The following is a 57671-nucleotide window of genomic DNA, read 5'->3' on the forward strand; positions in this document are numbered from 1 at the left end:
TCGCTGATCGGCGGTAATCGCCTTGGCCCCTTCCGGGGTCGAACCCAAGCGCTCTTTGCGAACCTGGTCGACCCAACGGCGCAAGGCAGTAGGGCCAATATCCAGAGTGGCACAGACCTCAGGAACTGACTGGCCTTCGTCCAGCACCATGCTGGCAGCTTTGAGCTTGAACTCACTGGAATAAGATTTACGCATAGCCAAACACCTCAGATTTGGGCGCCATCATAGCGCCCGATTGAAGTGTCCAAAATCATTAGGCCAGTTCAAGCCCGCTCCCACAACGCCGGCTCAGGTAATCGGCGCCGGGTTGAACAGGGTGATGTCGTTGAACAGTTTGTGCTGTTCTGCCCAGGTCTTTTTCTTGCCGCTGGCCACGTCCAGGTAGTAGTGGAACAGCTCCCACCCCAGCTCCTCGATCGAGGCACGACCGGTGGCGATGCGCCCAGCGTCGATGTCGATCAGGTCCGGCCAGCGCTGGGCCAGCTCGGTGCGGGTCGAGACCTTCACCACCGGCGCCATGGCCAGGCCGTACGGGGTGCCACGGCCGGTGGTGAACACGTGCAAGTTCATCCCCGCCGCCAGTTGCAGCGTGCCGCAGACAAAGTCACTGGCCGGTGTGGCGCAGAAGATCAGGCCTTTTTGCTTGAACCGCTCGCCCGGGCCGAGCACGCCGTTGATCGCGCTGCTGCCGGACTTGACGATCGAGCCCAAGGATTTTTCGACAATGTTCGACAACCCGCCCTTCTTGTTGCCCGGCGTGGTGTTGGCGCTGCGGTCCGCCTCGCCCTTGGCCAGGTAACGGTCGTACCAGTCCATTTCCCGCACCAGTTCCTGGGCGACTTCCCGGGTTTGCGCCCGGGAGGTCAGCAGGTAGATCGCATCGCGCACTTCGGTGACTTCGGAAAACATCACCGTCGCCCCGGCGCGCAGCAACAGGTCCGAGGCATAGCCCAGGGCCGGGTTGGCGGTGATGCCGGAAAACGCATCGCTGCCACCGCACTGCATGCCCAGGATCAACTCCGACGCCGGCACGGTCTCGCGACGACGCTGGTCGAGTTTCTTCAGGCGGGTTTCGGCCAGGTCCATGATCTGCTCGATCATTTCCGTGAAGCCGTGGCTGGAGTCCTGCAAGCGATACAACCACGGCTCGCTGAGGTCCACCGAGCTGTCGTTGTCGTGCATCACCTGCCCGGCCTGCAATTTCTCGCAGCCCAGGCTGATGACCAACGCCTCGCCCCCCAGGTTCGGGTTGCGCGCCAGGTTGCGCACGGTACGGATCGGGATGTACGCGTCGGTGGCGGTGATTGCCACGCCGCAGCCGTAGCTGTGGGTCAGCGCCACCACGTCGTCGACGTTCGGGTACTTGGGCAGCAACTCGTCCTTGATGCGCTTGACCGCGTGGTCCAGCACACCGGTCACGCACTGCACCGTGGTGGTGATGCCCAGGATGTTGCGCGTGCCCACGGTACCGTCGGCGTTGCGATAGCCTTCGAAGGTATAGCCCTCGAGCGGTGCATCGGCCGCCGGCACGTCGGTGGACAGCGGCAGGCTGTCCAGCGGCGGCGCGGTGGGCATGCGCAGCTGGTCTTCCTTGACCCAGCTGCCACGGGGGATCGGTTGCAGCGCGTAGCCGATGACCTGGCCGTAGCGAATCACCTCGCCACCCTCAGGGATGTCCTGCAGGGTGACCTTGTGGCTCTGCGGCACGAAGTCCACGGTGACCAGGCCGTCCGGGAATTCGGTCCCGGCCGGTACGCCCTGGTCGTTGACGACGATCACGACGTTGTCCCGCTCATGCAGGCGGATGTAACGTGGCGAATCGGCATGTTCAATCAATTGCATTGACGCCGCTCCTTCAGGATTTAGCTTCGGACAGACTGGAGACGTCGGCATCCTTGGCCGTAGGTTCCTTGAGTACGACGCGCTTGATCGGCCCGACGATGACCAGGTAGCTGAACACCGCCACCAGGGCATTGCAACCGACGAATACCAGCGCCCACTTGAACGAACCGGTGGCACTGATGATGTAGCCGATGACGATTGGCGTGGTGATCGAAGCCAGGTTGCCGAAGGTGTTGAACAAGCCACCACTGAGGCCGGCGATCTGTTTCGGCGAGGTGTCGGACACCACGGCCCAGCCCAGTGCGCCCACGCCTTTACCGAAGAATGCCAGGGCCATGAAGCCCACCACCATCCATTCGATCTCGACGTAGTTACAGGCCACGATGCTGCTGGACACCAGCAGGCCGGCAATGATCGGCGCCTTGCGGGCGAAGGTCAGCGAGTGGCCCTTGCGCAGCAGGTAGTCGGAGATCACCCCGCCCAGCACGCCGCCGATGAAACCACAGATTGCCGGCAAGGACGCGATGAAACCGGCCTTGAGGATGGTCATGCCACGTTCCTGCACCAGGTACACCGGGAACCAGGTCAGGAAGAAGTAGGTGATGCCGTTGATGCAGTATTGGCCCAGGTACACGCCGAGCATCATGCGGTTGGTGAGCAGTTGGCGGATGTAGTCCCACTTCGGACCGTCACCCTTGGCTTTCTTGCCCTTGTCCTGGTCCATGTCGACCATCGCGCCGTTGGCGGCGATGTGATTGAACTCGGCTTCGTTGATCATCGGGTGCTGGCGCGGGCTGTAGATCACCTTCAGCCAGATCAGCGAGAACACGATGCCGATGATGCCCATCACGATGAACACGTGCTGCCAGCCGAAGCGGTAGACGATCCAACCCATCAGCGGAGCGAACAACACGGTGGCGAAGTACTGCGCCGAGTTGAAGATCGCCGAGGCGGTGCCGCGTTCTGCGGTGGGGAACCAGGCGGCGACGATACGGGCGTTGCCCGGGAAGGACGGCGCTTCGGCCAGACCCACCAGAAAGCGCAGCATGAACAGGGCAACCACGGCCGTGGACATGCCGAATTCACCCACATAGCCTTGCAGCACGGTGAACAACGACCAGGTGAAAATGCTCAGGGCGTAGATTTTTTTCGACCCGAACCGGTCGAGCAGCCAACCGCCGGGAATCTGCCCGGCCACGTAGGCCCAACCGAAGGCGGAGAAGATGTAACCGAGGGTGACGGCATCGATGCCGAGGTCTTTTTGCAGGCTGGAGCCTGCGATGGCGATGGTGGCACGGTCGGCGTAGTTGATCGTTGTCACCACAAACAGCATGAGCAGGATCAAATAGCGGACGTGTGTCGGCTTGGTCGCTTGCATGTAAAAGTACTCCCACTATTTATTTTTATGCGGGTCAGCAGATTGTACGGCCAGGCTGGATCACCAGCCCGGCCGGTGTTGCAGTTACGATCCGATGTAAGAGGTCTTCACCACCGTGTAGAACTCTTGCGCGTAGCGACCTTGCTCACGCGAACCATAGGACGAACCCTTACGCCCGCCGAACGGCACGTGGTAATCCACGCCGGCGGTCGGCAGGTTGACCATCACCATGCCCGCCTGGGAATGGCGCTTGAAGTGGTTGGCATACTTCAGCGACGTGGTGGCGATACCGGCCGACAGGCCGAACTCGGTGTCGTTGGCCATCGCCAGCGCCGCCTCGTAGTCGGCCACGCGCACGACGTTGGCCACCGGGCCGAAGATCTCTTCGCGGCTGATGCGCATCGAAGCTTCGCTGTCGCTGAACAAGGTCGGCGCCAGGAAGTAGCCTTCGGTGTCGCACGTCACCAGGCCGCCACCGCTGACCAGCCGCGCACCTTCGCTCTGGCCGATGTCGATGTACTTCAAGTCCTGGTCGAGTTGAGCTTGGGAAACCACCGGGCCGATGTCGGTGCCGGCCTTCAACGCATGGCCGACCTTGATCGACTGCATGCGCTCGGCCATCGCCGCGACGAACTTGTCGTGGATACCGGCGGTGACGATCAGGCGGCTGGAAGCCGTGCAACGCTGGCCGGTGGAGTAGAACGCGCTCTGCACCGCCAGCTCGACGGCCTGCTTGAGGTCGGCGTCGTCGAGGATGATCTGCGGGTTCTTGCCGCCCATTTCCAACTGCACCTTGGCTTGGCGCGATACGCAGCTGACGGCGATCTGCCGACCCACGCCCACGGAACCGGTGAAGCTGATGCCGTCGACTTTCGGGCTGTTGACCAGGATGTCACCGACCACACGGCCGCTGCCCATCACCAGGTTGAACGCACCGGCCGGGAAGCCGGCGCGGGAAATGATTTCCGCCAGGGCCCAGGCGCAACCCGGTACCAGCTCGGCGGGCTTGATCACCACGCAGTTGCCGTAGGCCAGGGCCGGGGCGATTTTCCACGCCGGGATGGCGATCGGGAAGTTCCACGGGGTGATCAGGCCGACCACACCCAGGGCTTCGCGGGTCACTTCGACGTTGACGCCCGGGCGCACCGACGGCACGTAGTCGCCGGAGAGGCGCAGGCATTCACCGGCAAAGAATTTGAAAATGTTGCCGGCGCGGGTCACCTCGCCAATGGCTTCGGGCAGGGTCTTGCCCTCTTCGCGGGCCAGCAGTTGGCCGAGCTCTTCGCGGCGGGCGAGGATCTCGCTGCCGACTTTGTCCAGCGCATCGTGACGCGCCTGAATGCCCGAGGTCGACCAGGCCGGAAAGGCGGCGCGGGCCGCTTCGATGGCGGCGTTGACTTGCGCTGCGTCAGCCTTGGCGTATTCACCGATGACATCGGACAAATCGGACGGGTTGATGTTGGTGCAATAGTCGGCACCGGCTACCCACTGACCGTTGATGTAGTTATCGAAACGCTTTGCATCAGTCACGGATGCTCTCCTCACAAAAAGCCTTACGCAAAAAGCCGCTGATTGCTCAGCGGCTTTGTCGGGTCTGTTACTGCTTGCCTTGCTTGTCGATCAGCGCGGCCAGGGCTTCGTATTCTTCCGGCAGCAGGTCGGTCAGCGGCGTGCGCACAGGACCGGCGTCATAGCCAACGATCTTCGCGCCGGCCTTGACGATGCTCACGGCATAACCGGCCTTGCGGTTGCGGATGTCCAGGTATGGCAGGAAGAAGTCGTCGATGATCTTGCCGACGGTGTCGTGATCGTCGCGGGCAATGGCGTGGTAGAAGTCCATCGCGGTTTTCGGGATGAAGTTGAACACCGCCGAGGAGTAGACCGGCACGCCCAGGGCCTTGTAGGCCGCGGCGTAGACTTCTGCGGTCGGCAAGCCGCCCAGGTAGCTGAAGCGATCGCCGAGGCGACGACGGATCGACACCATCAGTTCGATGTCGCCCAGGCCGTCCTTGTAGCCGATTAGGTTCGGGCAACGCTCGGCCAGTTGTTCCAGCTGGTTGGCGTTCAAGCGGCAGACGTTGCGGTTGTAGACCACCACGCCGATCTTCACCGATTTGCACACGGCTTCAACGTGGGCGGCAACGCCGTCCTGGCTGGCTTCGGTCAGGTAGTGCGGCAGCAGCAGCAGGCCCTTGGCGCCCAGGCGCTCGGCTTCTTGAGCGTATTCGATGGCCTGGCGGGTCGCACCGCCGACACCGGCCAGGATTGGCACGCTGGTCGCGCAGGTATCGACAGCGGTCTTGATGACTTGCGAATACTCACTGGCGGCCAGGGAGAAGAATTCACCGGTACCGCCGGCTGCGAACAAAGCAGAGGCGCCGTACGGGGCCAGCCACTCGAGGCGCTTGATGTAGCTGTCGCGATTGAAATCGCCTTGGGCAGTGAAATCGGTGACCGGGAACGACAGCAGGCCAGACGAGAGGATGGACTTCAGTTCTTGTGGATTCATTATTCGAACACCCTGGGACGCAATGTATGTATGAGAGAGTTAAGCTTCGGCCAGAAGTTGTAGGTCATCGTACAACTTAAATAACCTGCGTCAACTGCATTTCGTCATCGAAGGGTAAAAAAGCCTGACGGACCGTTCGTCAGCACTGTCGACTCTGTCAGTAGGCAGCCTTTCGGGAAGCAGGCATAACCGGCAGGTGGCCGTTCCATACCCATGAACGCCCTGACATCTCGAAGGACCCGCCGAACGGCCACTCGCAACCCGCAGTCCTGGCTCCTTCCTGTAGGTTTCACAATGGCCTTATTGCCGTGAGCCACCCGTGCGCGATGGTCACGGCCGACCTCATCGGGAGCGACACCATGACGACGACATTCGAGAAACCCACGCTCAAGGATTTTCCAGCCGCCTCGGCCAGCGGGGAGGCGACGGTGAGCCTGTCGAAGGCGGGCAAGGCACTGACCGTGCAGATCCCGGACTCTGATATCTCACCCTACTCGTCCGTGCACCTGACCTTGGGCGCGGCCTCGAAACCGCCGGAATGGACGGGCAATCTCGAACCCATGATGGTCAACAAGACGCCCGAAACGCACCCGGATGACTTCGAGGTGGCGGAACTGCGCAAGGGCGTAACCCTGACGGTGCCCGGCGACACGCTGAAGGCGTTCAGCGGCCGGTTGGTTGAACTGCGCTACATGTTCACCTACGAGAGCGGCGGGGCCGATACGTCCAAGCCACTGAACGTGCGATTCAAGGCATAAGGCCAACATCCAAATCACCACCGTCCCCCGTGGCGAGGGAGCTCGCTCCCGTTGGGCTGCGCAGCAGACCTTCTCGGTGGGTGCTGCGCGCCCAAGCGGGAGCAAGCTCCCTCGCCACGGGTATTTGGGTTGTCTGGGGGATGGGGATACTTTCGGCCCGGGGGAGCCCTGCCCTTCTAGCCCTGGGCTTGCGCCTCTTCATGGGCCTGGCGCAGGCGCTCGCGGCTGTTGGTCAGGTGCAGGCGCATGGCGGCGCGGGCGGCGTCGGAGTCCTGGCGGGCGATGGCTTCGTAGATTTCCTCGTGCTCGCGGCTCAGGCGGTCCATGTAGTGCTGCTGGTCGTCGTGGGCCAGGCGCGCCGAGTTCAGCCGGGTGCGCGGGATGATGCTGGTGCCCAGGTGGGTCATGATGTCGGTGAAGTAGCGGTTGCCGGTGGACAGGGCGATTTCCAGGTGGAAGGCGAAGTCCGACGCCACCGCGTCGCTGGCATGAGCCGCGCTTTCCTTCAACGCGTCGAGGGCGGCGCGCATGGTCGCCAGTTGCTCGGCGCTGCGGCGTTGCGCGGCCAGGCCGGCGGATTCCACCTCCAGGCTGATGCGCAATTCCAGGACCGCCAGCACGTCACGCAAGGTGACCACCGTGGCCGGGTCGATACGAAAGCCGCTCGGGCTCGGCGTGTCCAGCACGAAGGTACCGATGCCATGGCGGGTTTCCACCTGGCCGGCGGCCTGCAACCGGGAAATCGCCTCGCGCACCACGGTGCGGCTGACACCATGGGCTTCCATGATCGCCGACTCGGTGGGCAATTTATCGCCACGCTTGAGCAGACCGTCGCGAATCTGCTCGGTCAGCACCGTCACCAGCTCCTGCGCCAGGCTGCGGCGCTTGCGGGGAAGGCGGGGTATGTCGATCGGGTTTTCCATGGGGCTCATGTCTCGGAAAGCGGCTGAATGCGCATCATGATAGCGCAACGTGGTTGTACGATCACCGTGGGGTGCAGCGAGTCCGTTTTGTTTGAGCCAGGCAATGGACCGGGCGGCCTTCATCGCGAGCAGGCTCGCTCCCACATTGGAGCAGTTGCGTACATTAGCATCCGGCTCACCACAAAACCCCTGTGGGAGCGAGCTTGCTCGCGATGGCGGTGAGTCAGCCACATCAATATCAACTGATCCATCGCTATCGCGAGCAAGCTCGCTCCCACAGGTTTTGAGTGTTTATGCTGTCACGACATGCTCCATCAGTTGGCCATTTTCGATACGCACATGTCGCAGATGGAATCGTTTCAAACTGCTTCGATGCCCGACGCTGACGATACTCAGGCCCGGCAGTTGGTCGATCAACGCCTGGTACAGCGTTGCCTCGTCCTCTTCATCCATCGCCGACGTCGCTTCGTCCATGTACAGCCATTGCGGTGCGTACAGCAATGCACGGGCGAAGGCCAGGCGTTGCTGCTCGCCCGGGGACAGCATGCGCTGCCAGTGATTGCTTTCGTCCAGGCGCGCGATCAGGTGCGGCAGGCGGCAGGTTTCCAGCACCTGTGCATAACGTTCGTCGGGGTAGACGTCGCCGGCCTGTGGATAACTCAAGACCTCACGCAGGCTGCCAATGGGCAGGTAAGGCTTTTGCGGCAGGAACAGGTAGCGCGCCGAAGGCAGCAGGATGCTGCCCTGCCCGGCCGGCCACAGATGCCCCATCGCGCGGAACAAGGTGGATTTGCCACTGCCCGAACGACCGCTGAGCATCACCCGCTCACCCGGCGCCACCGTCATGTCGGCGTTGCTGAGCAGATGCCGACCGTCAGCCAGGTCCAGTCCCAGGTTGTGCACTTTCAGCACGCTGCCCTGGCTCTGCACATCGATGGCCGGCACGCGTTCCTCGTTGTCGCTCATGGCCTGGCGGAAACTCAGCAGACGATCGCAGGTGGCGCGCCACGCGGCGAGGTCGGCGTAGGCGCTGATGAACCAGCTGAAATTCTCCTGCACATTGCCGAAAGCCGAGTTGATCTGCATGAGCTCGCCCAGCTGGATCTTGCCGGCGAAATAACGCGGTGCCGCGACGATGAACGGGAAGATGATCGCGATCTGGCCGTAGCCGGAGGTGAAGAAGGTCAAGCGCTTGGACACCCGCATGATGTCCCAGAAGTTGTGCCAGACCAGCCCGAAACGTCCGCTCAAGCGACGATTCTCATTCGGCTCGCCGTTGTACAACGCAATGCTCTCGGCGTTCTCGCGCACCCGCACCATGGAAAAACGCAGGTCGGCTTCGAAGCGTTGCTGGTTGTTGTTCAGGCCGATCAGCCGGCGACCGATCAGGTGCGTCAGCCAACTGCCCACCGCGGCATAGATCAGCGCGGCCCAGAACATATAGCCAGGGATGGTGTAGCCGAACACTTCGATGCTGCCCGACACGCCCCACAGGATGATCGAGAACGACACCAGGCTGACCACGGTACGCAGCAGCCCCAACCCCAGGCCCAGGGTGTTGGTGGTGAAGCTGTTGAGGTCTTCGGAAATCCGCTGGTCGGGGTTGTCGGTATAGCCGCCCTGCTCCAGGCGGTAGTAATTCTTGTGGCTGAGCCAGCGGGCGAAATGCTGCTCGGTGAGCCAGGCCCGCCAGCGGATGGTGAGCATCTGCGTGAGGTACAAGCGGTACACCGCCCCGAGGATCGCCACCGCCGCGATGCCGCAGAAGTACAGGATCAATTGCCAGAACGCCGCACTGTTCTTCTCTTGCAGGGCGTTGTAGAAATCCTTGTACCAACTGTTGATCCACACCGAAATCGCCACGCTGAACAGCGACAGTGCGATGACGGCGATCAACAACGTCCAGGCCTTGCCCTTCTCCTCACTGCGCCAGTACGGCGTGGTCATTTGCCAGACACGGCGGAAAAACTGCCCGCGCACCGCGTCATTGACCGCGGAATATTCAGCGTTCTGATTCATGGTTAAGGCTCGATAGAAAAAAGAACAGACTCGGGCCGATCATAGTGCAACGGCCCGATTGACCGCGAGGGTGTGGACACCATCTGTTCAGCGCAGGTTCAGCGACGCACGGGGCGCTTCTGCAATTTGCGCTGCAAGGTCCGCCGGTGCATGCCCAGGGCGCGGGCGGTGGCGGAAATATTGCCTTCGTGCTCGGTCAGCACCCGCTGGATGTGCTCCCATTGCAGGCGGTCGACCGACATGGGGTTTTCCGGCACCAGGGTGTCGAGGTCGGCATGTTCGGACAGCAGCGCCGCCAACACATCGTCAGCGTCCGCGGGCTTGCACAGGTAGTTGCAGGCGCCGCGCTTGATGGCCTCGACCGCGGTGGCGATGCTCGAATAGCCGGTGAGGATCACCACGCGCATCTCCGGGTCCAGCTCCAGCAACTTGGGCAGCAGCACCAGACCCGAATCGCCGTCCATCTTCAGGTCGAGGGCGGCGTAGTCCGGCAAGTCGGCCTGGGCGAGGGCCAGGCCTTCTTCGGCGGAACCGGCCGTGCTCACGCGAAATCCGCGGCGGGACATGGCCCGAGCCATGACGCGGGTGAAGGTGGCGTCGTCATCGACCAGCAACAGGTGCGGCAGCTCTTCGCCGTCGACTTGGATCTCGTCACTCATGTTTCGTCTCCTCGGTCGGCATGGGGCAGGCGCAGCTCGGTGAGCGTGCCGCCGCTCTCATGGGGGTAGAGTTTCACCGAGCCGCCGGCGCGTGTCACGCTGGCTTTGCTCAAAAACAGGCCCAGGCCCAGGCCTTTGCCCTTGGTGGTGTAGAACGGTTTGCCGATCTGCTCGGCGATGGCCAGCGGCACGCCCGCGCCGTGGTCTCGAATGCTGATGGTCAAATCGAAGGCATTCCAGTCCAGCGTCACTTCCATGCCTTCGGGGCAGGCATCGGCGGCGTTGTTCAGCAGGTTCAGCAGTGCCTGGGTCAGGTCCGGCGGTGGCGCCATGCGCGGCACTGGCCCCTGGCCCAGACGTTGGAAGCGATAGCTGGCTTCGGGGCGCATCAGGTGCCAGCGGTTCAAGGCTTCGTCGAGCCAATCGGTGACATCCTGCATGTCGATGGCCAACCGACGATTGGCCTCGGCGGCCCGCACTAGGTATTGCAGGGTTTCCTTGCAGAGCTTGACCTGGTCCTGCAGGACGCTAAGGTCTTCCTGCAGTGCGGGATCAGGATGATCCTGCTGCATTTCCTTGAGCAGCACGCTCATGGTCGCCAATGGCGTGCCCAACTCGTGGGCGGCACCGGCGGCCTGGGTCGCCACGGCCAGCAACTGCTCGTCCCGCAGGCCCTCTTCACGACGAATGGCCCGCAGTTCTTCCTGGCGCCGCAACTCTTCGGCCATGCGCGCGGCAAAAAACGTGATGACCGCCGCGGCCAGGGCGAAGCTCAGCCACATGCCGTAGATCTGCAGGTTTTCCCGGGCGATGGGGAAGGTTTCCAGGGGATAGAAGCGCACCAGCAACAAGGTGTACAACGCCAGGGCGATGCCGGAAAGAATCAGCGAAAAACGCCACGGCAGCGTCACGGCGGCGATGGTCAACGGCACCAGGTAATAAGACACGAAAGGGTTGGTGGAGCCGCCGGAGAAGTACAACAGCGCGCTGTGGATGAACAGATCGCCGGCCAGTTGCACGGCGTATTCCAGCTCGGTCACCGGCCACGAGGCACGCAAGCGAACCGCCGTCAGCGCGCACAGCACCGAGGAGCAAACCAGCGTGATCGCCAGTTGCAGCCAGGGCAACGGCAGCAGGTCGAACCAGTAGGCGAGCCCCACCGAACCGGCCTGGGCAGCCAGGACCAAAATGCGGATGAACGTCAGGCGCCAGAGATTCTGGCGAGAGGCAGAAGTCAGTTGCAAAGGGGCGAGCATGAGCTCTCCTGATGAGTGCTCCAGGCGAATCGCACGGAGTATAACCAACGCACGGGTTGCGCAGACAAGTGTGCGGCAAAGCGCCACAGCTTAATGCTGACCCACCGCTCCCCGTGGCGAGGGAGCTTGCTCCCGCTGGCCTGCGCAGCGGGCCCAACCATAAACAAGAGCAGGACAGGTAAACCGCGGGTATCGGGTTCGCGTCTGCTACGCAGCCGAGCGGGAGCAAGCTCCCTCGCCACAAAGGTGCTTCATTGGCCTTATGCATCTGTATAGAAGTTGTAACTGTGCGAACCGGATCGCAGCAGCTAGAGTCTTATCGTTCACGCAGGCCCGGACCTCATCCCTGCGCATCATCTCAAGGAGCTTTCATGCACACGTTCAGTCGCCACGTCGCCCTGCTCGCCCTCAGCCTCGGCACGGTCGCCAGCCTGCCGGCCCTGGCCGCCGATGAGCTGCACTACAACCAGATCTCGCTGCGCGCCGAAGCCAGCCAGGAAGTGGCCCGCGACCTGATGATCGTCACCCTCTACACCGAGGAACAGAACACCGACCCGGCCAAGCTCGCCGCCGCCGTCAGCACCACGCTGAACAAAGCCATCGGCCAGGCCAAGCAGGTCAAGGAGATCACCCTGCGCCAGGGCAGCCGCAACAGCTACCCGATCTACGACAACAAGGGCGGGAAGATCACCGGCTGGCGTGAGCGCGCCGAACTGCGCCTGGAAAGCGCCGACTTCGCCGCCCTGTCCAAACTCACCGGCGAGTTGCTCACCGACATGAAGATGGGCGGCATGGACTTCGCCATCTCCACCGCCACCCGCCAAAGCAGCGAAGACGCCCTACTCAAGGACGCCGTCAACGCCTTCAAGGCTCGCGCCCAACTGGCCACCGAGGCCCTGGGCGGCAAGGGCTACAAAATCGTCAGCCTGAACCTCAACAGCAACGGTTATCCACAACCCTACCTGCGCGCGCCGATGATGATGAAAGGCGCCTCCATGGACGCGGAATCCGTGACGCCTGAAGTGGAAGCCGGCACCAGCCAGGTGAGCATGACGGCAGACGGGGCGATTGAGGTTTTGATGCAATAGGAATGAGCAGAGCGTGGGAGCGCCTCCACGGACGCTCCACGTTCGGCTTTTTTTAACCACAGAGCATGTCTGCAGCCCTTCCCTCTGCGCATAGAAACGATCGACGCACTCGTTTCATCTCAGCAAAGCCACGACCGAACGGGCGAGGTCGATGAACAGTTCATCGTCTTGCGCATCGAAATCACCATCCCCGTCGGCGTCTCCCTTTACGTTGACCTTGTCATACTTTCCGTTCTTCGATGAAGAAGAAACCGAAGTCGAAAAGTCCAGTTCCTTGCCCGTGTAGAACTCCAACAGCACTTCAGGGCTGCTGTCGCGATCAAGGTCGTCAATTGAAATACGGATTTCTTTAGCCGCCATCACACACCTCTTCCATTGAATGAGTTCGGTACAACGCCGTTACAGGGATACCGCGCAACGGTGCTCACCATACTAACCACACACCCTGGGCGGTCTACTGTCAGAACTGTCAGGTGGATGAGCACACAGGTAGCTCATGACACCTGTGGCGAGGGAGCTTGCTCCCTCGCCACAGGACAGTGCTGGCTTAACCCTGAGTAGCCGGCGCCTCAAGCTGGTCCAGCGCCTTGTCCACCAGCAACTGGCACAACTCCACCAACTGCTGAATCCCCAACGCCACACTGCGCCGCGTGCCGTCCACTTCGAAGGCCAGATCCTCGGCCATGGCCTTGACCGAGGCCAGGGTTTCGCAGGTGCTGGCCAGCAGCGTATCGGTGTCGGCCTTGGCGGTGACCGAGAACAGGCTGTCGATGCGCGAGTCGGAGGGGGTATCCGCTGTGGGTTCTGGATCGAGGTAATGGTTCAGTGCACGCTCGGCGGCGGCGCGGTCTTTGAGGAGGTCTTCGAGGGTGTCGAAGCCGCAAAGGGGGGTGGTTTTATTGAGGGGTGGGTCGGGGATCAACTTGTCCATGTGTAGTTCCTACTTAAGGGATTGGAGCCATCCCAGTGTCGTTTCCACGCGACAGTAAGGTGGCAGCGGTACGCGGGGTGGAAATACCGGTTAGTAGGACCCGGCCAGACCGAAGCCTGCCCACGCACAGCTGCCGGGAAGCAGTTTGCAGACGAAATAAGACGTCGGCAACACTGTTCAGCCATGCCACTACTAATATCGGGTTTCCACGCCCGGTCGCTGATTTGGCAGCGACAAGCAAAGACTAGAGACCCCACTTCCGACGGACAACCTTAAAAACTCGTGAGACGTTTCGTTTCGGGGCAGGCGATCCGTCCGACATTCCAGAGTGATCTCTACTCATCCACACGTGGCGAGGGAGCTTGCTCCCGCTGGGTTGCGAAGCAGCCCCCAAAAAACGGACCCCAATAAAAAATTTGACATCAACAAAAACCACGTGCGAACTTTGTCCACGTTTTATGGAATGTGGACAGACAGAGATTTTTAGGCCGTGAAAAGTCAAGACATTTTATTGATGTACAAGATGACCAGCCTTCATGCGCAGGAAAACATGTCGCCAACTGGCAGCCAAACGGTAGCCTGGGGCGGCCTTTCCTTCATTGATTTGCTGGCAGATGACTTCATCCCAAAACGGGAATTTGTCATCTCCACGGGACCTGAAAAATCGTGGGACAACTTGGAGGTCGCCATAAAAGCGATCATCGATGCAGACTCGTTTCCCTGGGAGGGATGGGACGCCGACGATGATCTCCCTCGAAAAACACCTGCCGGCAAATGGGAAGACCGCTACACCTTGAGGGCACTGGCCGAGTCGCTGGGCTTGAGCAAAAGCGAGATATCGAACTCAATCTTCCGGTGCCGGGAGGCAGGCCTTGTAACCAACGATTATGAAACGTCCCTGCCCAAAGTTAATCGCCTCGCACTCCTGGAGATCACCGAGCATGCATTGAAGTACTTTTTTCCAGTCAAACCGGGCGCCTTGGTAAGAGGAATTCCAACAGGATTCGCGGCACCCGTGCTTTCCAAGCACTTGAAGAGCGCCGGACAGAACATTCACGTATGGCCTGATCCCCATGGAACAGAGCGCGGGCAGGCCGTAGAGCCGATCTACAAGACAGTGCCTGACGCCGTAAAGAACGACCGCACCCTCTACCACTATCTGGCTTTGGTGGACTCCATTCGCCTGGGGGGGCCTCGCGAAGCCGGTGTCGCCATTCAACTCCTTAAAAAAGGTATGGGTCTTTGAGCGCTGCCTTGGATCACAACTACGAAATGTTGAGCATCGTCGCAGAAGGATTGGGCGAAGCGTTGCTGAAGGAGGTCGCTTTCGTCGGCGGCTCTACAACCTGGCTACTGTGTACTGACGAGCTCGTGCTGGACGACATCCGCAGCACCGATGACGTTGACCTGGTCATCGAGTTGGGCGGCATCGCTGACTGGCAAAGACTCACCGAGCGCCTGGCAACAAAGGGTTTCAAGATTAGCGCAGAGCACAGCGATGTAACATGTCGATTCAGGTTCAACGATGTCAGTGTTGATGTCATGCCTTCCGTTAAAGAAATACTCGGTTATGAAAACCGCTGGTTCGTGGATGGGCTGGCGAACGCAGATGTCGCCATACTACCCAACGGTCTTGCGATCAAAGTGTTCAAGCCAACCTATTTCGTCGCTACAAAGCTTGAAGCATTCAAGGGCAGGGGTAACGGCTACGCGTACCACAAAGATGTCGAAGACATCATCCTCCTCGTAGACGGTCGAGAAAGCTTACTGGAAGAGGTCAGCCAGGCAGTTGAAGAACTAAGGACCTATATTTCAGCAGGCATTGCCGATTTGCTGGCTCTCAGCTCTTTCGAATATGTTATCGAAAGCCTGCACTCAGTCAGGGCAAACCCAGGTCGAGGCAAGCTGATTTACCAGCGCCTGAAGAAACTGAGCACCTTCAAGTGATCTACTCGATCCGGACTGTGAAAGGACAGGCAACAGAGGCAAACAGAGACTGTGCAGCAGCAATGCTCGACGGAACACGAGGATTATTCGTCGTCGCTGACGGAACATCCAAACCGGGCAGCGGCCAACTCGCACAGGCGCTGATCGACCAGATACTCAAGCGATATGCCGAGAAAATAGCCGATGGCTGTTCGGATAGCAGTCATGAAGACGCCGCGGCCTTGCTTAAAGGTGTACTGAACGATGTACACCACGAACTCTTTTCAACCGCACATACAGGATCAGTGTGTTATCTAATCGGCGTCGCCACCAGGGGACTGCTCACCATCGCTTACGAAGGAGACTGCTGTGCTGGTGTCGCTTGCTCCGGCGCCCCAATCACATGGTTCACGACACCTCACTGCCTCGCCAATTGGCGGCGTGATCGCGACCACAGACAACTTGCAACAGATCCAGGGCGACACCGGATAAGCCGGAGTTTCAAAGCGCGAAGAAATCCAGACCCGGAAATAGTCACTCGATCGACCATTGAAGGTGAAAAACTGGTGTTCGCAACCGACGGCTTCTGGGCTGAGCTAGATGATGGGACACAGGTTCATCTACTGGACACTCAATGGCTCGACCCTAGCGATGTCCACGACGACGCTTCCTGGATCGTCGTTCAGATCCAGACTTGATATCCGCACTGACAGCGGTATATCCAAACCCACCAGTCCCCCACACTTTTGGCTATTTCCCCCACCCCGCCCCAACCGCTACCCTTCGGAAAATCGTCATCACCGCCAAGGGATTTCATGGACCGGACTACCTTCAAACCACTTCTACTCACCCTCGCCCTGATCAGCGGCGCGCCCATGGCCCAGGCCGCCACCACCCTGGTCTACTGCTCCGAAGCCAGTCCCGCCGGGTTCGATCCCAGCCAATACACCAGCGGCACCGACTTCGATGCCTCGGCCGAAACCGTCTTCAACCGCCTCACCCAATTCAAGCGCGGCGGCACCGAAGTCGAGCCGGGGCTGGCGACTAGCTGGGACGTCTCCACCGACGGCCTGGCCTACACCTTTCACCTGCGTAACGGCGTGAAATTCCACACCACCGACTATTTCACCCCCACCCGCGACTTCAACGCCGACGACGTGCTGTTCACCTTCCAACGCCTGCTCGACCCCCAGCACCCGTTCCGCCAGGCCTACCCCACCGAGTCGCCGTACTTCACCGACATGGGCCTGAACACCACGATCAAAAGTGTCGAGAAAGTCGACGAACACACCGTGCGCTTCAACCTGAACAACGTCGATGCCGCCTTCGTGCAGAACCTGGCGATGAGCTTCGCCTCCGTGCAGTCCGCCGAATACGCCGCGCAGTTGCTCAAGGAAGGCAAGGCCGGCGACCTCAACCAGAAGCCCGTCGGCACCGGCCCGTTCGTGTTCAAGCGTTACCAGAAGGATTCGCAGATCCGCTACGCCGCCAACACCGCGTACTGGAAACCCGAGGACGTGAAGCTCGACAACCTGATTTTCTCGATCACCCCCGACGCCGCCGTGCGCCTGCAGAAGCTCAAGAAGAACGAGTGCCAGGTCAGCGGCTATCCACGCCCGGCCGACATCGAGGTGATGGAGCAGGACCCGAACCTGCAGGTGCTCAAGCAACCGGGTTTCAACCTCGGTTTCCTGGCCTACAACGTGACCCACCCGCCCCTGGACCAGCTCAAGGTCCGTCAGGCCCTGGACATGGCCATCGACAAGCCGGCGATCATCAAGGCCGTGTACCAGAGCGCCGGCCAGCTGGCGCAGAACGCCCTGCCGCCGGCGCAATGGTCGTTCGACCCGAGCATCCAGGATGCGCCTCACGACGTGACCAAAGCCCGGGCGCTCCTCAAGGAAGCCGGGGTTGCGCCGGGTACTACCATCAATTTGTGGGCGATGACGGTGCAGCGCGCGTCCAACCCCAATGCACGGATGTCGGCGCAGATGATCCAGCAGGATTGGGCCAAGATCGGGATCAAGGCGAACATCGTCAGCTACGAATGGGGCGAGTACATCAAGCGTGCAAAAAATGGCGAACATGACGCAATGATTTACGGCTGGACCGGCGACAACGGCGATCCGGACAACTGGCTGGGCGTGCTCTACAGCTGCGCGGCGGTCAAGGGCAGCAACTACGCCAAGTGGTGCGACCCTGCTTATGACCAATTGATCCAGCAGGCCAAGGTCTCCACCGACCGCCAGCAACGCATCGACCTGTACCGCCAGGCGCAGAAGATCCTCAAGCAACAGGTGCCGATCACGCCCATCGCCAACTCCACGGTCTTCCAGCCGATAAACAGGAAAGTGGTGGATTTCAAACTGAGTCCATTCGGGCTTACACCCTTCTACGGCGTGGGTTTGACGAAGTGATACCCGCCCCAAACCGGTGCGCAACGGCGTCGCGACGCACCGGCAAGGGGCGCGTTTGACGCCAAAAAAACGCCCGCAAACGGTCAACCGCGTCAGAAGTTACACGAATGCGACATTAAGGTACGTTCGTGCCACTGTTTCAGACTTGCGACCGCTCTGGATCTTGCATTGGGTATGGGGCCTGCATAAGTATCCGCAGGACGACTCACGAGGTCGCCCTCTAATCCAAAAATGACAACAAATCATGAGGCCAACATGCTTAAACACGCGGTCATTCCGTTTTTAGTCGGCGCAAGCCTATTAGCCAGCGCACCCTTCGCCCAAGCCGCGACTAACCTGGTGTTCTGCTCCGAAGGGAGCCCAGCCGGTTTTGACCCTGGTCAGTACACCACCGGAACCGACTTCGACGCCTCTGCTGAAACCATGTTCAACCGCCTGACCCAGTTCGAGCGCGGCGGCACCGCCGTGATTCCTGGCCTGGCGACCAAGTGGGATATTTCCGAAGACGGCCTGACCTACACCTTCCACCTGCGTGAAGGCGTCAAGTTCCATACCACTCCGTACTTCAAGCCGACCCGCGAATTCAACGCCGACGACGTGTTGTTCACCTTCAACCGGATGATCAACAAGGACGACCCGTTCCGTAAGGCTTACCCGACCGAATTCCCGTACTTCACCGACATGGGGATGGACACCAACATCACCCAGATCGATAAAGTCGACGACCACACCGTCAAGTTCACCCTCAAGGATGTCGACGCCGCGTTCATCCAGAACATGGCCATGAGCTTCGCCTCGATCCAGTCCGCCGAGTACGCCGCGCAGCTGCTCAAGGAAGGCAAGGCCAGCGACATCAATCAGAAACCGGTCGGCACTGGTCCGTTCGTGTTCAAGAGCTACCAGAAAGACTCCAACATCCGCTACACCGGCAACAAGGACTACTGGAAGCCTGAAGATGTGAAGATCGACAACCTGATCTTCGCCATCACCACCGACCCATCGGTGCGTATCCAGAAGCTGAAGAAGAACGAGTGCCAGGTCACCCTCTTCCCACGCCCTGCCGACCTCAAGGCCCTGAAAGACGACAAGGCCCTGAAGATGCCCGACCAGGCCGGCTTCAACCTTGGCTACATCGCCTATAACGTGATGGACAAGATCAAGGGCAGCAACGAGCCGAACGTGCTCGCTGACCTGAAGGTCCGCCAGGCACTGGACATGGCGGTCAACAAGCCACAGATCATCGACTCGGTCTACCAGGGCGCCGGCCAGCTGGCGGTCAACGCCATGCCACCGACCCAGTGGTCCTACGACACCACCATCAAGGACGCCAAGTACGACCCTGAGAAAGCCAAGGCGCTGCTCAAGGAAGCCGGCGTCAAGGAAGGCACCAACATCACCCTGTGGGCGATGCCGGTCCAGCGTCCGTACAACCCGAACGCCAAGCTGATGGCCGAGATGCTGCAGTCCGACTGGAAGAAGATCGGCCTGAACGTCAACATCGTCAGCTACGAATGGGGCGAGTACATCAAGCGTTCCAAGGGCGGCGAGAACCAGGCGATGATCATAGGCTGGAGCGGTGACAACGGTGACCCGGACAACTGGCTCAACGTGCTGTTCGGCTGCGACTCGCTGGCCGGCAACAACTTCTCCAAATGGTGCGACAAGAAATTCGACGGTCTGGTCAAGGAAGCCAAGCGCACCACCGACCAGGCCAAGCGCACCGAACTGTACAAACAGGCACAACACGTCCTCAAGGATGCCGTGCCGATGACACCTATCGCTCACTCGACGGTGTATCAACCCATGCGCGCCAACGTGCAGGACTTCAAGATCAGCCCCTTTGGCTTGAATTCCTTCTACGGCGTCAGCGTCAGCAAATAAAGCGATCTGTGGCGAGGGAGCTTGCTCCCGCTGGGCCGGTCCGACGCTTCTGGCGTGACGGCCCCTTTTTAAAAGCGCAATGGCGTTGCATCCGCAACGTCATTGCGAGCAGGGCCAGCGCCCACGACAGACCGTTTTATGCCGAGACCCGGGAAATTGCCTACATCCAAAAGCACTGCGTACCACAGCAGATGGTTTAGGACGTGTCGCCTTTTCCCACAAGTCTTTCAGGCATTACGCATTTACCAGCACGTCCACGACTCCTACCGTCGGGGCTGCTCGGCTTGCGGATCCTGCGGCATCGCATCGCAATGGAATGAGCTCAGTACTCCGGCTACGTCCCTGGAAGGACACCGGTCCACTGATAAACACCCCGAACGAGAGAGGGAGCGTCATGCGCCATACCTTGGTTTTATCCGCATTGCTGGCCGCGACATCCGCGGCGCAGGCCGCCGAAGGCAGCCTGGTGTTCTGTTCCGAAGGCAGCCCTGCCGGTTTCGACACCGCGCAGTACACCACCGCCACCGATAACGATGCCGCCGAACCGTTGTACAACCGCCTGGCCGAGTTTGAAAAAGGCGCGACCAATGTCGTACCGGGCCTTGCGACCCGATGGGATATTTCCGAAGACGGCCTGACGTACACCTTCCACCTGCGCGAAGGCGTGAAGTTCCATACCACCGACTACTTCACCCCGACCCGGGACTTCAACGCCGACGACGTGTTGTTCACCTTCAACCGCATGCTCGACCCGCAGCACCCGTTCCGCAAGGCCTACCCCACCGAGTTCCCGTACTTCAACGGCATGAGCCTGAACAAGAACATCGCCAAGGTCGAGAAAACCGGGCCGTTGACCGTGGTCATGACGCTCAACAGCGTGGACGCCGCGTTCATCCAGAACATCGCCATGAGTTTTGCCGCGATCCTGTCGGCCGAGTACGCCGACCAGTTGCTCAAGAGCGGCAAGCCGAGCGACATCAATCAGAAACCGATCGGCACCGGGCCGTTCGAGTTCAAGAGCTACCAGAAAGATTCCAACATCCGCTACGTCGCCAACACGCAATACTGGGCGCCGGAGCGGGTCAAGTTGAAGAACCTGATCTTCTCCATCAACACCGACCCTTCGGTGCGGGTGCAGAAGCTCAAGGCCAACGAGTGCCAGGTCACCCTGCATCCGCGCCCGGCCGATGTACCGGCGCTGAAGAACGACCCCAAGCTGCAACTGATCGAGAAGCCCGGCTTCAACCTCGGCTATATCGCCTACAACACCCGCCACAAACCGTTCGACCAGGTCGAAGTGCGGCGGGCACTGGACATGGCGGTGAACAAGCAAGGCATCCTCAATGCCGTGTACCAGGGTGCGGGGCAACTGGCGGTCAACGCCATGCCGCCGACCCAATGGTCCTACGACGACACCATCAAGGACGCCGCCTACGACCCGGAAAAAGCCAAGGAGTTGCTCAAGGCCGCCGGGGTCAAGGAAGGCACCGAGATCACCCTCTGGGCCATGCCCGTGCAACGCCCCTACAACCCCAACGCCAAGCTGATGGCCGAGATGCTCCAGGCAGACTGGGCCAAGATCGGCCTGAAGGTGAAGATCGTCAGCTACGAATGGGGCGAGTACATCAAGCGCACCAAGAACGGCGAGCACGACGTCAGCCTGATCGGCTGGACCGGCGACAACGGTGACCCGGACAACTGGCTGGGCACGCTGTACAGCTGCGACGCCATTGGCGGCAACAACTACTCCATGTGGTGTGACCAGGATTACGACAAGTTGATCAAGCAGGCCAAGGTCGTCACCGACCGTGACCAGCGCACCGTGCTCTACAAACAGGCCCAGCAGTTGCTCAAGCAGCAAGTTCCGATCACCCCTGTTGCCCACTCGACGGTCAACCAGCCGCTGAGTGCCAAAGTCGAAGGGTTCAAGGTCAGCCCCTTCGGTCGCAACGTGTTCTCGGGCGTCAGCCTGAACCCATAACCGATTAGCCATGCCACGAGGGCCCCCATGGGGGCTCTCGCGCAGGCGTCTTGCCTGAATTCGTCGATTTGGCGTCATGCAAACGTTTGCCAGGCATGAATGAGCTGTAAACCCAAGCCGTATCACCAAAAAAGACCGGCATAAATAAAGAAAGAAAAAAAGGAGCTTCACCCATGAAATTGAGCAGCACCGCGTTACTGGCCCTGGCCATCAGCAGCGTGACCGCGACGGCGTATGCCGAGTCGCAAAGCCAGGCGGTCACCCCGGTGACCCTCAAGACCAGCAGTGAACAAAGCGAAGCCAAGGGGTTCATCGATGGGCAATCAGTGACCGGGTCGACCCGTAACTGGTACGCCAACGAGCAATTCAAGCGGGGCGCGAAACTCACCTATCGCAAGAACGGCGAAGCCCGTGAAACCGACCGCCGTATCAACTGGTTGCAAGGCACCATCATCAAGTACAACTCGGGCTTCACCGAAGGCACCGTCGGCTTCAGCACCGAACTGGCCGCCTACAACGCCATCGCCCTGGACCAGGATCGCAAGGACCTGGCCTCCAACAATGGCGGCGCACCGACCACCCGTCCGGGCGCTGGCAACAACCGTACCCTGACCCGCGAAGGCGGCGACGCCGTCGGCCAGTGGAGCAAACTGGGCCTGGCCAACGTCAAGGCCCGCGTGTCGAACACCACCCTGACCGCCGGCCGCCAGAACTTCAGCAGCCCGATGGTCGACGTGATCGGCAACCGTGCCCTGCCCTCCAGCTTCCAGGGCGTGAGCCTGCACAGCGAGGAGTTCGAGAACCTCGGCTTCGACATCGCCACCTTCGACCGCAACTCGCCACGTACCGAAGAGAGCCTGCGCAAGTTCCGCTCCGAATACGGCGACAGCAGCGTTGAAACCGATCACGTCAACACCGCCGGTATCACCTACCAGCCTTTGGCCAGCCTGAAGACCAGCCTTTGGGCGACCCAGGCCGAAGACATGTGGAACCAGTACTACTTCGGCGCCACCCATGAACTGGGCGACAGCTCGGTGCTGAGCCTGACCACCGGCCTGAACTACTACAAGACCGTGGACTCGGGCAAAAGCAAACTGGGCGATATCGACAACGACACCTACTCCCTGTCGTTCGGCCTGACCCACCAGGCCCACAGCCTGACGTTCTCGTACCAGGAAGTGAACGGCAACGAGTACTTCGACTATCTGCATGAAACCAACGGCATCTACCTGGCCAACTCCCTGCTGTCGGACTTCAACGGCCCGAACGAGAAGTCCTTCCAGATCGCCTATGGCCTGAACATGGCTGAATACGGCGTGCCAGGCCTGAAGTTCAACATCTACCAGGCCCGCGGCTGGGGCATCGACGGCACCCACTACAACAGCACCGGCTACAGCGATGTGAAAGCGATGGACGGCGAGCACCACTACGAATACGGCGTCGGTGCTTCCTACGCCGTACAGAGTGGCCCGCTCAAGGCCACCGCGATCCGGGCGACCTACACTGCACACCGGGCCAGCGAAAACCAGGCCGACGGCAGCCTCAACGAGTTCCGCCTGGTGACCACCATCCCGTTCAACATTCTCTAACGCTCCACCGGGCGGTCGACTCACGAGGTCGGCCGTCCGGCTTTTGCCATTAACCGATTGCAGAGGATTGACGATGAACATGATTCCCCTACGTGCAGCCATCGCCGCTGCGCTGCTGAGCGTCGCCGTTGGCGCCACGGCCAAGCCCCTGGTGGTGTGCACAGAAGCCAGCCCGGAAGGCTTCGACATGGTCCAGTACACGACTGCAGTCACTGCCGATGCCGTGGCAGAAACCATTTTCAACCGCCTGGCCGACTTCAAGCCCGGCACCACCGAAGTGATTCCGGCCCTGGCCGAATCCTGGGACATCAGTGACGATGGCCTGACGTACACGTTCCATCTGCGCAAAGGCGTCAAGTTCCACACCACCGAATACTTCAAGCCGACCCGCGACATGAACGCCGACGACGTGGTCTGGAGCTTCCAGCGCCAGCTGGACCCGAATCACCCATGGCACAAACTGTCGAGCGTGGGCTTCCCCTACTTTGAAAGCATGGGCTTCAAAGAGCTGCTCAAAAGCGTCGAGAAAGTCGACGAACACACGGTCAAGTTCACCCTGACCCGCCGCGAAGCGCCGTTCCTGGCCGACATCGCCATGGCCTTCTCCTCGATCTACCCGGCCGAATACGCCGACCAGTTGCTCAAGGCCGGCAAGGCCGGCGACCTCAACAGCAAGCCGATTGGCACCGGGCCGTTCGTCTTCCAGCGCTACAACAAGGACGCCCAGGTGCGCTTCAAGGCCAACCCGGACTATTTCCGCGGCAAGCCGCCGGCCGATGCCCTGGTGCTGGCCATCGCCACCGACAACAACGTGCGCATGCAAAAGCTCAAGACCAATGAGTGCCAGGTCGCGCTGTACCCCAAACCCGATGACATCCCGAACATCAAGAAAGACCCGAACCTGAAGGTCACCGAGCTGGACGCGATGACCGTGTCCTACGTCGCCATGAACACCAGTCACAAGTACATGAGCGACGTGCGGGTGCGCCAGGCCATCGACCTGGCCTTCGACAAGGAAGCCTACGTCAATGCGCTGTTCGGCAAGGGCAACGCCACCGTGGCGGTCAACCCGTACCCGCCGACGCTGCTGGGCTTCAACCACGACCTGAAGAACCCGCCACGGGACCTGGACAAGGCTCGCCAGTTGCTCAAGGACGCCGGTGTACCGGAAGGCACCGTGTTCACCCTGTTCACCCGCAACGGCGGCGGCCCGACCAACCCCAACCCGATGCTCGGCGCGCAGATGATGCAGGCGGACCTGGCGAAGGTCGGGATCAAGGTCGACATTCGCGTGATGGAATGGGGCGAAATGCTCAAGCGCGCCAAAAATGGCGAGCACGACATGGTGTCCGCCGGATGGGCGGGCGACAACGGCGACCCGGATAACTTCCTGACGCCTATGCTCAGTTGCGAGGCGGCCAAGAACGGCGAAAACTATGCACGCTGGTGCAACGAGAAATTCCAGGCACTGATCGATCAGGCCCGCGCCTCGGTGAACCCTGAGGAGCGCATCAAGCTCTATGAACAGGCCCAGGTGATTTTCAACCAGGACCTGCCATGGATCAGCATGGCCCACACCCGCATGTTCACGGCAATGCGCAACAACGTAGAGGGCTATGTCATTAGCCCGCTCACCACCAACAACTTCGCCACCACCCAGGTGAAGTAGATAAGAAAACGCCCGGCATCGCTTACCAAGCGGCGCCGGGCACGCCTAACCGGCTGATGAGGTACACCTTAAGATGTTTAGTTTTATTGCCCGCCGACTGGGATTACTGATCCCCACGTTCTTCGGCATCACCCTGCTGACCTTCGCGTTGATTCGCATGATCCCCGGCGACCCCGTGGAAGTGATGATGGGCGAACGTCGGGTCGATCCCGAAATGCATGCTCAGGCAATGGAACGCCTTGGCCTCAACAAGCCGCTGTATGCCCAATACCTGGACTACATCGGCAAATTGGCCCACGGCGACCTCGGCGAATCGCTGCGCACCCGTGAAAGCGTCTGGACCGAGTTCAGCTCCCTGTTTCCCGCGACCCTGGAACTGTCCATGGCCGCCCTGTTGTTCGCCGGTATCCTGGGCCTGCTGGCCGGGGTGATCGCGGCACTCAAGCGAGGGTCCCTGTTCGACCACGGGGTGATGGGCGTCTCCCTGGCGGGCTATTCGATGCCGATCTTCTGGTGGGGCCTGATCCTGATCATGTTCTTCTCGGTGAGCCTGGGCTGGACCCCGGTGTCGGGCCGGATCGACCTGCTCTACGACATCGAGCCCAAAACCGGCTTCATGCTGATCGACACCCTGCTCGCCGATGAGCCGGGCGCCTTCCTCGATGCCCTGCACCACCTGATCCTGCCGGCCATCGTGCTGGGCACCATCCCGCTGGCGGTGATCGCCCGCATGACCCGCTCTTCGATGCTCGAAGTGCTGCGCGAGGACTACATCCGCACCGCCAAGGCCAAAGGCCTGTCGCCGTCGCGGGTGGTGTTCGTGCATGGCCTGCGCAACGCACTGATCCCGGTGCTGACCGTGGTCGGCCTGCAAGTCGGCACCCTGCTGGCCGGTGCGGTGCTGACCGAAACGATCTTCTCCTGGCCGGGTATCGGCAAGTGGCTGATCGAAGCCATCGGCGCCCGGGACTATCCCGTGGTGCAGAACGGCATCCTGTTAATCGCCTGCCTGGTGATTCTGGTCAACTTCGTCGTGGACATCCTCTACGGCTTTGCCAACCCACGCATCCGTCACCAGCGCTGAGATCAAATCCATGAGTACTCCAACTCCTTCGGTAGCAGTCGATCAAAGCCTGCTGTACCCGTCCCCGTACAAAGAATTCTGGCAGGCGTTTTCCCGTAACAAGGGCGCCGTGGCCGGGCTGCTGTTCATGATCCTGATCGTGTTCTGTGCGATCTTCGCGCCCTGGGTCGCACCCCATGACCCGAGCGAGCAGTACCGCGACTTCCTGCTGACGCCGCCGGCCTGGCTCGAAGGCGGCCAGATGCAGTTCCTGCTCGGCACCGACGAACTGGGTCGCGACCTGCTCTCGCGCCTGATCCAGGGCTCACGCCTGTCGCTGCTGATCGGCTTGTCGTCGGTGGTGATGTCGCTGATCCCGGGCATCCTGCTGGGCCTGTTCGCCGGGTTCTTCCCGCGCATCCTCGGCCCGACCATCATGCGCCTGATGGACATCATGCTGGCCCTGCCTTCGCTGCTGCTGGCCGTGGCGATCGTCGCCATCCTCGGCCCAGGCCTGATCAACACCGTGATCGCCATCGCCATCGTCTCGCTGCCGTCCTACGTGCGCCTGACCCGCGCAGCGGTGATGGGTGAACTGAACCGCGACTACGTGACCGCTGCCCGCCTGGCCGGTGCCGGCCTGCCGCGCCTGATGTTCATCACCGTGCTGCCCAACTGCATGGCGCCGCTGATCGTGCAGGCGACCTTGAGCTTTTCTTCGGCGATCCTCGACGCCGCCGCCCTGGGCTTCCTCGGCCTCGGCGTCCAGCCGCCGACCCCGGAGTGGGGCACCATGCTGGCCTCGGCCCGCGACTACATCGAACGCGCCTGGTGGGTCGTGAGCCTGCCTGGCCTGACCATTTTGCTCAGCGTGCTGGCAATCAACCTGATGGGCGACGGGCTGCGCGATGCGCTGGACCCGAAACTCAAGAATGCCGCCTGAGGAGATTCCCATGTCACTGTTAGAAATCAAGAATCTCAACGTCCGCTTTGGCGACGCCACGGCCGTGCCGGTGGTCGACGGCCTGGACCTGAGCGTGGAAAAAGGCGAAGTGCTGGCGATCGTCGGCGAGTCGGGCTCGGGTAAATCCGTGACCATGATGGCGCTGATGGGCCTGATCGAGCACCCCGGCATCGTCACCGCCGACGCGCTGAACTTCGACGGCAAGAACATGCTCAAGCTGAGCGCCCGCCAGCGTCGGCAGATCGTCGGCAAGGACCTGGCGATGGTCTTTCAGGATCCGATGACCGCGCTCAACCCCAGCTACACCGTGGGCTTCCAGATCGAAGAAGTGCTGCGCCTGCACCTGAAGATGTCCGGCAAGGCTGCCCGCAAGCGTGCCATCGAACTGCTGGAGAAAGTCGAGATCCCCGGCGCCGCCAGCCGCATGGACGCCTACCCCCATCAACTGTCCGGTGGCATGAGCCAACGCGTGGCCATTGCCATGGCCATTGCTGGCGAGCCAAAGCTGTTGATCGCCGACGAACCGACCACCGCCCTGGACGTGACCATCCAGGCGCAGATCATGGACCTGCTGCTGGCCCTGCAAAAAGAGCAGGACATGGGCCTGGTGCTGATCACCCACGACCTCGCCGTGGTGGCCGAGACCGCCCAGCGCGTCTGCGTGATGTACGCCGGCCAGGCCGTGGAAGTGGGCAAGGTGCCGGAGCTGTTCGACATCCCGGCGCACCCTTACAGCGAAGCGTTGCTGGCGGCGATTCCCGAGCACAGCATGGGCGCCGAGCGCCTGGCCACGCTGCCGGGCATCGTTCCCGGCCGCTATGACCGCCCGCAAGGCTGCCTGCTGTCGCCGCGTTGCCCCTACGTGCAGGAAAACTGCCGTCAACAGCGACCGGCCCTTGACCCGAAAACCGCCAGCCTCGCCCGCTGCTTCTACCCGTTGAACCAGGAGGTGGCGTGATGGCCGTCGTACTTACCGCCCGTGACCTGACCCGTCATTACGAAGTGTCCCGTGGCATGTTCAAGGGCCATGCGACCGTGCGCGCCCTCAACGGTGTGTCGTTCGAACTTGAGGCCGGCAAGACCCTGGCCGTGGTGGGCGAATCCGGTTGCGGCAAATCCACCCTCGCCCGGGCCCTGACGTTGATCGAGGAGCCGTCCTCTGGCTCCCTGAAGATCGCCGGCCAGGAAGTGGCCGGCGCCAACAAGGCCGAACGCAAGCAGTTGCGCAAAGACGTGCAGATGGTGTTCCAGAGCCCGTACGCGTCGCTCAACCCTCGGCAGAAAGTCGGCGACCAACTGGCTGAGCCGCTGCTCATCAACACCAGCCTGTCGGCCACCGAGCGTCGGGAAAAAGTCCAGGCCATGATGAAGCAGGTGGGTCTGCGCCCCGAGCACTACCAGCGCTACCCGCACATGTTCTCCGGCGGCCAGCGCCAGCGCATCGCCCTGGCCCGCGCCATGATGCTGCAACCCAAGGTGCTGGTGGCGGACGAACCGACCTCGGCGCTGGACGTCTCGATCCAGGCCCAGGTGCTGAACCTGTTCATGGACCTGCAGCAGGAATTCAACACCGCCTACGTGTTCATCTCCCACAACCTGGCGGTGGTCCAGCACGTGGCCGATGACGTGATGGTGATGTACCTCGGTCGTCCGGTGGAAATGGGGCCCAACGAAAACATCTACAGCCGCCCGCTGCACCCGTACACCCAGGCGCTGCTGTCGGCCACCCCGACCATCCACCCGGACCCGAACAAGCCCAAGATCAAGATCGTCGGCGAACTGCCCAACCCGCTCAACCCACCGCCCGGCTGCGCCTTCCACAAGCGCTGCCCGTATGCCACCGAGCGCTGCAAGACCGAAGAACCGGCCCTGCGTCCGCTCGATAACCGGCTGGTGGCGTGTCACTACGCCGAGCAGTTCCTCGACGGTGCGGCGTAGCGATATAGGCAACACGCACTGAACGTGGCGAGGGAGCTTGCTCCCGCTGGGTCGCGAAGCGGCCCTTTGGGGACTGCTGCACCCGAAGCGTCAGACCGGCCCAGCGGGAGCAAGCTCCCTCGCCACGTTTTTTTTGGAGGCGGCCTACGTCTGGCTGTCGCCCTCGTCGCCTTCATCACCGTCGTCAGTGTCCGGCTGGTCGATGGTCGAATCGTCATCGTCCTGATCGCCGGGCTCCTGGGTCGCGGCCAGCATCATGTCGCCCTGGCCAACCTGCCCGTTCCAGGCGTGTTGTTCGTGCTGGTCGCACTCCGCCCAAGCCGCCGACGAACCGAGGGACAACATCACCAATACCTTCAACAAAAACAACATGCGCAGCAGCGTGTTCATAGCCGATTCCTTCTTTCGCGGATGAAGCCAGGGCCTGACGGCTCAAGAAAATCCAATGCTGAACAGACCGGTTCACCCATTAGGACGCTCAGAGATGGCCAGAAATGCCGTCGATGGGCAGATTGGTTTCGAATAACGCTTATCTCGTCCAGTTATGACCCCTGCCCCTTGTGGCCCCTTGTGAGAGCGGGCTTGCTCGCGAAAGCGGTCTATCCGCCAACATCCCCTTTGAATGACGCACCGCCTTCGCGAGCAAGCCCGCTCCCACAGGGGCCCTGGCCCGGCATACGGGCAATAAAAAACCCCGCTGCGTTCACAGCGGGGTTTGGGTGGCAGGCCTTGACGCTTAGTGGTGCTCGCGCGTCGCTCGGAATTTCACATCCGGCCAGCGCTCTTCCATCAACGCCAGGTTGACCCGGGTCGGCGCCAGGTAGGTCAGGTGGCCACCGCCGTCCAGCGCGAGGTTTTCCACAGCCTTGTTGGAGAACTCCTCGAGCTTTTTCTTATCGCTGCAATCCACCCAGCGGGCGGAATAGACGGTGATCGGCTCGTAGGAGCACTCGACCTTGTATTCCTCCTTCAGGCGGCTGGCGACGACGTCGAACTGCAGCACGCCGACCGCGCCGAGGATGATGTCGTTACTGCGCTCCGGGAAGAACACCTGGGTGGCGCCCTCTTCGGCCAGTTGCTGCAAGCCTTGGCGCAGTTGCTTGGACTTGAGCGGGTCCTTCAGGCGCACGCGGCGGAACAGTTCCGGGGCGAAGTGCGGGATGCCGGTGAAGCCCAGGGCTTCGCCTTCGGTGAAGGTGTCGCCGATCTGGATGGTGCCGTGGTTGTGCAGGCCGATGATGTCACCGGCGAAGGCCTCTTCCAGTTGCTCGCGCTCCGAGGAGAAGAAGGTCAGGGCGTCGCCGATGCGCACGTCCTTGCCGGTGCGCACGTGGCGCATCTTCATGCCTTTTTCGTACTTGCCGGAGCAAATACGCATGAACGCGATGCGGTCGCGGTGCTTGGGGTCCATGTTCGCCTGGATCTTGAACACGAAGCCTGTGAACTTCTCTTCCACCGGCTCGACGGTGCGTTCGTTGGCGACCCGTGCCAGCGGGCGCGGGGCCCAGTCGACCACGGCGTCGAGGACATGGTCGACCCCGAAGTTGCCCAGGGCGGTGCCGAAGAACACCGGCGTCATCTGGCCGTCGATGAATGCCTGCTGGTCGAACTCATGGCAGGCGCCCTGCACCAGCTCCAGTTGCTCGATGAAACGCTCGTACTCGTCGCCCAAGTGGGCGCGGGCCTCGTCGGAGTCGAGCTTCTCGATGATCCGGGTTTCGGTGCGCTCATGCCCGTGGCCGGCGGTGTAGACGATGATGTAGTCGCCCGCCAGGTGGTACACGCCCTTGAAATCACGGTAGCAGCCGATCGGCCAGGTGATGGGTGCGGCCTTGATCTTGAGGACGGCTTCGATCTCGTCGAGCAGTTCGATCGGGTCGCGGATGTCGCGGTCGAGTTTGTTGATGAAGCTGACGATGGGTGTGTCCCGCAGGCGGCAGACGTCCATCAACGCGATGGTCCGTGGCTCGACGCCCTTACCGCCGTCGAGGACCATCAGCGCCGAGTCCACGGCCGTCAGGGTGCGGTAGGTGTCTTCGGAGAAGTCTTCGTGGCCCGGGGTGTCGAGCAGGTTGATCATGTGATCGCGATACGGGAACTGCATGACCGACGTGGTAATGGAGATACCCCGTTGTTTTTCCATTTCCATCCAGTCGGAGGTGGCATGGCGGTCGGACTTGCGCGACTTCACCGTGCCGGCGACCGCAATCGCCTTGCCCATCAGCAAGAGCTTTTCGGTGATGGTGGTCTTACCGGCATCGGGGTGGGAAATAATGGCGAAAGTGCGGCGTTTCGCGACTTCGGCGGCCTGTTTGGTCATGGGAAATCGCCTGGCTGGTGACAAAAAAGGGCGGCGATTATAGCTCAACTTGTGCCAGGAACCGAACCGTTGAGCGCATCCCTGTGGGCCCGATCTTTCCCGACCTGGGAACCTTTTGCCCGGCGCAGACGTCCACCCCCCTGCGACAGCTTTTCGTCAGGGCCTGGAAAATCAGCAAGTTAGCCTGACGAAGCTGCGCCCATGGCTCCCGTGACGTGCCGCTGGCCGGCATCGACAAGAGCTGCTTCCCGCGAACGCTTTCCCGGCCGCCAATGAAGGTACGCCGCCCGGGAACGCGTGCGCCGACTGAAAGACAAAGGAGTCCGCCTGTGGCTATCCGCTATGGCAAAGGGCTGATGGGAGGTGCGGTCGTCGTCGCCCTCCTGGCCCTGTTGGTCCACTGGATCGGCATCGATACGATCCAGCACTACCGCGACGATTTGCTGTTCTACCTGCAAGCCCACCTGATGCTGGTGGTCGCTTCCATGCTCGCGGCCCTGATCGTGGGCATCCCCGCCGGCATCGCCCTCAGCCGCCCTGGCATGGTCGGGCGCGCCGAACGCTTCATGCAAGTGTTCAACATCGGCAACACCGTTCCGCCCCTGGCCGTACTGGCCATCGCCCTGGGCATCCTCGGCATCGGCAGCGGGCCCGCGATCTTCGCCCTGTTCCTCGCCTCGCTGCTGCCCATCGTGCGCAACACCTATGAAGGCCTGAAGAACGTCCAGGGCTCCCTCAAGGAAGCCGCCGTCGGCATCGGCATGACCCCGCGCCAGGTGCTGTGGAAGGTCGAGTTGCCCAATGCCGTGCCCATCATCGTCGGCGGCGTGCGCGTGGCCCTGGCGATCAACGTCGGTACCGCCCCACTGGCGTTCCTGATCGGTGCCAACAGCCTCGGCAGCCTGATCTTCCCCGGCATCGCCTTGAACAACCAGCCGCAGTTGTTGCTCGGCGCGGCCTGCACCGCCCTGCTGGCGCTGCTGCTCGATGGCCTGGTGACACTGGCCAGCCGACTCTGGCTGGAGCGCGGTTTGCGTGCGTCCTGAAGCCGCTGGATAAAGGAATCATCATGAAGAAGTTGAGCTTGATACTGGGCTGCGCCCTGTTGCTGGCCGGGTTCGCCCAAGCGGCGGAAAAACCGGTGATCCGCCTTGGCGCGCGGGTGTTCACCGAACAGACGCTGCTGGCGGAAATCACCGCGCAATACCTGCGCAGCAAAGGCTACGACGCGCAGATCACCGGCGGCCTGGGCAGCAACCTGGCCCGCAGCGCCCATGAAACCGGACAACTGGACCTGCTCTGGGAGTACACCGGCGTGTCGCTGGTGGCCTACAACCACGTCACGGAAAAACTCGACAGCGCCCAGTCCTACGCCCGGGTAAAAGAACTCGACGCAAAAAAAGGCCTGGCCTGGCTGGCACCGTCGAAGTTCAGCAACACCTACGCCCTGGCCCTGCCGGAAAAAATCGCTCGCCAGTACCCGCAGATCAACAACATCAGCCAGTTGAACACGGTGTTGCAGGCCGAATCGCAGGAGAACCACCTGGTGGCGCTGGACACCGAGTTCGCCAACCGCTCCGATGGCCTGGCAGGCATGGTCGAACAGTACGGCATGAACCTGACCCGCAAGAACATCCGCCAGATGGACGCAGGGCTGGTCTACACCGCCCTGCGCAACGGCCAGGTGTTCGCCGGCCTGGTGTACACCACTGACGGGCGGCTGAACGCGTTCAAGCTGAAGTTGCTCGAAGACGACAAGCACTACTTCCCCGACTACACCGCCGCGCCGGTGGTGCGCCAGGCATTCCTCGACGCCCACCCGCAACTGGCCGAGCAACTCAAGCCCCTGGCGGCGCTGTTCGACGACGAAACCATGCGTCAGCTCAACGCCCGGGTCGACGTCGACCACCAAAGCCCTTCCACCGTTGCCGCCGATTTCCTGCGCCAGCACCCCATCCCCTGAGGAGGAAAAGCCATGGAACTGTTGAACGCCTTTTCCCATCTCGATTGGCAGCAAGTGATGCACCTGACCTGGCAGCACGTCACGCTGGTGGGCATCGCCGTGAGCCTGGCGATTTTCATCGGGGTGCCGCTGGGCATTTTCATGACCCGTTTCCCGGCGCTGGCCGGTCCGTTGCAAGCCAGCGCGACGGTGCTGCTGACGATCCCGTCGATTGCGCTGTTCGGCCTGTTGCTGCCGTTCTACTCCAAGTTCGGCCAGGGCCTGGGGCCGATGCCGGCGATCACCGCCGTGTTCCTGTATTCCCTCTTGCCGATCATGCGCAACACCTACCTGGCCCTCACCGGTGTCGAACCGGGCATCCGTGAAGCCGCCCGCGGCATCGGCATGACCTTCGGCCAGCGCCTGCGCATGGTCGAGTTGCCCATCGCCGTGCCGGTGATCCTGGCTGGCGTGCGCACCGCCGTGGTCATGAACATCGGCGTCATGACCATCGCCGCCACCATCGGTGCCGGTGGCCTGGGCGTGCTCATCCTCGCTTCCATCAGCCGCAGCGACATGTCGATGCTGATCGTCGGCGCCGTGCTGGTCAGCCTCCTGGCCATCTTCGCCGACCTGCTCCTGCAATGGCTGCAACGCTCGCTGACACCAAAAGGATTAACCAAATGATCGAACTTCAAAACCTCAGCAAAACCTTCAAGAGCAACGGCAAGGATGTGAAGGCCGTGGACTCGGTGAACCTGACCGTCAACGAAGGCGAGATCTGCGTGTTCCTCGGGCCATCGGGGTGCGGCAAGAGCACCACGCTGAAGATGATCAACCGCCTGATCCCGCCCACCTCGGGCAAGGTGCTGATCAACGGCGAAGACACCACCGGGCTCGACGAGGTGACCCTGCGCCGCAACATCGGCTATGTGATCCAGCAGATCGGCCTGTTCCCGAACATGACCATCGAGGAAAACATCGTGGTGGTGCCCAAGCTGCTCGGCTGGGACAAGCAGAAATGCCACGACCGCGCCCGCGAGCTGATGAGCATGATCAAACTCGAACCCAAGCAGTACCTGCACCGCTACCCGCGGGAACTGTCGGGCGGCCAGCAACAACGGATCGGCGTGATCCGAGCCCTGGCGGCCGATGCACCGCTGTTGCTGATGGACGAGCCCTTCGGCGCGGTGGACCCGATCAACCGCGAGATGATCCAGAACGAGTTCTTCGAGATGCAACGGGCGCTGAACAAGACCGTGATCATGGTCAGCCACGACATCGACGAAGCCATCAAGCTGGGCGACAAGATCGCGATTTTCCGCGCTGGCAAGCTGATCCAGTGCGATCACCCGGATACGCTGCTGGCGCACCCGGCCGATGACTTTGTCAGCAACTTCGTTGGCCAGGACAGCACCCTCAAGCGACTGCTGCTGGTCAAGGCCGAGGACGCGGCCGACAACGCCCCGTCGGTGAGCCCGGAAACCCCGGTGGCCGAGGCGCTGGAATTGATGGACGAACATGACCGACGCCACGTGGTGGTGACCTGCGCCCAGAACAAGGCGCTGGGCTATGTGCGCCGCCGTGACCTGCACCGCCAGACCGGCACCTGCGCGCAGTTCCTGCGCGAGTTCAACGCCACGGCGGCCTACGACGAACACTTGCGGATCCTGCTGTCGCGCATGTACGAGTTCAACCGCTCGTGGCTGCCGGTGATGGACGCCGAACGGGTCTTCCTCGGCGAGGTGACCCAGGAATCCATCGCCGAATACCTGAGCTCCGGACGCTCGCGTGGCGGCAAGACCAGCATCGTCTCGCCAGCCGAAGTGGCAGCCGGCTGAGCGTTACAGCGAAACCCTGAGGACCCGGGAAAACAGCCACTGCGGGCTCAGGTTGGTGAAGACCGAGTAGTTGATCAACACCGTTCTTCCTCGGTTTTGCGCCACCCAGGCCGGGTCGAGCACGAAGCGATTGGCCTGGCCGGCGGTGACGAGTTGGTTGCCCGTTTCGAGGATGGTCTGTCCCATGGCCCGTACGCGTAGCGTCGAGCCCACTGGGGCGGGTGAATAGATGATCACCGTGCCGGCCGAATAACCGGGCGCTGGAAGGTCCAGGGCCTGGGGATCAATGGCCAGGTACAACACAGCGGACGTCTGGAGTTCGCCGACGCCACCTTTCTTGACGGTGTAGCTCACCGGCACCGTCAGCCCGACGCTGTCGACCACTTCGGGACGGGGTATCAACACCTGCTTGTCGGCAGGCAGGTCGCCATAGCGCACCGGTGGGCTGCTGTACGGCACCCGCCCTCGCCACTGCACGCTTACCGTATCGGCAGCCTCCAGGCCACTGAGCGGCAATTGCACGGCGAGGTAATCGTCCCGGTAGATATTCTTGATACTCAAGCGCTCGCCCGTGGCTGAACTGTAGGCCTTGGGCACGCCGGGCGCGCCCCACGCGGTGACCGGCACCACCGGGTTGATAGCCTGGTCGGCACTGACGTATTGAAAGCTGAAATGCTCCTTTGGACCGGGCGGCAGTGTCACCCGGACAATGGGGACGAACAGCCCCTGGGTCCGTTCGAAGTATTTCTTCTGGTCGGTCCTGGCAGCCTCCAGATCGTTGGAGCCCGAGATCCAGAAAAACGCCTGGATGGGCAACGGGGTCGGATTTTTTTCCGGCCACGCCTCGATTCGAAGTTCGTTGTGGTTCTTGAAGTTGAAATCGGCGCCACCGGCCTCGAGTTCAACGTCCTTTCGCACTTGCAAGCCGGCATTGAAGTTGGCGGTGGCTTGCTCATTCAACCCATCATTGACCATCCACGCACAACTGGCGGGGTTGCCGTAGGCCACCTTGCGAAAATGCGCCAGCCAGGCCTTGGCGGTGAAAATATTCTGTTCATTGCAGGGCTTGCTCTGTGGGTAGACGAACTGCGTGATGCTGTCCCGGCAACCGTAGGCCCCTGGTTTGCTGCGGTAAAGGGTGGCGCCGTCGTAAGGGAAGTAGCAGATGACCGATGGCTTGACCTTACCCGGCGGCGTCTGGAGGATGGGGTAAAAGATATAGCCATGCTTGGCGTCGTTGGTGCCCCAGGGCGCAGCGCCAAACCGGGCATCGGCGCGCAGGTAGGAAAACGAAACGGCCCCGGTCATCCTGGAAAACTCGCTATGGTCCCAAGGGTCGAAGTTGCCCGCGTAGGTCGTGCGTGCCACCACCCCCGAGCATAGAAAGGCCGGTGCCGTCGGCGAACCGCAGTTGAGCGCCGTATCGTAGTAACGGCGGGTCAAGTCGGCGGCCGTCTCTTCGCCCGATTGCAGGGCCGCGCCCGTGAGCGTTTCAGCAAGGGACTGCAACGAGATAATCATGCACCCCGTCAAAAAGAACAGCTTTACCGATTTTTTGCGGCTGAGATTCGCCATGCTCGTCACCTGGAAGGCCGGTCATCACCCAGGCCAGGCCGTCTGCCCTTCACAGAGGCGGGTCAGACAGCCTGGCCCCTGCGTTCAATGCGGATTACATCTGTTGTCACCCGGCAACTTCATGATCACGTCATGGGCCACGTAGGGACGGGCGGGCTCAAGGCTCCAGGTGGGCTTGTTCTCGGCGATGTCCGGGGAATCGAGGTGGCAGGCCAGTTGGCGGCGCATGCTGCTGCCCATGTTGTCGAAATTCCAATCCTTGCGATTGGGATCGAGCGCCGCAGCCTTGATCGCCAACTCGGCCAACACCACATTGGTTTTCCCGACACCGGCTTTTCTGCCACACGCCGTGGGCGTGATCTTGAGCGAGGAGATAGTTCCCAACACCGGCTCTACATAGTTGTTATCCCATTCGAGTTTTTCGATGTAGTTATCACAAGAACGGCTGTCCGCGGGGGCGGGTATCTGTTGATCGACCGGGTAGTAGGCAAATTTCGCGTCTTCGCCGATAGAACGAGGAAATTGAACCTTGATGATCGGCTTCCAGGCATTACCCTGCTCCACCCAACGGCGTTGGTCATCACGGGCGAAGTCGCGGGCGGTATAAGACCGGGTCGTTCTGTCGATGTAATCCACGCCACTTTCATAAATGAACGCGGCGATGGGAAGTTCCAGGCGCGTGGCTTTTGCTGAATCGCTGTCACTGGCGACAGGCGCGTCGAACTTCTTGCGGTCCTGGCTGCTCCAGTCCCTGTTCCAGTACTTGTTATCCGGCCAGGTTTCGATTCGTAACTCGGACTGGGTGTTTATCGCATCGCCCTGCTCCTCCGGGTCCTTGGCCAGCACCTTGCGAGCCTCGACAAAGGTGTTGAATGCGTCGGCCTTGTTATAGCTGCCGAAGTAATCCCGAGTCGTATCGAAACCGCATTGGAAACGGTGGGCTTTCGTCACCTCGGGGTCCTGGGTCTGGCGATCGTAGTGTTCCATCCAGGCCTTGGGGTTGCTGATGCTCAGCTTCTGGCAGTAGTCCTCGACGACGCCCAGGGTGTTGCCATTCTCCTGGTAATCACCGCAACCGTTGTTGTTCCGATAATTGGTCCAGGAGTCGATGACAAACGCGCAGAGTACTTTGATCTTGAACTGGGTCTTGTCGTCCACGAAATCATTGGGCGTCAACGCAAAGCCGTTGTAGCGGAGCATTCCCAAGCCGTTGAACTCAACGTCCTTCCTCAAGTAGGAAACCGATGTGCCACCGGCCGAAAGACCACTTCCGCCGGCTTCAACACTGTGTGAAAACGGACTGGCATCCCAGGGTAAATAACTTTGTTTACTGGCGATCCCGCGAAGTATCAGACCTGAACAATCGGACGCCAACCTGCCGCTGCCACAATCGCGAGCGGTCAATCGATACCAGTACTCCATCAACTTCGCCGTGTCCGTTCCCGGGTCGGCCTGTGACAAGCCGCAACTGGTGAAGAGTCCGATCATTAAAGATGCGTTCAAGATGACCCGATACTTGCGCATGTCCCTCTCCTGGAGTTCTCTACATCGCAAAATCCGCAGTGATTCAAGGCACGATTCAATACGCCGAGCGCCGGATATAAGCCGGCATCCGCAGCATTAAAATCATGAAGAACGACTGTCTGGATTTGAGTATTCGGTAATCCTGGGTGGGTGCCTACTGTCAGAAGTTACAGTCAATCGAGGTTAATTAAACGTTTTCCTCATAACAGGCGGGGCATTGATCAACAAATGAGCTACGCCTGTCCCTGTAGCCAGGAGCCTGCTCCCGCTCGGTTGCGTAATGACCACCTTTTGGGGCCGCTATGCACCTCAGCGCGAGTAAGCGCGCTCGCCCCACACAGACCCCAAACCTCGAACCTGTATCGCAGCGAGCGCCGTCATTGACCGATCCAGGGGAACATCAATCTGTCATGCAGGTCGGTTACATCAGGAGCTGTCGCCGCCCGCACGACGGATGTGTGCAAAAACGCGACATTTTTAGTTGATCTCAGGCCCCTCACGCCCTAAAGTTCGCGCCGAACGTCCATGCTGGAAACGATCCATCCGGCTCAAGTACTGACGACGAGACAGCAAGGCCAAGGGCATCCCGCAGCCCATGGCCTTTTTGCTTTCGGCGGCAATGCCTTGGGAAGTAGGCGAACCAAAGTGGGGATACGGAGGACGTTCACGAAGGCTACCCGGCCTTCACACCCATTGATCCTGATGTTTGCCAGTAGGAGTCCCAAGTATGTCGATCCAGGTCGAAGATTATTTCGCGCGCGAAACTTTCCAGAAGATGAAAGCGTTCGCCGACAAGCAGGAAACCCCGTTCGTGGTGATCGACACCGCGATGATTGCCCAGGCCTACGACGACTTGCGCGCCGGTTTCGAGTTCGCCAAGGTCTACTACGCCGTGAAGGCCAACCCGGCGGTGGAAATCATCGACCTGCTCAAGGAAAAAGGCTCGAACTTCGACATCGCCTCGATCTATGAGCTGGACAAGGTCCTGAGCCGCGGCGTCACGCCAGACCAGATCAGCTACGGCAACACCATCAAGAAATCCAAGGACATCCGCTACTTCTACGAGAAGGGCGTGCGCCTGTATGCCACCGACTCCGAAGCCGACCTGCGCAACATCGCCAAGGCCGCGCCGGGCTCGAAAGTCTATGTGCGCATCCTCACCGAAGGCTCGACCACGGCTGATTGGCCGCTGTCGCGCAAATTCGGCTGCCAGACCGACATGGCCATGGACCTGCTGATCCTGGCCCGCGACCTGGGCCTGGTGCCCTACGGCATTTCGTTCCACGTCGGCTCGCAACAGCGCGACATCAGCGTCTGGGACGCCGCGATCGCCAAGGTCAAGGTCATCTTCGAGCGTCTCAAGGAAGAAGACGGCATCGTGCTCAAGCTGATCAACATGGGCGGTGGCTTCCCGGCCAACTACATCACCCGCACCAACAGCCTGGAAACCTACGCCGAAGAAATCATTCGCTTCCTCAAGGAAGACTTCGGCGACGACCTGCCGGAAATCATCCTGGAACCGGGCCGTTCGTTGATTGCCAACGCCGGCATCCTGGTCAGCGAAGTGGTGCTGGTGGCGCGTAAATCGCGCACCGCCGTCGAGCGTTGGGTGTACACCGACGTGGGCAAGTTCTCCGGCCTGATCGAAACCATGGACGAAGCCATCAAGTTCCCGATCTGGACCGAGAAGAAAGGCGAGATGGAAGAAGTGGTCATCGCCGGCCCGACCTGCGACAGCGCCGACATCATGTATGAGAACTACAAGTACGGCTTGCCGCTGAACCTGGCCATCGGTGATCGCCTGTACTGGCTGTCGACCGGTGCCTACACCACCAGCTACAGCGCGGTGGAATTCAATGGCTTCCCGCCGCTGAAATCCTTCTACGTATAAATCGACGCCCGTCAGAACGTTCCCACGCGCCTGCGTGGGAACGGTCAATCACCCCGCCTCCACTCGCAACGGCATCGCTCGCAAGGCGTGGGCCATCGCCCTCAATTGCGCCAGCGGATAGGCCAACTGAGCGAACGAAGCCCTAGCCCGGCGCAGGCTCTGCTGTCGATCATGGGTTTGCAGCTCGAGCTTCACCTGGGTCAGGAAATACCCCAGGCGATGGCACAGGTCGGCAATGTTGTTGGCCGCCGATGTCGAGCGCACATAAAGCCCGTTCAACGCTTTCAGGTGTGCTTGCGCCAATGCCTTGCGCTGCGCCTGGGAATGCTGTGCGCCCGGATCGTACTGCATGCCGGGCAGGCTGATCCACCCCAAGGCGTAGTAGACCTCGATCTTGGGCACCGGCCCATGACAGGCACAGAGCCTGAGCATCAACGAATCGATGAAACGCACGAAAAGACTGTGGATGGTCTGTGAGACGCTCACGATCAACGCCTTGAGGCGAGCCCCCGCGGCCACACATTCATCCAGCCGCCGACAGAGGTTGTCGATCAGTTGCATGACGCTGGCGGTGCGATTGCTCCCCTGTGCACCAACGTTGACCGGCGAGAAGCGCGACGGGTCGAGGTCGCCGAGCAACGGGGGATCGGTCGCCAGCATGGCATCCCGGGCCACCTGCTCGAACTCTGCCACGAAGGTGGCGGTTTTTTCGACCAGCCGATGCACCATGAAACCCAACGACGGGACCACACAGACAATCGCGTTCCAACGGTTTTCATTGTCCGTCGCGGCGCGGGTCAGTGCCTGCGCATCGGGGGGTGTCAGCAACACATGCCCCGAGCGGCGGAACAGACCGGAGAACTGCTCGATTTCCGCCAGGCTGCACGGCAGCTCGCTCAGGAAACCGATGTATTCGCCCAACGCCGAGAAGTGTTTCTCATCCAACAAAAAATCGACCATGATCCCTCGCCTCCGTGGGCCTCATCCATGCAGCGCCAAGGGCAAGGCCAGCGGTGCCAGGAACGCCATGAAGCGCTGTGCCTGGTGGATCAGGTCGAGGCTGCGCTGCTCTGGCTCGAGGTAGGCATTGGCCTCGATCAACCGGGCGAACGAGCGGTAAGCCACGACCACGCCCAGATATTGGCCCACATAGCGCTGGCGCTCGTCGTCGATGCCATGAATGACCCGGATGAACTGGACCTTGCCCTTCAGGGCGTTGAGCTGGTTGTGGAGCTTGTCGATATCGGCGTCCAGCGCCTGGATTTTCCCGACCAACTGGTCGCGTGCGCGTACCAGGTCGAGGAAACGAACCCCTTCACCGACCTGTGCCAGGCTCTTCTTGAGCTGCTCGATCGCCTGCATGATCAGTTGGACTTCCGGTGGCGCGATACCGAGTTTCGTCACGTGCTCCAGGGTCAGCACCAGGTCGTTGCCAATCGCTTCGATACCGCCCGTCTTGAGCAGGCCGATGGCGTCGCTGGCCAGGCCTCGGGCCTTTTGACGCTCGGCCCGCTCGTCTTCCAGACGCTTGAGGCCAAGTTCGACGCGGCGTTGTTCGTGTTCCATGTCTTCGATGAAGCCCAAGCTCAGGCGTCGGTCGAACACGTCGCGGATGGTCGACAACTGATCGCTGAGCTGCCGGGTGGACTTCGTCACGCAGCGGCTCATCTGTGCCAGCTCCCCGGCGCGGTCCGCCTCGATGTCCTGGACATCCTGTTCGTCCAAGGCGCTTGCCAGCTCCTTGTCCAGCGCCTGCAAGCGACGCACCCGGCCTTCGAGGGCCATCCGGGTGCTCAGCGCCACCTCTTTGAGCACATCGCTGCTGTGGTCCACGCCGAGCACCAGGGCATCGAACCGTTGATGCAGTTGCGGCAGGTAATTCCAGCGGATGAACAGCACGCGGGATTGAACGGCGCCGTCCCTCATCAGCCGGTTGCTGTCGGCCAGGATGCCGGTATCGACCGTTGGGTAATCGATGCTCGGCAGCATGGCAAACGCGGCGCGTGTCCTGATGCCATAGACACGCTCGTATTCCTCGTCGGCTTCCTTGAACACCGCGATCAGGGCATCTGCATCGTGCTCGATCTGCTTCCAGGGCGAGGCCACTGCCCGGAAGGCCTGCATGAACAGGCGCAGCCTGAGGGCATCAGTGATTTTGGCCACCGCATCCTGGGAAGACTGGACGTAGAGGTGCATGACATTCCAGACGTGCATCAGGTTCTGCGTGGCGATGTCGGCGTCGATCGCCACCAGTTCAAGGCCTTGCAGGTCGTGTTTGACCCGGCTCAGGGAACCCAGGGTCTGGTGTTTGCCCCGCAGCTCTTCTATGGCCGCTTCCTGCTCCTGGTACAGGCGGTTTCGTTCGGCGCGGATGTTTTCGGCCTCCACCCCCAGGTAAATGGCCAGCGCCAGGCCGATCAGGTTCATGCCCGTGGCCGCACCGAGGGACCGCTCCACGGCATTGGCGTATTCGGTATTTTTCTCTTCGATGCGCAAGGCCCGGTCATCGACCTGTCGCTTGAGCATCTCGACTTCGGCCGGCAACAACGTACTGCCAATCAAACTGAGGCGTAGTTTGATCTCCGGCAGGATGTGCTGACGCAAGTCATAGCCAAAGTGGTCCAGTGCCAACTTGATGCTTTTAACGACCTTGAGATTATCCCCCACTTTCTTGTAGATCTGATCCAGATAGTAGCCGATGTCTTCCACCGTGCCCGGCGGCAAATCAATACCGGGAAACTTACCCCCCAGTTCCAACTCCAGTTGTTTTAGCTGTTCCAGGGTTTCAATATTATTTTTATCCAGTAACCGAGCGGCCCGGACATCGTCATAGACTTCTTCCATGGACCTTTCGTAAATGGCCATGCTGGCGGCAAACAACTTCAGTTGGCTGCCGGTCAGCATGATCGATTCACGCAGGGGCGACCAGCGACGGGCGTGGGCGCGGGTGGCGCGGAAGGTCTTGACGAAGTCGTCGACACGCAGCCCCGCTCCGCCTCCGGCAGGATCACCGAAGTTCAGGTAATCCTTCACATCGGCCACGTGGTAGGGCAGCGCCAGGGCAGCCGACTCATACTTTCTCAGGTCGATGATCTGCTTTTTGGTCAGCAACAGGCCCTTGCCACGGGACTCGCCTTCCTGGGTCGGTGCCGAGGCGTTGGACAGCGTCTTCGGTGCCAATTGCGCAAACAAGGTGATTTCTTCGGACGAAGCATCTTCAAGTGCCTCGCTCCACACAGCATGGGTATTCATAATTAATCCTTTAATTATCGATTGCCCGACAACAATTAACTGAACGCTGCCGAACGGAAGTACACATTACCTACGACCGTTCGGACACTAGTCGATCGAAGCAAATAAAGTCAAAGTGCGAAAACAATGCAAACATTAGCGGATACTACAAACCCGCCAAGCGTTTATAGCAAGCGACGACATTCAAGTATGAATAGATAAATAAGCCGTTCGGCTATTACCCAACCGCGCCTTGATCCAATACCGCGATACGCGCCTGATACGCCTCGACCAAAGGCTGCAACACCGGCATCTGCGCCCGGGCCAAGGTGTGCACCGCCACCCGTAGGAAATTGAGATTGCCGCCCTCCAGGGCGCGCCGCAGCCAGGCCAGTCCTTCGTCGACCCGGTGGCCGGCCAGCAACACGCAGCCATGGCTGAACTGCCCGCGGAAATCACCGCCTTCGGCTGAACGTCGATACCACTGGGCCGCGGCAACCGGGTCCGCTGGACAGGCACGCCCCTCTTCCAGGTAACGGCCCAGCAGGTTCATCGACTTCGCGTGCCCCTGTTCGGCGGCACGACGGTACAGACGCAGCGCCTGGCCTTGGTCCTCAGGTACACCACGCCCGGTCGCCAACAGGTTGGCGTAGTTGTACATCGCCCAGTCCAGGCCTGCCTCGGCGGCCTGGCGATAATGCCTGGCGGCGATCGACGCATCGGCGGTGCAGCCCCAGCCGTGTTCATGACAGCGCCCGAGCATGTTGCGCGCCATCAGGTGCCCGCGCCCGGCGGCAATGCTGAACCAGCGCAGGGCCAGCGGCGCATCGCGGCTGATGCCCTGGCCGTCGAGCAGGATCTGCCCGAGCAGGGCCTGGGCTTCGAGCACTCCCTCACGGGCGGCGACCAGGATCGCCTGGGCGGCCCGCGCCGGGCTTTCGTCGAGCATGGTCGTGAGCGCATCAGTGTCGAGCACTTCCTGGCGTCGCAGACGAAAGTCCGTCACTTACACCTCGACCCAGCGGCGCAGCAGGTTGTGATAAGTGCCGGTCAGGCGAATCAACGAGGGGTGATCGGGCATGTCCTGGGTCAGTTGCTGGATCGCGCCGTCCATTTCAAACAGCAGCGCCCGCTGGCTGTCTTCGCGCACCAGGCTTTGGGTCCAGAAGAACGAGGCATAACGTGCGCCGCGAGTGACCGGGGTGACCTTGTGCAGGCTGGTGCCCGGGTACAGCACCATGTCCCCGGCCGGCAACTTGACCCGCTGGGTGCCATAGGTGTCCTGGATTTCCAGTTCGCCGCCGTCATAGTCCTGCGGATCGCTGAAGAACAACGTGGCCGACAGGTCGGTGCGCACCCGCTCGGCACTGCCCTTGGGCTGGCGCACCGCGTTGTCGATATGAAAATCGAAATTGCCGCCCGCCGTGTAGCAGTTCACCAGGGGCGGGAACACCTTGTGCGGCAGCGCGGCCGACATGAACAACGGGTTTTTCCACAGCCGGTCCAGCATCGCGGCACCGATCTCCTTGGCCAGCGGATGGCCCTCGGGCAACTGCAGGTTGTGCTTGGCCTTGGCCGACTGGAAACCCGCCGTGACCTTGCCGTCCGCCCACTCGGCCTGCTCCAGCGCCTCGCGGATGCGCTGCACTTCTTCAGGAGAAAACACGCCGGGAATGTGCAGCAACATGGCATTTGGACCTGTGGATAAAATGGGGCGCCAATGGTAGTGATTCTTATTGGCTGTGCACAACCCCCGTCGATGTCGCACCTGGAGCACCCGTAAAGGCAAATTGTAAAGAATGTAAATTCCTCTCAAATAGCAATATTTCGCAATTGATACAAAACCCTGTTTACCCTATATTCCGCGGCCTCGAATCCTTGGGGGAAGGAATTTTTCATGTCGCGTCAACCCACACCATCACCGGTCAACTCACCTCGCCTGCTGGCGTCGGCCATCGGCGTCGCCCTCAGTGCAACGTCCGCGACGCACGTGGCCCAGGCCGCGCAGGACACCGATGAGAACGCCCCGCGCAACGCCATCGCCCTGGACGCCACCCGCATCACCGGCCAGGGCCAGGACGCGACGTCCTATCAGGTCGAAAAAGCCTCTTCCCCGAAATACACCGCGCCGCTGGTGGACACGCCACGCTCGGTCACCGTTATCCCGCAGCAGGTGCTCAAGGACACGGGCGCACTGAACATGCAGGACGCCTTGCGCACCGTGCCCGGCATCACCTTCGGTGCCGGTGAAGGGGGCAACCCTCAGGGCGACCGTCCGTTCATCCGCGGTTTCGATGCCCAGGGCGACACCTACCTCGACGGCGTGCGCGACACCGGTTCGCAGAGCCGCGAGATCTTCGCCGTGGAATCGATTGAAGTGAGCAAAGGCCCGAACTCCGCCGTCGGCGGGCGCGGTGCCGCAGGCGGGACGATCAATCTGGTCAGCAAGAAAGCGCACCTGGGCGACAGCCTCGACGGCGGCTTCACCTGGGGCTCGGACCAGACCCAGCGCTACACCCTGGACGGCAACTATCAGTTCAGCGACACCGCCGCCGGCCGCCTCAACCTGATGAGCCATGAAAGCAATGTCGCCGGCCGCGACAAGGTCGACTACGACCGCTGGGGCATCGCGCCGTCGCTGGCGTTCGGCCTGGGCACCGATACCCGGGTCAACCTCGATTACTACCACCTGGAAAGCAACGACCTGCCGGACTCAGGCATCCCCTACACCGTACCGACCTCGGGCCGCACGGCCGACCGCACCAAGGCCAACCCGGACAAGCCCAACGACGACGGCGACAGCAGCAACTTCTACGGCCTCACCGACCGGGACTTTCGCAAGACCCGCACCGACACGGCCACCTTCGCCATCGAGCACGACTTGAGCGAGGCGCTGACGCTCAAGAACACCCTGCGCCACGGTTCGAGCATGCAGGACTACATCCTGACCCAGCCTGACGACAGCAAGGGCAACGTCAACAACGGCACGGTCTGGCGCCGGGCAAATAGCCGCGTGAGCAATGTCGACACCACCACCAACCAGACCGACCTGTTCGGTGACTTCTACATCGCCGGCTTCAAGAACAGTTTCTCCACCGGCATCGAACTGAGCCGCGAGAAAGGCGAAAAGTCTTCCTACACCGTCAACACCGACACGGTGCCGGGAACCACCGCAGCGAACACCAACTGCACGCCGTCGATGATCGGCGCGTCGAGTGGCTACAACTGCACGTCGCTCTCCAACCCGAACCCCGATGACCCGTGGAACGGCACGATTGCGCGCAACTACGCCGGCACCGACACCACCAGCGTCACCCGCGCGCTCTATGTGTTCGATACCCTGGAGCTGTCGCCGCAATGGCTGGTGAACATGGGCCTGCGCTACGACCATTTCGACACGAAGTACAAGACCTACAACGCCGCCGGCACCACCACGTCCAAGGGCGATGACACCAGCGAGTTCATCACCGGCCAGTTCGGCCTGGTCTGGAAACCGACGGACAACGGCAGTCTCTACGCCTCGTACGCCACATCGGCCACACCGCCAGGCAACATGGTCGGCGAAGGCACCGAAGGCAACCCGTTGGGCGGCACGCCGGACCGCAGCGGCAACCTGCTGGCCAGCGACATGGAACCGGAAACCACCAAGAACTACGAGATCGGCACCAAGTGGGACCTGCTCGACGCCCGCCTCTCGCTGACCGCGGCGATCTTCCGCACGGAGAAAGACAACGCCCGGGTCCAGGTCGACACCACCACGTACGAGAACGCCGGCAAGACCCGCGTCGACGGTCTCGAACTGTCGGCCAGCGGCAAGATCACCGATAAGTGGCAGGTCTTCGCGGGCTACAGCTACCTGGACAGCGAGCAAGTCGATGGCGGCCCGATGAGCACCACCGACGGCAACGAACTGCCGAACACGCCGAAGAACAGCGCCAGCGTCTGGACCACCTACGCGCTCACCTCGAAGCTGACCATTGGCGGCGGCGCGTTCTATGTCGACGACGTGTTCGGCAGCGTGGCCAATACCACCCAGGTCGACGCCTACGTGCGTTACGACGCGATGGCCAACTACAAGGTCAACAAGCACCTGGACCTGCAACTCAACGTGCAGAACCTGACCGACGAAACCTACTACGACAAAGCGTTCTCGACCCACTTCGCCAACCAGGCGGCCGGGCGCACCGCGTTGCTGAGTACCAACTTCCACTTCTGATTGGAGCCAGGAACCCGGATCAAATGGTCAGCCTGAGGACCTGTGGGAGCGGGCTTGCCCGCGAAGGCGGCGGGTCAGTCGACGAACAGGTTGCCTGACACTGCGCCTTCGCGAGCAAGCCCGCTCCCACACGATTGACCATTCACTGCACACATAAAAGCCCCACTCATCCGCATGAGTGGGGCTTTTATGTGTGTTTATGAATGGTTCTCGATAACACACGGCATAATGCGCGCCGTGATGAACAGTAATGAATGAACGAGGCGGCGACGTGTTGAAGAAAACCCTGTTCCAGTTGCACTGGTTTTTCGGCATCAGTGCCGGGCTGGTCCTGGCGTTGATGGGCATCACCGGGGCGATGGTGTCGTTCCAGGACGAGATCCTGCGGGCCCTAAACCCCCAGGTGCTGGCGGTCGAGAAGCAACCGGCCGGCGTGCTGCCCCCCGCCGAGTTGGTGGAACAGATCGAAGCCGCGTCCGGCAAGACCGTCGCCATGCTCTGGGTCGAGACCGACAACGGCAACGCCGCGCGGGTGATCTTCACCGCGCCGCCCGGGGAAAAGCGCGGGGCCATGCGCTATTTCAACCCCTACACCGCCCAGTTCATGGGTGACGTGGCAGGCCAGGATTTTTTCGGCCTGATGCTCAAGTTACACCGCGTGTTGACCCTCGACGAAGTGGGCCGGCAAATCACCGGCGCCTGCACGTTGATCCTGGTGTTCTTCTGCCTGTCGGGCCTGTACCTGCGCTGGCCACGCCAGTGGCGCAACTGGCGCGCCTGGCTGACCCTCGACTGGGCCAAGAAAGGTCGCAACTTCAATTGGGACCTGCACTCGGTGGCCGGCACCTGGTGCCTGTTGTTCTATCTGCTGGCGGCCCTGACCGGGCTGACCTGGTCCTACGACTGGTACAACAAAGGCGTGACCCGCCTGCTCTCCGATGCCCCCCAGGAAGAACGCGCGCGCAATCGCGGCCCGGCGCCTGAGGGCCCGCCGCCGGTGGCCGACTACCGCGCCATGTGGAGCAGCATCTACAGCGCGGCCGGCCCGGACTTGTCCGCCTACAACGTGCGCATGCCGCCCGTGGCCGGGCAACCGGCCACGGTGTTCTACCTGCTGAAAAACTCGCCCCACGACCGGGCCCTGAACCAGCTCATGCTCGACCCGGCCACCGGCGCCATCAGCCGGCACAGCCGCTACAGCGACAAGAGCTTCAAGGCGCAATTGCTCACCAGCGTCTATGCGTTGCATGTCGGCAGCTATTTCGGCCTGGTCGGGCGGATTCTGGTAACGGTCGCCGCCCTGGCCATGCCGCTGTTCTTCATCACCGGCTGGTTGTTGTACCTGGACCGGCGCCGCAAGCAGCGCCAGGTCCGGCAGGCTCGCCAGGAACTGGTTACCCAGCCGGGCGCCGGGCCGGCCTGGCTGATCGGCTTCGCCAGCCAGAGCGGCTTCGCCGAGCAGTTGGCCTGGCAGACCGCCGGCCAGCTCCAGGCCGCCGGGTTGCCGGTCAAGGTCCAGGCCCTGGCCGGGGTCAGCGAGCAGGACCTGAGCAACGCCACCCACGCGCTGTTCGTCGTCAGCACGTTCGGCGACGGCGAAGGGCCGGACAGTGCCCGCGGTTTCGAACGCAAGGTACTGGGCCGCGCCCTGAGCCTGGAACGCCTGCAGTACTCGGTGCTGGGCCTGGGCGATCGCCAGTATGAACACTTCTGCGGCTTCGCCCGGCGCTTGCACGCCTGGCTGTCGGCCCATGGCGGCAAGACGCTGTTCGCCCCGGTGGAAGTCGACAGCGGCGACCCGTACGCCCTGCGCCACTGGCAACAACAGTTGGCCGACTTGACCGGCCAGGCGCCCGCCGACACCTGGCAAGCGCCCGCCTTCGAGCAATGGACGCTGAGCCAACGCACCCTGCTCAACCCCGACAGCAGCAGCGCGGGCGTGTACCTGCTGGGCCTCACGGCGCCCGGCCCGAGCAGTTGGCTGGCCGGTGACCTGGTGCAGGTGCTGCCGCGCAATGACCTGTGGGCCATCGAGCACTTCCTCGACGGCCTCGGCATCGCCGGCCACGCCCGCGTCCAGCTCGATGGTTTGCCCCAGACGCTCGAACAAGCCCTGGCCACCCGCCAGTTGCCGGAAAACCGCGCCCACCTGGTGGGCCTGCACGCCCAGGCGCTGGTGGATGCCCTGGCACCGCTGGCGATGCGTGAGTACTCCATCGCCTCGATCCCGGCCGACGGCGTGCTGGAGCTGATCGTGCGCCAGGAACGTCACGCCGACGGCAGCCTGGGCATCGGTTCCGGCTGGCTCACTGAACATGCGCCGCTGGGCAGCGCCATCAGCCTGCGGGTACACCGCAACAGCGGCTTCCACTTGCCGCCCCAGGGCGTGCCGATGATCCTGCTCGGCAATGGCACCGGCCTGGCCGGCCTGCGCAGCCTGCTCAAGGCCCGCGTCGCCGAAGGCATGCAGCGCAACTGGCTGCTGTTTGGCGAGCGCCAGCGCGAACATGATTTCCACTGCCGCGATGAGTTGCAGGAATGGGTCACCTCGGGCGACCTGGAACACCTGGACCTGGCGTTCTCTCGGGACCAGTCGGAGAAAATCTACGTCCAGGACCGGTTGCGCGAATCCACCGCACGGCTCAAGCAATGGTTGGCCGATGGCGCGGTGATCTACGTCTGCGGCAGCTTGCAGGGCATGGCATCGGGCGTGGACCAGGTGCTCAACGAAGCGCTGGGACGTGAGGCCGTGGAGCAATTGATCGAACAGGGACGCTATCGGCGGGACGTCTACTGATCGCCCAGGCAACACGATCCCCTGTGGGAGCGGGCTTGCTCGCGAAAGCGGTGTGTCAGTTGATAGATGCATGACTGACACGACGCATTCGCGAGCAAGCCCGCTCCCACAGGGGAGTCCCGGTCAGCCTTGGGTCAAACCGGCTCCAACTTCTTCTCGAACACCGCCACCCCTTCCAGATCCCGCAACACCACGCTCATCGCCCCGCTCTGTCCGTCGATGTTCACCTCGCCGAAGAACTGGTAGCCGGCAAACGGCGAGGCGTTCTGGGCGGGGGGCGCCTTCTGGAACACCACTTCGGGGCCGAAGGTCTTGTCCAGGGCGTTGGGGCCGAAACTGCCGGCGTTCAACGGCCCGGCGACGAATTCCCAGAATGGCTCGAAATCCTGGAACGCCGCCTGTTCCGGGTGATAGTGATGGGCCGCGCAATAATGAACATCGGCGGTGAGCCAGACGTAGTTGCGCACCTGATGCTTGCGCAGGTAGCCGAGCAGTTCGGCGATTTCCACTTCCCGTCCCTGGGCCTGCCCCGGGTCACCGTTGGCCACCGCTTCCCAGCGCGGCACGCCGGGGCTGACCTCGCCATCGGGCACGCCGAGGCCGATGGGCATGTCGGCGGCGATGACCTTCCATTGGGCCCGGGACTGCTTCAATTCGCGCTTGAGCCAATTCAACTGCTCGCGCCCGAGGAACGGCTTCGCCGCGCCGAGGTTGGCGTCGTTGGCTTCGCGGTAGCTGCGCATGTCGAGCACGAACACATCCAGCATCGGCCCGTAGCCGAGCTTGCGATAGATCCGCCCACCGTTATCGGCCTTCTGCAGGCGCATCGGCGCGTACTCCAGCCAGGCCTGCCGCGCACGCCCCACCAGGCTGTGGATATCCTTGGTCTGGTAGCGCTCGTCCAGTTGCTTGCCGGGCGACCAGTTGTTGACCACTTCGTGGTCGTCCCACTGCCAGATCTGCGGCACCTCGGCGTTGAAGCGCCGCACGTTTTCATCCATCAGGTTGTAACGGTAGTTGCCGCGATATTCATCCAGGGTCTCGGCGACCTTGCTCTTGGCTTCGGTGGTGAGATTGCGCCAGACACGGCCACCTTCGGTGGTGAGTTGCGCCGGCACCGGACCGTCGGCGTAGATGGTGTCGCCGCTGTGGATGAAGAAGTCCGGCAGGCGCAGGCGCATGGCTTCATAGATGCGCATGCCGCCGATGTCGGGGTTGATGCCAAAGCCCTGGCCGACGGTGTCGCCGCTCCAGACAAAGCGAATGTTGCGCTTGAACTGCGGCGCGCTGCGCAGATGGCCGAACCAGGGCTCGCTGGCGACGCCGCTCTGGGCATCTTCAAAGCGCACCCGGTAGAAAATCGCCTGGTCGGGCGGCAACCCGGTGAGTTCGACCCGGGCGGTGAAGTCGCTGCGGCGGTCGGCCAATGGCGAAACCACCCGCCGCGGATTGCGAAACTGGCTGCGGGTGTCCCACTCCACCACCATCCGCGCCGGACGGTCGCTGCGGCTCCAGACCATCGCCCGATCACCCTGCAAATCGCCGGACTGCACACCGTCGGTCAACACCGGGCGATCCTTGACCGATGCCAACACCACCGGCGCCAACCCCGGCAACAATAATCCTGCGCCCACGGCCTGTATCACACGACGCCGGTCCCGGTCGAATTCGCTCATGGTGTTCTCCCTTGAATTAGGGAGACTTAAGCATGGGTGTGTTAATCGGGTGTGACAGGGATTTTATAAGCACCGCAAAACCACTGTGGGAGCGGGCTTGCTCGCGAAGGCGCAGTGTCAGACAACCTGTTCGTCGACTGACCCGCCGCCTTCGCGAGCAAGCCCGCTCCCACATCAGGGATACGGTGTGGCTTGAATCAGGCCTTGGCCGGCTCCAACGCCATCTCCACCGCTTCAGGCCGCTTGAGCAGCGCATACGCCACGCCGGTGACCAGGCTCCCCGCCACGATCGCCAGCAAATACAACAGCGCGTGGTTGATCGCGTTGGGGATCAGCATCACGAACAGCCCCCCGTGGGGCGCCATGAGCTTGCAGCCGAAGTACATCGATAGCGCACCGGTCAACGCACCGCCGGCGATGCTGGCCGGGATCACGCGCAGCGGGTCCTTGGCGGCGAACGGGATCGCACCTTCGGAGATGAAGCACAGCCCCAGTACCAGCGCCGCCTTGCCGGCCTCGCGCTCGGTCTGGGCGAACTTGCGGCGGGCGATGAAGGTGGCGATGCCCAGGCCAATCGGCGGCACCATCCCGGCGGCCATGGTCGCGGCCATCGGCGCATAGCTTTGCGATGCCAGCAGGCCCACCGAGAACGCATAGGCGGCCTTGTTGATCGGCCCGCCGAGATCGATGCACATCATCGCGCCCAGCAGCACGCCCAACAGAATGGCGTTGGTGGTGCCCATGCTGTCGAGGAAGTGGGTCAAGCCTTCGAGCATGCCCGCCACCGGCTTGCCGACCACGTAAATCATCACCAGGCCGGTGAACAGGCTCGCCAGCAGCGGGATGATCAGGATCGGCTTGAGCGCTTCCAGGCTCTGGGGCAAGCGTGCGTAGCGGTTGATCGCCTGGGCCGCGTAACCGGCCAGGAAACCGGCGATGATCCCGCCAATGAAGCCGGCGCCCAGGGTACTCGCCAGCATCCCGCCGATCATCCCGGGCGCAAGGCCCGGACGGTCGGCGATGGAATAGGCGATGTAGCCAGCCAGCAACGGCACCATCAATTTGAAGGCGGTGTCGCCACCAATCTGCATCAGGGCGGCGGCCAGCGTGCCGGGTTCCTTGAAGGCCGTGATGCCGAACACGAACGACAACGCAATCAACAAACCACCCGCCACCACCATCGGCAGCATGAACGACACGCCGGTCAGCAAGTGTTTGTAGACCCCGGTCTTCTCCGACTTGGCCGGGCCGGCGGCGCTGCTCGAAACGCTTTCCTGGCGGCCTTCGACCAAGGCCTTGTTCAGCGTGGCTTCAGCCTGTTTCAGGGCAATGCCGGTGCCGCAACGGTAGATTTTCTTGCCGGCGAAACGCTCGGTGGCGACTTCGATGTCAGTGGCCAGCAGCACCACATCGGCCTCGGCAATGGCTTCGGCGCTCAACGGATTGCGCGCGCCCACCGAGCCCTGGGTTTCCACTTGCAGGTCATAACCGAGCTTCTTCGCGGCCTGCTGCAATGCCTCGGCGGCCATGAAAGTGTGGGCAACGCCCGTCGGGCACGCGGTGATGGCGACCAGGCGCGGCGCCCTTTCGGCCGAAGCGCCCGGCGCCTCTTCCGCCACCTGCGACTCGACCAGCACCTGGGCTTCTTCGGCGCCGCGCCGTAATAGCGAATCGACGTCTTGCAGGGCCTGGGCCGGAGTGCTGCGGAACAGGCGCTTGCCGACGAACCGCGACAGGTCCACCGGTCCGGTGGCCACCAGCAAGACCCATTCGGCCGCTTCGAGGGTTGCCGCCGACAATTGGCGCTCCGGATGAGCCGCGTCATGCACCTCGACGCTGGTGCTCCAACCCTGGCGCTGCGCCGCCGCATCCAGCAGGCGGGCGCACAACACACTGGTGACCATGCCGTTCGGGCAGGCCGTCACAATGGCTAATTTCATCTCGCGAACCCTCTTATTGTTCTGTCAGGGGGCGCACGCGCACACCCTGTTCAAGCGACGCCAGCAGCGCGGTGTCGCGAATGCCGAAACCGATCTGCGTGACCGCCATGGCCGCGATGGCGGTGGCGGTGCGCAGGGTCTGCTCCGGGGCTTGCGCACCCAGCAGGCCGTGCAGCATGCCGGCCAGCAGCGAGTCCCCGGCGCCCACCGTGCTGGCGACGCTGACCTTGGGCGGCGTGGCATGCAGGGCCGAGCCGACGCTGAACCAGTTCACGCCATCGGCACCGTGGGAAATCACCACATGGTCGATGCCCTGGGCATGCAGGCGCTGCGCCGCTTGCGCCTGGGCCCGCTCGCTCACCACCTCGCACCCCAGCGCATCGGCCAGTTCCTCGGTGTTCGGCTTGATCAGCCACGGCCCCGCCGCCAGTGCAACGCGCAAGGCCTCGCCACTGGTGTCGAGTGCGACGTTCAGGCCGAGTTCCTTCAAACGTGTGATCAATGCCTGCAACCACTGCGGGCTGACGCCGCGGGGCAAGCTGCCCGCCACCACCACCGCGTCATGGCCGGGAGCGATGAGTTCCAGCCGATCGAGCAACGCCTGCTGCGCGGTGGCGTCGACCATAGGTCCGGGACCGTTCAGGTCGGTGATGCGTCCGTCCTGTTCGGCCAACTTGATGTTGCTGCGGGTTTCGCCCGGCACGCGGATAAAGGCGTCGGCAAAACCGCGCTGGGCGAATAGCGTCTCGAACGCCTGGGCATTGTCCTGGCCGAGAAAGCCGCTGACCGTCAGCGTGTGGCCGAGATCGGCCAGCACCTGGGCCACGTTCACGCCCTTGCCGGCGGCATGGGTGTGCATGCCGTCGCTGCGGTTGACCTGGCCCGGCTCCAGGCGCGCCAGTTCCACCGTGAGGTCGAGCGCCGGGTTGAGGGTCAGGGTAAGAATCTTCGCCATTACAGCGCCTCCACTAATGCGCGCACGTCATCGGCGCTGCCCACGGCCAATGCCTCCTGGGCCAGGGTTTGAACGTGCGCAAGGCTCAGCTCGCGCACACGTGCCTTGACCTCGGCGATGCTGCGGGCCGAAACGCTCAACTCGTCCACGCCCAGGCCCACCAGCACCGGCACCGCCAGCGGATCAGCCGCCAGCTCGCCGCACACGCCGACCCACTTGCCCTGGGCATGGGCGGCGCGCACGGTGATGTCGATCAGTTGCAGCACCGCCGGGTGCAAGCCATCGGCCTGGGCCGACAAGGTCGGGTGACCACGGTCGATGGCCAGGGTGTATTGGGTCAGGTCGTTGGTGCCGACGCTGAAGAAGTCGACCTCCTTGGCGAGCACCGGCGCCAGCAATGCGGCGGACGGGACTTCGATCATGATCCCCAATTGCAAGTCCGCCACCGGGATTTCCTGGCGCAGACGTTCGGTCATGGCCCGGGCCTGGCGCCATTCGTCGACGCTGCCCACCATCGGGAACATGATCCGCAACGGACGATTGTCGGCCGAGCGCAGCAAGGCCCGCAGTTGCGCTTCCATGACCTGCGGACGCTGCAAGGTCAGGCGAATGCCACGCACGCCGAGGAACGGGTTTTCTTCTTTCGCAATCGGCCAGTACGGCAGCGGTTTGTCGCCGCCGACATCGAGGGTGCGCACCACCAGCGGCCGACCGGCCAGGCCATCGAGGACCTTGCGGTACTCGGCTTCCTGGGTCGCTTCGTCCGGCGCCTGGGTGTGGGCCATGAAGATCAGTTCGGTGCGCAACAGCCCGATGCCTTCGGCGCCCTGCTCCACCGCGCTGCCGACACCGGCGCTTTCACCAATGTTGGCGAACACTTCCACGGCGTGGCCATCGCGGGTCAACGCCGGCTGGTGACGCTGCTCGGCGGCCAGCTTGAGGCGCTGCTCGCGGGTATCGCGTTCTTCCTTGGCCCGTTGCAAGGTGGCGGCGTCGGGCTCCACATGCAGGCGACCGCGCTGGCCGTCCAGCAACAACGACGTGCCCGGTGCCAGCAACAGCACCGCCTCACCGGCCCCCACCAATGCGGGAATGCCCAAGGCGCGGGCGACGATGGCACTGTGGGCCGTGGCGCCGCCGCGGGCGGTCAGGATCCCCGCCACCCGGCTCGGGTCCAGGCGCGCCACGTCGGATGGGCCGACTTCGTCCATCACCAGGATGTAGGGTTGCTCGGGTTCGTTCGGGGTTTCGACGCCACACAACTGCGCCAACACACGGCGGCCCACGTCGCGCAGGTCGGCGGCGCGCTCGGCGAGCAAAGCGTCCTGCAAGGCTTCCTGTTCTTTCGCGGCGGCTTCGATCACGCCCATCCAGGCGGCTTGCGCACTCTCGCCCAACTTCAAGCGGGTGTCGACTTCGTCCGTCAGCTCCGGGTCGTCGAGCATTTCCTGGTGGGTGATGAAGATCTCGCGAATGGCCTTGGCCTTGGCGCGCTCGATCAACCCCTCGATGTCGCGGCGCACCTGGCCCAGTGCGTTTTGCAGGCGCTCACGCTCGATGGCCGCCGATTCACCGCGCAGCGGATAGTCGATGGCTTGCAGCACCTGGATGTGGGCCGGGCCGATGGCAATACCCGGCGCCGCCGGCACGGCCTGGATCAGGCTGCCGGCTTCGGGCGCCAGCACCACGGTCGCGACGTCGGCCATCGGGCTTTGCTCGGGCGTCGTTGCTGGCGGCAGCGGCTCGACCTCCTCGCCCAGGCCTTCCTCGACGGCCGCCAGCAAGGCCGGCAACGCATCGGCGGCAATGCTTGGCTCGGCCACGAACTCCAGGACCTGGCCGCGCCGGGCCCCCAGGCTCAACAACTTGCTCAGGCTCTTGACCGACACGGCGCTGTCCTGGCCGTCAGCGATGCGCACGCGGATCTCGCCGTCGAAGCTTTTCGCCAACTGGGCGAGGATCTTCGCCGGGCGCGCGTGCAAGCCATGGGCATTGGCCAAGCCGATGCGTGCGCTGGGCCAGTCGGCAGGCAGTTCACCGCCGAGCACTTCCAGCACCTTGCGGCTGCTGGTGGCGCGACCCAATTCGTGACCACGACCTTCGATCAGCAGCGCGCAGAGCCGCTCCAGCAAGCTCTGATGGGCCTCGCCGAGACTGGCGAGGCAGAACAGGCCGCTCAACGGCTGGCCCAGGTAACGGATGGGCTTGTCCGGGGTCACGAAGGCCAGGCCCGGACGCTTGACCGTCTGCTCGCTGTGCAACCACCACAGGCCATCGCCCAGGGGCAGCGCCTCGACCTGTTGCAGCACACCGGCGAAGCCATTGCTCACGCAATCGGCCTGGCGCAACAGACGAGCGCCGCGCCATACCAGCTCTTCGAAATCGTCGGCCGACACGCCCAGGCCGATCATCTGCGCGTCCAGGGCCAGTTCCTGCGGCGCGCCTTGCAGCAGCTTCAGCAACGCTTCGGCAGACCCGGCCCGGCGCAAGGCCTGGCCCAGGTCCGTCTCGCCAAGGGCGCGGGTCAACAATTGCAGGAGGCGCAGGTGCTCGTCGGACTTGGCCGCGATGCCGATGGCCAGGTAGACGATCTGCCCGTCGCCCCAGTCCACGCCTTCGGGGAATTGCAGCAGGCGCACGCCGGTGGAGTAGACCAGGTCGCGGGTTTGCGGAGTGCCATGGGGAATGGCGATACCTTGGCCAAGAAAGGTCGAGCCCTGGGCTTCGCGAGCCTGCAAGCCGGCGAGGTAGCCGTCAGCCACCAGGCCATCGGCCACCAGTTTGTCAGCGAGCAATTGCAACGCAGCATCTTTATCCACGGCTGTCTGCGCCATGGATATCTGCTCTAGAGTGAGCTCGAGCATGCCTTCTCCTTTTTGGCGTCCGGTCGGCGCCAGGTATTGTTTTGAAAGAATCAGCTTAGCGTTGCAGGACAGCTTTTGGCGGTATCGCGGCAGTGCGGCCAAAAAATC

44 protein-coding genes are annotated in these 57671 nt (G+C 62.1%); 21 read left to right on the top strand and 23 right to left on the bottom strand.

Going from position 1 to position 57671, the window contains the following annotated elements:
• The 5 genes from AD664_RS07105 to kdgD form a co-directional block, all read right to left on the bottom strand.
• A partial coding sequence (locus AD664_RS07105) for a transposase (protein ID WP_157061549.1) occupies positions 1 to 195 on the bottom strand: 195 nt, incomplete at its 3' end.
• Between the two features lie 93 nt (positions 196 to 288).
• Positions 289 to 1842 carry a galactarate dehydratase gene (garD, locus tag AD664_RS07110; protein WP_047738305.1) on the bottom strand — a complete coding sequence of 518 codons (1554 nt, stop codon included), beginning with the start codon at positions 1840 to 1842 and terminating at the stop codon, positions 289 to 291.
• A 13-nt stretch (positions 1843 to 1855) separates the two neighbouring features.
• On the bottom strand, positions 1856 to 3220 hold the full coding sequence (locus tag AD664_RS07115) for an MFS transporter (protein ID WP_042731717.1): 1365 nt from the start codon (positions 3218 to 3220) through the stop codon (positions 1856 to 1858).
• Between the two features lie 84 nt (positions 3221 to 3304).
• A complete protein-coding gene (locus tag AD664_RS07120; RefSeq protein WP_053145562.1) occupies positions 3305 to 4750 on the bottom strand; it encodes an aldehyde dehydrogenase family protein in 1446 nt (481 codons plus the stop codon).
• 67 nt (positions 4751 to 4817) lie between these two features.
• Positions 4818 to 5729, bottom strand: coding sequence for a 5-dehydro-4-deoxyglucarate dehydratase (gene kdgD, locus AD664_RS07125; RefSeq protein WP_042731719.1), 912 nt, complete (start codon positions 5727 to 5729; stop codon positions 4818 to 4820).
• 359 nt (positions 5730 to 6088) lie between these two features.
• Here kdgD and AD664_RS07130 point away from each other — a divergent pair, with 359 nt between their 5' ends.
• Positions 6089 to 6487 (top strand): hypothetical protein, encoded by a 399-nt coding sequence (locus AD664_RS07130; protein ID WP_083454159.1) that lies wholly within the window; start codon positions 6089 to 6091, stop codon positions 6485 to 6487.
• Between the two features lie 176 nt (positions 6488 to 6663).
• Here AD664_RS07130 and AD664_RS07135 read toward each other — a convergent pair whose 3' ends face one another.
• The 4 genes from AD664_RS07135 to AD664_RS07150 all read right to left on the bottom strand — a co-directional run bounded on the left by AD664_RS07135 (position 6664) and on the right by AD664_RS07150 (position 11344).
• Positions 6664 to 7410, bottom strand: a complete 747-nt coding sequence (locus AD664_RS07135) for a FadR/GntR family transcriptional regulator (RefSeq protein WP_172679703.1) — start codon at positions 7408 to 7410, stop codon at positions 6664 to 6666.
• A gap of 291 nt (positions 7411 to 7701) precedes the next feature.
• Positions 7702 to 9429, bottom strand: coding sequence for an ABC transporter ATP-binding protein/permease (locus tag AD664_RS07140; RefSeq protein WP_053145566.1), 1728 nt, complete (start codon positions 9427 to 9429; stop codon positions 7702 to 7704).
• Positions 9430 to 9527: 98 nt separating this feature from the next.
• Entirely contained in the window at positions 9528 to 10088 is a 561-nt protein-coding gene (locus tag AD664_RS07145; RefSeq protein WP_042732380.1) for a response regulator transcription factor, read from the bottom strand.
• Positions 10085 to 11344 carry an ATP-binding protein gene (locus AD664_RS07150; protein WP_053145568.1) on the bottom strand — a complete coding sequence of 420 codons (1260 nt, stop codon included), beginning with the start codon at positions 11342 to 11344 and terminating at the stop codon, positions 10085 to 10087. Before AD664_RS07150 ends, AD664_RS07145 begins: the two co-directional genes overlap by 4 nt.
• Before the next feature lie 371 nt (positions 11345 to 11715).
• Between AD664_RS07150 and AD664_RS07155 the strand changes: the two genes are divergently transcribed.
• On the top strand, positions 11716 to 12432 hold the full coding sequence (locus AD664_RS07155; protein ID WP_053145570.1) for an SIMPL domain-containing protein: 717 nt from the start codon (positions 11716 to 11718) through the stop codon (positions 12430 to 12432).
• A 114-nt stretch (positions 12433 to 12546) separates the two neighbouring features.
• Here the strand turns inward: AD664_RS07155 and AD664_RS07160 are convergent, their stop codons facing one another.
• A complete protein-coding gene (locus AD664_RS07160) occupies positions 12547 to 12792 on the bottom strand; it encodes a hypothetical protein (protein ID WP_053145572.1) in 246 nt (81 codons plus the stop codon).
• A gap of 187 nt (positions 12793 to 12979) precedes the next feature.
• Positions 12980 to 13363, bottom strand: a complete 384-nt coding sequence (locus AD664_RS07165; protein WP_053145573.1) for a DUF6124 family protein — start codon at positions 13361 to 13363, stop codon at positions 12980 to 12982.
• Positions 13364 to 13853: 490 nt separating this feature from the next.
• Here AD664_RS07165 and AD664_RS07170 point away from each other — a divergent pair, with 490 nt between their 5' ends.
• From AD664_RS07170 to AD664_RS07225, 12 genes are all read left to right on the top strand, one after another.
• Entirely contained in the window at positions 13854 to 14609 is a 756-nt protein-coding gene (locus tag AD664_RS07170; RefSeq protein WP_053145575.1) for a hypothetical protein, read from the top strand.
• Positions 14606 to 15310 (top strand): hypothetical protein, encoded by a 705-nt coding sequence (locus tag AD664_RS07175; protein ID WP_053145577.1) that lies wholly within the window; start codon positions 14606 to 14608, stop codon positions 15308 to 15310. Before AD664_RS07170 ends, AD664_RS07175 begins: the two co-directional genes overlap by 4 nt.
• Positions 15307 to 15987 carry a serine/threonine protein phosphatase gene (locus AD664_RS07180; RefSeq protein ID WP_053145579.1) on the top strand — a complete coding sequence of 227 codons (681 nt, stop codon included), beginning with the start codon at positions 15307 to 15309 and terminating at the stop codon, positions 15985 to 15987. Before AD664_RS07175 ends, AD664_RS07180 begins: the two co-directional genes overlap by 4 nt.
• Positions 15988 to 16104: 117 nt before the next feature.
• Positions 16105 to 17706 carry an ABC transporter substrate-binding protein gene (locus tag AD664_RS07185; protein ID WP_053145581.1) on the top strand — a complete coding sequence of 534 codons (1602 nt, stop codon included), beginning with the start codon at positions 16105 to 16107 and terminating at the stop codon, positions 17704 to 17706.
• Between the two features lie 255 nt (positions 17707 to 17961).
• Positions 17962 to 19587: an ABC transporter substrate-binding protein gene (locus tag AD664_RS07190; RefSeq protein ID WP_042732602.1), complete on the top strand. Its 1626-nt coding sequence runs from the start codon at positions 17962 to 17964 to the stop codon at positions 19585 to 19587.
• Between the two features lie 394 nt (positions 19588 to 19981).
• Positions 19982 to 21568, top strand: coding sequence for an ABC transporter substrate-binding protein (locus AD664_RS07195; RefSeq protein WP_053145583.1), 1587 nt, complete (start codon positions 19982 to 19984; stop codon positions 21566 to 21568).
• A 173-nt stretch (positions 21569 to 21741) separates the two neighbouring features.
• Entirely contained in the window at positions 21742 to 23157 is a 1416-nt protein-coding gene (locus AD664_RS07200; protein WP_047738316.1) for an OprD family porin, read from the top strand.
• Between the two features lie 73 nt (positions 23158 to 23230).
• Complete coding sequence (locus tag AD664_RS07205; RefSeq protein ID WP_042732217.1) at positions 23231 to 24826, top strand: ABC transporter substrate-binding protein; 1596 nt, start codon at positions 23231 to 23233, stop codon at positions 24824 to 24826.
• A gap of 73 nt (positions 24827 to 24899) precedes the next feature.
• Positions 24900 to 25910 carry an ABC transporter permease subunit gene (locus tag AD664_RS07210; protein ID WP_053145585.1) on the top strand — a complete coding sequence of 337 codons (1011 nt, stop codon included), beginning with the start codon at positions 24900 to 24902 and terminating at the stop codon, positions 25908 to 25910.
• Positions 25911 to 25920: 10 nt separating this feature from the next.
• Positions 25921 to 26832, top strand: coding sequence for an ABC transporter permease subunit (locus AD664_RS07215; RefSeq protein WP_042732218.1), 912 nt, complete (start codon positions 25921 to 25923; stop codon positions 26830 to 26832).
• Between the two features lie 10 nt (positions 26833 to 26842).
• Positions 26843 to 27811 (top strand): ABC transporter ATP-binding protein, encoded by a 969-nt coding sequence (locus AD664_RS07220; protein WP_042732219.1) that lies wholly within the window; start codon positions 26843 to 26845, stop codon positions 27809 to 27811.
• Positions 27811 to 28791, top strand: coding sequence for a peptide ABC transporter ATP-binding protein (locus AD664_RS07225; RefSeq protein ID WP_042732220.1), 981 nt, complete (start codon positions 27811 to 27813; stop codon positions 28789 to 28791). The genes AD664_RS07220 and AD664_RS07225 overlap by 1 nt, the downstream gene beginning before the upstream one ends.
• Positions 28792 to 28935: 144 nt before the next feature.
• Here AD664_RS07225 and AD664_RS07230 read toward each other — a convergent pair whose 3' ends face one another.
• Both AD664_RS07230 and AD664_RS07235 read right to left on the bottom strand, forming a co-directional pair.
• The gene (locus AD664_RS07230) at positions 28936 to 29181 is read right to left on the bottom strand and encodes a hypothetical protein (protein ID WP_053145587.1); all 246 of its coding nucleotides are present in this window, start codon (positions 29179 to 29181) and stop codon (positions 28936 to 28938) included.
• Between the two features lie 346 nt (positions 29182 to 29527).
• Positions 29528 to 31111: a peptide chain release factor 3 gene (locus AD664_RS07235; protein WP_042731846.1), complete on the bottom strand. Its 1584-nt coding sequence runs from the start codon at positions 31109 to 31111 to the stop codon at positions 29528 to 29530.
• Between the two features lie 356 nt (positions 31112 to 31467).
• On the opposite strand from AD664_RS07235, the gene AD664_RS07240 reads away from it, so the two are divergent.
• The 4 genes from AD664_RS07240 to AD664_RS07255 are packed head-to-tail and all read left to right on the top strand — an operon-like array spanning position 31468 to position 34894.
• Positions 31468 to 32157 (top strand): ABC transporter permease, encoded by a 690-nt coding sequence (locus AD664_RS07240; protein WP_172679704.1) that lies wholly within the window; start codon positions 31468 to 31470, stop codon positions 32155 to 32157.
• Positions 32158 to 32180: 23 nt separating this feature from the next.
• The gene (locus AD664_RS07245) at positions 32181 to 33074 is read left to right on the top strand and encodes a glycine betaine ABC transporter substrate-binding protein (protein WP_047738336.1); all 894 of its coding nucleotides are present in this window, start codon (positions 32181 to 32183) and stop codon (positions 33072 to 33074) included.
• Between the two features lie 12 nt (positions 33075 to 33086).
• Positions 33087 to 33740, top strand: a complete 654-nt coding sequence (locus AD664_RS07250) for an ABC transporter permease (RefSeq protein WP_053145590.1) — start codon at positions 33087 to 33089, stop codon at positions 33738 to 33740.
• Positions 33737 to 34894, top strand: a complete 1158-nt coding sequence (locus tag AD664_RS07255) for a betaine/proline/choline family ABC transporter ATP-binding protein (protein ID WP_042731842.1) — start codon at positions 33737 to 33739, stop codon at positions 34892 to 34894. Before AD664_RS07250 ends, AD664_RS07255 begins: the two co-directional genes overlap by 4 nt.
• A gap of 3 nt (positions 34895 to 34897) precedes the next feature.
• Here the strand turns inward: AD664_RS07255 and AD664_RS07260 are convergent, their stop codons facing one another.
• Both AD664_RS07260 and AD664_RS07265 read right to left on the bottom strand, forming a co-directional pair.
• Complete coding sequence (locus AD664_RS07260) at positions 34898 to 36415, bottom strand: hypothetical protein (protein WP_157061550.1); 1518 nt, start codon at positions 36413 to 36415, stop codon at positions 34898 to 34900.
• A gap of 138 nt (positions 36416 to 36553) precedes the next feature.
• Positions 36554 to 37993: a DUF2599 domain-containing protein gene (locus AD664_RS07265; RefSeq protein ID WP_053145594.1), complete on the bottom strand. Its 1440-nt coding sequence runs from the start codon at positions 37991 to 37993 to the stop codon at positions 36554 to 36556.
• A gap of 727 nt (positions 37994 to 38720) precedes the next feature.
• Here AD664_RS07265 and AD664_RS07270 point away from each other — a divergent pair.
• On the top strand, positions 38721 to 39884 hold the full coding sequence (locus tag AD664_RS07270) for a type III PLP-dependent enzyme (protein ID WP_042732281.1): 1164 nt from the start codon (positions 38721 to 38723) through the stop codon (positions 39882 to 39884).
• 48 nt (positions 39885 to 39932) lie between these two features.
• Here AD664_RS07270 and AD664_RS07275 read toward each other — a convergent pair whose 3' ends face one another.
• From AD664_RS07275 to AD664_RS07290, 4 genes are all read right to left on the bottom strand, one after another.
• Positions 39933 to 40844 (bottom strand): hypothetical protein, encoded by a 912-nt coding sequence (locus AD664_RS07275; protein WP_053145596.1) that lies wholly within the window; start codon positions 40842 to 40844, stop codon positions 39933 to 39935.
• A 21-nt stretch (positions 40845 to 40865) separates the two neighbouring features.
• On the bottom strand, positions 40866 to 43136 hold the full coding sequence (locus AD664_RS07280; RefSeq protein WP_053145598.1) for an alpha-xenorhabdolysin family binary toxin subunit A: 2271 nt from the start codon (positions 43134 to 43136) through the stop codon (positions 40866 to 40868).
• 217 nt (positions 43137 to 43353) lie between these two features.
• Positions 43354 to 44064, bottom strand: a complete 711-nt coding sequence (locus tag AD664_RS07285) for a tetratricopeptide repeat protein (RefSeq protein WP_053145600.1) — start codon at positions 44062 to 44064, stop codon at positions 43354 to 43356.
• Positions 44065 to 44121: 57 nt separating this feature from the next.
• Positions 44122 to 44802, bottom strand: coding sequence for a Fe2+-dependent dioxygenase (locus AD664_RS07290; protein WP_042729968.1), 681 nt, complete (start codon positions 44800 to 44802; stop codon positions 44122 to 44124).
• Positions 44803 to 45012: 210 nt separating this feature from the next.
• Here AD664_RS07290 and AD664_RS07295 point away from each other — a divergent pair, with 210 nt between their 5' ends.
• Both AD664_RS07295 and AD664_RS07300 read left to right on the top strand, forming a co-directional pair.
• Positions 45013 to 47331, top strand: a complete 2319-nt coding sequence (locus tag AD664_RS07295; protein ID WP_053145602.1) for a TonB-dependent siderophore receptor — start codon at positions 45013 to 45015, stop codon at positions 47329 to 47331.
• Positions 47332 to 47602: 271 nt separating this feature from the next.
• Complete coding sequence (locus AD664_RS07300; RefSeq protein ID WP_053145729.1) at positions 47603 to 50128, top strand: sulfite reductase flavoprotein subunit alpha; 2526 nt, start codon at positions 47603 to 47605, stop codon at positions 50126 to 50128.
• 134 nt (positions 50129 to 50262) lie between these two features.
• On the opposite strand, the gene AD664_RS07305 is transcribed toward AD664_RS07300, so the two are convergent.
• The 4 genes from AD664_RS07305 to ptsP all read right to left on the bottom strand — a co-directional run bounded on the left by AD664_RS07305 (position 50263) and on the right by ptsP (position 57563).
• Positions 50263 to 51804, bottom strand: a complete 1542-nt coding sequence (locus tag AD664_RS07305) for an alkaline phosphatase (protein WP_053145604.1) — start codon at positions 51802 to 51804, stop codon at positions 50263 to 50265.
• A gap of 197 nt (positions 51805 to 52001) precedes the next feature.
• Positions 52002 to 53744 (bottom strand): PTS fructose-like transporter subunit IIB, encoded by a 1743-nt coding sequence (locus AD664_RS07310; RefSeq protein ID WP_042729971.1) that lies wholly within the window; start codon positions 53742 to 53744, stop codon positions 52002 to 52004.
• Between the two features lie 13 nt (positions 53745 to 53757).
• Positions 53758 to 54699 carry a 1-phosphofructokinase gene (gene pfkB, locus AD664_RS07315; RefSeq protein WP_053145605.1) on the bottom strand — a complete coding sequence of 314 codons (942 nt, stop codon included), beginning with the start codon at positions 54697 to 54699 and terminating at the stop codon, positions 53758 to 53760.
• Positions 54699 to 57563: a phosphoenolpyruvate--protein phosphotransferase gene (gene ptsP, locus AD664_RS07320; protein WP_053145607.1), complete on the bottom strand. Its 2865-nt coding sequence runs from the start codon at positions 57561 to 57563 to the stop codon at positions 54699 to 54701. Before ptsP ends, pfkB begins: the two co-directional genes overlap by 1 nt.
• Positions 57564 to 57671 lie beyond the last annotated feature (108 nt).

It is taken from the genome of Pseudomonas sp. P97.38, assembly GCF_001269745.1.
Lineage (GTDB): Bacteria > Pseudomonadota > Gammaproteobacteria > Pseudomonadales > Pseudomonadaceae > Aquipseudomonas > Aquipseudomonas chlororaphis_E.

Coding starts and splice junctions, on each gene's coding strand:
- AD664_RS07285 (WP_053145600.1), bottom strand. CDS start 44,064: ATGCTCGACGAAAGCCCGGCGCGGGCCGCCCAGGCGATCCTGGTCGCC.
- AD664_RS07230 (WP_053145587.1), bottom strand. CDS start 29,181: ATGAACACGCTGCTGCGCATGTTGTTTTTGTTGAAGGTATTGGTGATG.
- pfkB (WP_053145605.1), bottom strand. CDS start 54,699: ATGGCGAAGATTCTTACCCTGACCCTCAACCCGGCGCTCGACCTCACG.
- AD664_RS07195 (WP_053145583.1), top strand. CDS start 19,982: ATGCGCCATACCTTGGTTTTATCCGCATTGCTGGCCGCGACATCCGCG.
- AD664_RS07235 (WP_042731846.1), bottom strand. CDS start 31,111: ATGACCAAACAGGCCGCCGAAGTCGCGAAACGCCGCACTTTCGCCATT.
- AD664_RS07270 (WP_042732281.1), top strand. CDS start 38,721: ATGTCGATCCAGGTCGAAGATTATTTCGCGCGCGAAACTTTCCAGAAG.
- kdgD (WP_042731719.1), bottom strand. CDS start 5,729: ATGAATCCACAAGAACTGAAGTCCATCCTCTCGTCTGGCCTGCTGTCG.
- AD664_RS07265 (WP_053145594.1), bottom strand. CDS start 37,993: ATGCGCAAGTATCGGGTCATCTTGAACGCATCTTTAATGATCGGACTC.
- AD664_RS07290 (WP_042729968.1), bottom strand. CDS start 44,802: ATGTTGCTGCACATTCCCGGCGTGTTTTCTCCTGAAGAAGTGCAGCGC.
- AD664_RS07130 (WP_083454159.1), top strand. CDS start 6,089: ATGACGACGACATTCGAGAAACCCACGCTCAAGGATTTTCCAGCCGCC.
- AD664_RS07140 (WP_053145566.1), bottom strand. CDS start 9,429: ATGAATCAGAACGCTGAATATTCCGCGGTCAATGACGCGGTGCGCGGG.
- AD664_RS07305 (WP_053145604.1), bottom strand. CDS start 51,804: ATGAGCGAATTCGACCGGGACCGGCGTCGTGTGATACAGGCCGTGGGC.
- AD664_RS07295 (WP_053145602.1), top strand. CDS start 45,013: ATGTCGCGTCAACCCACACCATCACCGGTCAACTCACCTCGCCTGCTG.
- ptsP (WP_053145607.1), bottom strand. CDS start 57,563: ATGCTCGAGCTCACTCTAGAGCAGATATCCATGGCGCAGACAGCCGTG.
- AD664_RS07185 (WP_053145581.1), top strand. CDS start 16,105: ATGGACCGGACTACCTTCAAACCACTTCTACTCACCCTCGCCCTGATC.
- AD664_RS07280 (WP_053145598.1), bottom strand. CDS start 43,136: ATGAATACCCATGCTGTGTGGAGCGAGGCACTTGAAGATGCTTCGTCC.
- AD664_RS07250 (WP_053145590.1), top strand. CDS start 33,087: ATGGAACTGTTGAACGCCTTTTCCCATCTCGATTGGCAGCAAGTGATG.
- AD664_RS07210 (WP_053145585.1), top strand. CDS start 24,900: ATGTTTAGTTTTATTGCCCGCCGACTGGGATTACTGATCCCCACGTTC.
- AD664_RS07245 (WP_047738336.1), top strand. CDS start 32,181: ATGAAGAAGTTGAGCTTGATACTGGGCTGCGCCCTGTTGCTGGCCGGG.
- AD664_RS07200 (WP_047738316.1), top strand. CDS start 21,742: ATGAAATTGAGCAGCACCGCGTTACTGGCCCTGGCCATCAGCAGCGTG.
- AD664_RS07150 (WP_053145568.1), bottom strand. CDS start 11,344: ATGCTCGCCCCTTTGCAACTGACTTCTGCCTCTCGCCAGAATCTCTGG.
- AD664_RS07135 (WP_172679703.1), bottom strand. CDS start 7,410: ATGGAAAACCCGATCGACATACCCCGCCTTCCCCGCAAGCGCCGCAGC.
- AD664_RS07145 (WP_042732380.1), bottom strand. CDS start 10,088: ATGAGTGACGAGATCCAAGTCGACGGCGAAGAGCTGCCGCACCTGTTG.
- AD664_RS07255 (WP_042731842.1), top strand. CDS start 33,737: ATGATCGAACTTCAAAACCTCAGCAAAACCTTCAAGAGCAACGGCAAG.
- AD664_RS07165 (WP_053145573.1), bottom strand. CDS start 13,363: ATGGACAAGTTGATCCCCGACCCACCCCTCAATAAAACCACCCCCCTT.
- AD664_RS07160 (WP_053145572.1), bottom strand. CDS start 12,792: ATGGCGGCTAAAGAAATCCGTATTTCAATTGACGACCTTGATCGCGAC.
- AD664_RS07240 (WP_172679704.1), top strand. CDS start 31,468: ATGGGAGGTGCGGTCGTCGTCGCCCTCCTGGCCCTGTTGGTCCACTGG.
- AD664_RS07225 (WP_042732220.1), top strand. CDS start 27,811: ATGGCCGTCGTACTTACCGCCCGTGACCTGACCCGTCATTACGAAGTG.
- AD664_RS07155 (WP_053145570.1), top strand. CDS start 11,716: ATGCACACGTTCAGTCGCCACGTCGCCCTGCTCGCCCTCAGCCTCGGC.
- AD664_RS07190 (WP_042732602.1), top strand. CDS start 17,962: ATGCTTAAACACGCGGTCATTCCGTTTTTAGTCGGCGCAAGCCTATTA.
- AD664_RS07115 (WP_042731717.1), bottom strand. CDS start 3,220: ATGCAAGCGACCAAGCCGACACACGTCCGCTATTTGATCCTGCTCATG.
- AD664_RS07275 (WP_053145596.1), bottom strand. CDS start 40,844: ATGGTCGATTTTTTGTTGGATGAGAAACACTTCTCGGCGTTGGGCGAA.
- AD664_RS07205 (WP_042732217.1), top strand. CDS start 23,231: ATGAACATGATTCCCCTACGTGCAGCCATCGCCGCTGCGCTGCTGAGC.
- AD664_RS07310 (WP_042729971.1), bottom strand. CDS start 53,744: ATGAAATTAGCCATTGTGACGGCCTGCCCGAACGGCATGGTCACCAGT.
- garD (WP_047738305.1), bottom strand. CDS start 1,842: ATGCAATTGATTGAACATGCCGATTCGCCACGTTACATCCGCCTGCAT.
- AD664_RS07215 (WP_042732218.1), top strand. CDS start 25,921: ATGAGTACTCCAACTCCTTCGGTAGCAGTCGATCAAAGCCTGCTGTAC.
- AD664_RS07260 (WP_157061550.1), bottom strand. CDS start 36,415: ATGATTATCTCGTTGCAGTCCCTTGCTGAAACGCTCACGGGCGCGGCC.
- AD664_RS07220 (WP_042732219.1), top strand. CDS start 26,843: ATGTCACTGTTAGAAATCAAGAATCTCAACGTCCGCTTTGGCGACGCC.